The following is a 57,671-nucleotide window of genomic DNA, read 5'->3' as shown; positions in this document are numbered from 1 at the left end:
GACCCGCCTCAGATCCGCATGGGCATCACGACATACTTGAACTGATCGTCGTCGGGCAGGGTGATCAGCGCCGAAGCGTTGACGTCGGGCTGCACCGACCAGGTCACGGTCTCGGTCTTGACGTTGGCCAGCACGTCCAGCAGGTAGCTGACGTTGAAGCCGACGTCCAGGGCTTCGTGGGCGTAGTCGATGTCGAGCTCTTCCTGGGCCTCTTCCTGCTCGGCGTTGGACGAGGAGATGCGCAGCAGGTTCTCGCCCAGTTGCAGGCGCACGCCCTTGAGCTTGTCGGTGGTGAGGATGGCGGCGCGCTGCAGGCTGCCCTGCAGGGCCTCGCGGCTCACGGAGAAATGCCGGGTGTAGTTGGTGGGGATGACGCGCGTGAAGTCGGGGAACTTGCCCTCGACCAGCTTGGAGACCAGCTCGACCTCGCCGAAACGGAAGCGGATCTGGCCGGGCGCCACGTCGATGGCCACGGGCTCGTCGGTGTCGCCGAGCAGGCGCTGCATCTCGAGCACGGTCTTGCGCGGCACGATGACTTCCTGGCGGCCTTCGATGCCTTCGACTTCGGTGCCGCTATGGGCCAGGCGATGGCCGTCGGTGGCCACCGCGCGCACGCGGCCTGGCTCGAACACGAACAGCAGGCCGTTGAGGTAGTAGCGGATGTCCTGCTGCGCCATGGCGAAATGCACCATATTGAACAGGTGCTTCAGCGTCTTTTGCGGCAGGGAAAAGGACAGGTCCCATTTTTCGGGCTGGGACACGGTGGGGAACTCGGCCGCCCCCAGGGTTTGCAGGGCGAAACGACTCTTGCCCGACTGCACGGACAGCTTGGCGCTGGCCAGGCCCAGCTTGACCTCGCCGGCTTCGGGCAGGGCGCGCAGAATGTCGAGCAGTTTGCGCGCGGCGACCGTGATCGATTCATTTTCCGCGCCCACGCCGAATTCGGCATGGGTGGTGATCTGGACTTCGAGGTCGGTCGCGATGAATGCGACCTTGTTGCCCTCTTTACGCAACAGGATATTGGCCAGGATAGGCAGCGTGTTCCTGCGCTCGACAATCCCGGCTACGGTCGACAACGGTTTCAGCAGAGCATCGCGAGTCGTTTGTACGAGTTGCATGGTTATCCTTTTAAGGTTTGTTCTAATACGTGTAGAGCGTGATTGAGTTCGGACTGCTTGGATCGCGCGTCCGATATTTTGCGCACTGCATGCAGCACGGTGGTGTGGTCTCGGCCGCCGAACAGGTCGCCGATCTCAGGCAAGCTTTTCTGGGTGAGCTCTTTGGCCAAATACATGGCCACCTGGCGCGGCAGGGCGATATTGGCGGGCCGGCGCTTGGAATACATGTCGGCCACCTTGATTTTATAAAAGTCGGCCACGGTCTTCTGGATGTTCTCGACGGTGATCTGGCCGTTGGACACCGACAGCAGGTCTTTCAGGGCGTCCTTGCAGACATCCACCGACAGCACCTCGCGCCCATGGAAGCGCGCGTAGGCCGACACCTTGCGCAGTGCGCCTTCCAGCTCGCGCACATTGCTGCGCAGATGCTTGGCGATGAAAAACGCCACCTCTTCGGGCATGGCGAAGCCTTCCGATTCGGCCTTGCGCAGCAGGATGGCCACGCGCATTTCGAGTTCGGGCGGCTCGATGGCCACCGTCAGGCCCGAATCGAAGCGCGAGATCAGGCGGCTGTCGATATTGGGCAGTTCCTTGGGATAGGTGTCGGAAGTAATGATGATCTGCTTGCGCTGCGCCACCATGGCTTCGAACGCATAGAAGAATTCTTCCTGGGTGCGGTTCTTGCCGGCGAAGAACTGGATGTCGTCGATCAGCAGCAGGTCGAGCGAATGGTAGTAGCGCTTGAACTCGTCGAAGGCCTTGCGCTGGTATGCCTTGACCACGTCGGAGACGTACTGGTCGGCATGCACGTAGCGCACCCGCGCGCCGTTGCCGCCCGCCAGCAGCGCATTGCCGATGGCATGGATGAGGTGCGTCTTGCCCAGGCCCACGCCGCCATACAGGAACAGCGGGTTGTAGGACACCCCGGGGTTCTCGGCCACTTGCAGGGCCGCGGCCCGGGCCAGCTGGTTGGCCTTGCCGGTGACGAAATTGTCGAAAGTCAGGTCGGCGTTCAGGCGCGAACGATCGTGCAGGGCCTCGGCCGCCGCGGCGGCGGCCGAAGGGGCCGGAGCCGCGGCGCTTGCGGAAGCGGGGGCGACTGGCGCTACCGCAGCCGGGGTAGAGGCCGGGGCGACACCAGTCGCCGCAGGCGCCGCCGCGGGCGCGCGCGCCGGGCTCGCGGCCAGCTCGAACGCCACTTGCACCGGCCGCGCATACCATTCCGAGGCCAGCGACTCGATCTGGTGCGAAAAATTCTTGCGTACCCAGTCCAGCTTGAAACGATTAGGAGCAGCCACCCGCAACACCGCTTGCGTCTCGTCGAACGCAAGCGGAACCAATGGACGAATCCAGGCACTTATTTGTTGGGGGGGGAGGTCCTGCTCGAGACGCTGAATGCAGGTCTGCCAGAAATCTTTCATTGTCTGCCACTTCGGTAAACCTCGATTCTACCCTGTCGGGGGGTAGTTATCCACAGGCGGGCGCGCGGCGGCGACACGCTGCGGACCGCGATCCCGGCCCGCGGGGAACGGCACCGGGCGCCCCTGCCCGGGCAGATCCGGCGTCCGCGCCCGAGACCGCGGCACGAGGCCGCAGCCTGGCCAAAAACTCCACTATCGGCACGGGTATGGATGGTCTTTGTTACATCTGGCGCGTAGAATCGAACGGGTTCCGTTTCGATATTCCTGCAGTCCGGCCCCTGGCCGGGCCCGGCCATGCAAGCGGCAAGTTTTTGCGCCCGCAAGCAAGGCCATGCGTCCAGCGCATGGCGCAACGTCGATACGGGATGTCCGGGCAAGCCCATCGCAGGCCCCGGGCCGCCCCCACGCGGGGCCTTGATAATAATTTCCAATCAATTGCACAGGAGACAATCGATGCCGCAATCTGGCCTTTCCCTGAAAACTTCCCTGAAAATGCTCAAGCCGCTCGCCTGCGCGGCGCTTTTCGCCCTGGCGAGCTCCACAGGCGCGCAGGCCGCGACCTACCCCAACCGGCCCATTACCCTGATCGTGCCCTACCCGCCCGGGGGCACTACCGACATCGCGGCCCGCGCCGTGGCCCACGTCATGGAAGGCGAACTCAAGCAGCCCATCATCGCCGAGAACCACGCCGGCGCGGGCGGCATGATCGGGATGGGGATGGTGGCGCATGCCAAGCCCGACGGGTACACCATCGGGCTCGGGACGATAGGCACGCAAAGCATCAACCAGTTCATATACAAGAACATGCCCTACGACCCGTCGACGGCCTTCGTGCCGATCGCCCTGGTCATCACCACCCCCAACGTCATCGCCGTATCGGCCAACTCAAAAATAAAATCGATCGCCGACCTGATCGCGGCGGCCAAGGCCAAGGAAGCCAAGGGCGACAAACTGTCGTTCGCCTCGCCGGGGGTTGGCTCGTCGGTGCACCTCACCGGCGTGTATTTCGAACAAATGGCGGGCATCCACATGCTGCACGTGCCTTTCAAGGGCGGCGCCGAATCCATACCGGCGGTCACCGGCGGCCACGTGGACATCCTGTTCGACAATCTGCCCAGTTCATTGGCCCAGATCAAGAGCGGCACCCGCTTGCGCGGCCTGGCGGTGACGTCCGCCCAGCGCTCGCCCGCCATTCCCGATATTCCGACGGTCGCGGAATCGGGCGTGCCGGGCTTCGACGTAACGGCCTGGTTCGGCATCTGGGCGCCCAAGGGCACCCCGCAGCCCATCGTCGACAAACTGATCGCCGCCGCCAAGCAAGCGCTCAAGTCGCCCAAGCTCGACGCGCTGTTCGCGACGCAGGGGGCGCAGGCGGGCACATTGTTCGGCCCCGACCTGGGCGCCTTCGTCCAGAAAGAACGCCAGCGCTGGAGCAAGCTGATCCACGACCGGCATATCCAGGCCCAATAGCCGACGCCGGCCAGCGCCTGCGGGCCGCCGCACCGAGAGCCGTGCGGCGGCCCGGCCACAGCAAACCCGGGCTCCCGACAAATCTCGACCAGGGAGACTATTTTCGAAATGGAAAGTCAAACCAAGGCCATACGCATCGAACAAAACGGCGGACCGGAAGTCCTCAAGCTCGTCACCGTGACGGTGCCCGCGCCGGAAAAGAACGAAGTCACCATAGAACAGAAGGCCATAGGCCTGAACTTCACGGATGTCTATTGCCGCACCGGCCTGTATCCGCGTCCGCTGCCCCACGGCCTGGGCTTCGAGGCCTCGGGCGTGGTCAAGGCGGTGGGCGCCGAAGTGCGGCACCTGAAGGTGGGCGACCGCGTCGCCTACGGCCAAAGCCCGATCGGGGCCTATGCCGAAATCCGTAATGTGCCGGGCCACCAGGTGGTCAAGATCCCGGACGGCGTCAGCTTCGAACAGGCCGCCGCCATCATGCTCAAGGGCCTGACGGCGCAATACCTGCTGCGCCAGACCTATCGCCTGCAAGGCGACGAAACCATTCTGTTCCACGCCGCGGCCGGCGGCGTCGGCCTGATCGCGTGCCAGTGGGCGCGGGCGCTGGGCGTCAAGCTCATCGGCACCGCGTCTTCGCCCGAGAAAGCCACGCTGGCCAAAGCGCACGGCGCCTGGGAAGTCATAGACTACACGCGGGAAAACGTGGCCGATCGGGTCAGCGAACTGACCGGCGGGAAGAAAGTGCCGGTCGTCTACGACAGCGTGGGCAAGGACACCTGGCTGACGTCGCTGGACTGCCTGCAGCCGCGCGGCCTGATGGTCAGCTTCGGCAACGCCTCCGGTCCCGTGCAGGGCGTCAACCTCGGAATCCTGGCCAGCAAGGGGTCTTTGTACGTCACGCGGCCGGTGCTGGGCGCCTACGTGCCCACTTACGAAAAGCTCAAGCAGGCCAGCGACGAGCTGTTCGGCCTGGTGCTCGAAAAGAAGATCACGCCCATAATCGGCCAGCGTTTCGCGCTGAAGGACGCCGGGGCCGCGCAAACCGCGCTGGTCGAGCGCAAGACCACCGGCTCCACCATCTTCACGCTGGGCTGACATGGGCGCCCATGACAGCCGGCGCACGCGGGCCGGCAGCGCGGCGCATGGTTGTCGCCCGGCGGCTGGCCGGGGCGCCGGCCTCTATATGTAAACTTTAGGGGCCTGTCGCAAGGCCAGCCGGCCGCCCCGCGACCTGCGGGCCCGGCGGGCAAGCGGGCGGGAAGCCGGCAAGGAAATTTGACTAATCGGCCATAATTTGCTGAAATAACGGGCTTTTCAAGCATTCAGGCTCGGGGATATTATGAACCCGGGCCGGCTTTTCCGCCCTGGATGCATGCCACGCGGCCTATGTCCGGCCCCGGCGTAACCCAGGCGGGGCCGATTTCGCGGCCTGGCGTGCCGGTTTGCGGCTGTTTCGTCCGATACAGTGGCGAACGCGCAGGCCGCCGGCACCCCCACGGCCCGATCCGACTGTTTTCCCGAACAGGGCGGCACACGCCCGAACGCTTACGCGGCAATGGCCCAGAGGCTTCGCGGCAGCTCTTTTATTTGGATTATCCATGAAACGCACTTACCAACCTTCCGTCACCCGTCGCAAGCGCACCCACGGCTTCCGCGTCCGCATGAAGACCCGCGGCGGCCGTGCCGTGATCAACGCACGCCGCGCCAAGGGCCGCAAGCGCCTGGCCGTCTAATACGGATTCGCGATCAAAAAGACAGCAGCGCTGCTGCGCCTCGCCGTACTATTGGTACTGCCCGCGGCTACGCGCCACGTTCTCTTTTCGATCGCAAGCCCGTATTTAAGGCATAGGCATTCCGGGCTCCGGCGGCCCGGAGCAGGCATGTAGGCCATGCGTGCCACGTTTCCTTCCTCGGCGCGCTTGCACCGCCCCTCCGAATACGCCTCCGCCCTGCAAGGCAGGCGTATCGCCCGAGGGGCGTTGTTCGTTGTAACGACGCCCCGGACAACCGCCGATACGCCGCCGGCAAGCGGCGCCCGGCTGGGGCTGATCGTGGCCAAGCGCTTTGCCGTACGCGCGGTCACGCGCAATGCGATCAAGCGCGTAGTGCGCGAGGCGTTCCGCCACCGGCGCCATGCCTTGCCTGCACGCGATCTGGTGTTCCGCCTGCATGCCCGCATCGATGCCGGCGTCACGCTCAGCGGCTTGAAGAAACAAGTGCGCGACGAAGTCGAAAACCTGCTGGACCGGGCCATGCGATGCTGAAAACGCTGCTCATCGCGCCGATCCGGTTCTACCGGTATTTCCTCAGCCCGTGGCTGGGCAGGAGTTGCCGTTTTACCCCGACCTGCTCGGCCTATGCCATCGAGGCCATAGAGAAGCACGGGGCGCTGCATGGCTCGTGGCTGGCAGCCCGGCGTATCGGGCGCTGCCATCCGTGGTGTCCGGGCGGCTACGACCCGGTGCCGGAACCCCGGCGCAAAGACGGATAAACGGCATGCGGGCCGGCGATATCCGGGGGTTTTCTTGTAGTTTCCCCGCTCGGGCGCGACTTGGGCCGGGCTACGTTAAACTGGTGGGCTTTTTTTGCCCGGCTTAGATTCGAATACAGGCGCTATGGATATCCGACGCACCGTCCTCTGGATGATCTTCTCTTTCTCGCTGTTGCTCCTGTGGAACAACTGGCAGGTCCACAACGGCAAGCCTTCGCTGTTCGGCGGCAATCCGACGGCCACGCATACGGCCGCGGCTCCCAAGCCGGCCGCGGCGCCCGGAACCGCCAGCACCGATGTGCCGACTGCGGCGCCCGCGGCTGCCGCGGCCAAGCCGCAGGCCAATGTGCCGGGCAATGCCCAGCCGGCGGCGGCCAAGTCCGAGAAAGTCACGGTTACCACCGACGTCTATAAACTGACGTTCGACACCCAGGGCGCCCAACTGGTGCGGGCCGAGCTGCTCAAGTACGACGCGCCCGACCATCCCAAGCAGCCCATGGTGCTGCTGGACAACTCCGGCCCGAACTCCACCTACGTGGCCCAGAGCGGCGTGGTCGGCGCCCCCCAAGGGGAAAGCTACCCGACGCACCTCACGCCGTTCAAGGTGGTGTCGTCCGAGCGCAGCCTGAGCGGCGACAGCCTGAAGGTGGTGTTCGAGGCCGAAAGCGGCGGCGTCAAGGTGGTCAAGACCTACACGCTGCGCCGCGGCAGCTACGACATCGGCGTCAGCAACGATATCTACAACCTGGGCACTGCGCCCATCAGCCCGTCGCTGTACCTGCAACTGACGCGCGACGGCAGCGAGCCCACCGGCGACGCCACCGGCTATACCCATTCGTTCACCGGCACCGCGCTTTATTCCAGCGAAGACAAGTTCCAGAAGGCCACCTTCTCCGACATCGAAAAGGGCAAGGCCCACTACATCAAGCAGGCGAACAACGGCTGGATCGCCGTGGTGCAGCACTATTTCGCCAGCGCCTGGGTGCCGCCGCAAGGCGTGGTGCGCCAGAACGAAATGCTGCGCCTGTCGGACAACCTGTACGCCATCCGCAGCATCGAGCCGGTGGGGGTGATCCAGCCCGGTCAGCACCAGACGGTCAAGGCCAACCTCTGGGTCGGCCCGCAAGACCAGAAGGCCATGAGCGCCCTGGCCCCCGGGCTGGAACTGGTGGTGGACTACGGCTGGCTGACCATCATCGCCAAGCCGCTGTTCAAGCTGATGACCTGGATCCATGCCCTGCTGGGCAACTGGGGCTGGACCATCGTCGCCCTGACGCTGCTGATCAAGGCCGTGTTCTACCCCCTGTCGGCCGCCAGCTACCGCTCGATGGCGAAGATGAAGCAGGTGGCGCCGCGGCTCAAGCTGCTGAAGGAAAAATACGGCGACGACAAGGCCAAGATGAATACGGCCATGATGGAGATGTACCGAACCGAGAAGATCAACCCATTGGGCGGCTGCCTGCCCATGATCATCCAGGTGCCGGTCTTCATCTCGCTGTACTGGGTGCTGCTGGGCAGCGTGGAAATGCGCGGCGCGCCCTGGATACTCTGGATCCACGACCTGTCGGTGCGCGATCCCTGGTTCATCCTGCCGGCCCTCATGACCGCCACCATGTTCCTGCAGATCAAGCTCAATCCCGCGCCGCCCGATCCGATGCAGGCCAAGCTGATGCTGATCATGCCCCTGGTGTTCGGCGGGATGATGTTCTTCTTCCCGGCCGGCCTGGCGCTGTACTACTGCGTCAACAACGCCGTGTCGATCACGCAGCAGCGCTACATCATGAAAAAACTCGAAAGAGAAGCCGCGGCGGCGCATCGCTGACGCCGACCTTCCTGCAAGTTCACGCCCGGCCCCGCGCCGGGCGTTTTGTTTCCGGGCGCCCGAAAGGCGCCAGGCGCGGGGCGCCCAGCCGCGTCTATTCCTGGACGGGATACCTGCGGGACAAACGCTTATTTCGGAAAACCGGCCGTTTCACTTAAGCTTGATGCGCGGCACGCGCCGCCATGGGCCGCGCCGGCGCGCGGCATTGGGTTTACCCGAATAGCAAATGCTTTAGGCCTCATATAAGTTAGGCCGGCAAGGTCGCGCAAGACGTGCGCGGCGCCCACGAACAATCCATAACAGGCATCACGAGGAGACACACATGACTACACCCCGCCCGTCGCGGCAACGGCGCAAGCTGGTAATCGGGGGCCTCGCGGCGGCCCTGCTTGCCGGCGCCGGCGCCACCGGCCCTGCCATGGCCCAGGAACCTCTCAAGATCGGCTTCATCGGCACCCTGTCGGGGCCCGCCGGCGCACTGGGCCAGGACCAATACGACGCGTTCATGCTGGCCATCAAGCAAAAGGGCGGCAAGCTGGGCGGTGTGCCGGTCACGGTCATCCGCGAAGACGACCAGCTCAAGCCCGACCAAGGGGTGCAGGCCGCCACCAAGCTCATCAAGAGCGACCACGTGCCTATCATTACCGGGGTCACTTTTTCCAACGTGATGATGGCGATCCACAAGCCCATCACCGACGCCAAGGTGTTCCTGATCGGCTCGAACGCAGGCCCCGCGCCGATCGCGGGCAAGTCGTGCTCGCCGTTCTTCTTTTCCACGTCCTGGGACAACGACCAGTTGCACGAGGCCGGCGGCCAGCTTACATCAGACCTGGGCTACAAGAATGTGTACGTCATGGCCCCCAATTACCAGGCCGGGCGCGACGCGGTCTCGGGCTTCAAGCGCGACTACACCGGCAAGATCATCGACGAGGTCTACACCCAGGTCAATCAGCCCGATTATTCGGCCGAGATCGCGCAGTTGCAGGCCGCCAAGCCGGACGCGGTGTATGTCTTCTATCCCGGCGGCATGGGCGTGAACTTCGTCAAGCAGTACCGCCAGGCGGGCCTGCTGGGCAAGCTGCCGCTGATATCGGTGTCCACCATAGACGGCAGCACGCTGCCCGCGCTCAAGTCCCTGGCCATCGGCGCCATCACCAGCGCGCCCTATGCGCCCAACCTCGACAACCCGCAGAACCAGCAGTTCGTGCAGGCCTTCGTCGCGGCCTACAAGCGCCAGCCGTCCATGTATGCGGCCCAATCCTATGACGCGGCCAACCTGATCGATTCGGCCGTGGCCAAGGTCAAGGGCAATGTGTCCGACGCCGACGCGCTGCGCGCCGCTTTCAAGGCGGCCGATTTCAAGTCGGTGCGCGGCGCCTTCAAGTTCGCCTCCAACCAGTTCCCCGACGCCGGCTTCTTCCGGGTCGACGTGGTCAAGGGCGCCGACGGCGCCGAACTCAAGGCGGTCAGCCCGATACGCATCCAGAAACGCGCAAACTTCGCGGCGGCCTGCCCGCTGAAATAAGCCGCCCCGGGCCGGACATGCGCGCCGCTCCGGCCGCGGGCAGCACGGCTGGACGCAAGCCCCGCTCCGGCGGGGCAGCGTCCGGCGGATGCCTCCCGGCATGGCGCCGGGGCCGCGGCGATCGCGCGGCAAGACGGCGGCGCCAGGGCGCCTGCACGCCCCGCCCCGCGGCATCGCAATACCACCCAGGAGTTCTTGCTTGAGTCTCGCCCTCGTCATCATCCAGTCGCTCAACGGCCTGCAGTTGGGCGTGTTGCTGTTCCTCATGGCGGCGGGCCTGACCCTGGTGTTCGGCATCATGAACTTCGTCAACCTGGCGCACGGCTCCCTGTACATGATGGGCGCCTTTTTCGCGGCCAGCCTGTACAACTACACCGGCTCGTTCCTGCTGGCGGCGCTGCTGCTGGTGCCGGCCATGCTGGCGCTGGGCCTGCTGGTGGAATGGGTGGCCCTGAAAAAACTCTACCAGCGCGACCACCTGGACCAGGTACTGGCCACCTTCGGCCTGATCCTTTTCTTCAACGAGCTGGCGCGCATGATCTGGGGCGCCTCGCCCTATTACATGGAAGTGCCGGATTTCCTGACCGGCGCCGTGAACCTGTTCGGCATCGCCTATCCCACCTACCGATTCGTCATCATCAGCGCCGGGCTGCTGGTGGCGCTGGGCTGCTATCTGCTGATACACCGCACCCGCGTCGGCATGCTGATCCGCGCCGGCGCCACCAATCGCGCCATGGTGGGCGCGCTGGGCGTGAACATTGTGCTGCTCAACTCGCTGCTGTTCGCCCTGGGCGCCGTGCTGGCGGGCATCGCGGGACTGCTGGCCGGCCCGATACTGTCGGTGCAGGCCGGCATGGGCGAGCCCATACTGATACTGACCATGGTGGTGATCGTGATCGGCGGCATAGGCTCCATCCGCGGCGCCTTCTACGCCTCGCTCATCGTGGGCGTGGTCGACACGCTGGGCCGCACCGTGCTGCCGTCGCTGCTGCGCAGCTTCCTGGACCGCAGCACCGCCGACGTCGCCGGCCCGGCCCTGGCCTCGATGATGATCTATCTGCTGATGGCGGTGGTGCTGGCGATCCGGCCGCGCGGCCTGTTTCCCGTGAAGAACGCCTGATGGCCACACTCCGCGCGGCCCACGCTCCAAGGCCCGGCCCCGGCACGCAACACACTACCCTTATCGACGCTACCGATACGAACCTGGCCCCCACCCGATGATGCCTACACACCCCCGTCGCCGATGGTCCCTGGACGCGCTGCTGGCCATTGCACTGCTGATCGTGCTGGCCCTGGTCCCCGTGTACGCGGCGCTTGCCGCACAGCCCTTCGCGCTCACGCTGGCCACGCGCATACTGATATTCGCCCTCGCCGCGGTGTCGCTGAATCTCATCCTGGGCTACGCCGGGCTGGTCAGCTTCGGACACGCGCTGTATCTGGGCCTCGGGGTATATGTCGCCGGCATCATGAGCTTTCACGGCATCGACAACGGCTGGCTGCAGCTCCTGGCCACCCTGGCGGTCTGCGCGCTGGTCGGCGCGCTTACAGGCAGCATCGCCTTGCGCACCAGCGGCATCGCCTTCATCATGATCACGCTGGCATTCGCCCAGATGTTTTTCTTCCTGATCGTCAGCCTCAGCCGCTATGGCGGCGACGACGGCATGACGCTGGCCGCCGCCAGCCGCTACGGCACGCTGCCGCTGAGCGATGCGCGCCTGCTGTACGGCGCGGCCTTCGTGCTGCTGTGCGCGGCCCTGTATGGGTGCCGCAGGCTGGTGCATTCGCGCTTCGGGCAGGTGGTGTGCGCCAGCCGCCTCAATGAACGCCGCATGAAGGCGCTGGGCTATCCCACCTTCCGCTACCGCCTGACGGCGTACGTGATATCCGCGATGGTGTGCGGCATCGCCGGGCTGCTGTATGTGAACCTGACGCAATTCGCCTCGCCTTCGTACATGTCCTGGACGACCTCGGGCGACCTGATCGCCATGGTGGTGCTGGGCGGCATGGCCACCCTGACGGGCCCGCTGTTCGGCGCCGTGGGCATGATCCTGGTCGAAGAATGGCTCAAGGCCATGACCCAGCACTGGATGGTCATCTTCGGGCCGCTGATCGTGCTGATCGTGATCCTCAGCCGCCAGGGCCTGGTCGGCCTGCTGCGCGGCGCCGAGGCGCGCTGGCGGGGCACGCCCGGCGGCCCGGGCTCGGCGAGCCCCAGCGCCGCTGGCGGAGAGACGCAATGAACGGGTCCACGCAACGCCAGGAATACGCAAACCAGTCCGGGCCCGGCCAACCGGGCGGCGCGCCTATGGCCGGGATGGCCGGCGCCGCGAACCTGCTGAGCGTGCGCCGGCTGCTCAAGCGCTACGGCGGCCTGGTGGCCACCGATCACTTCGATCTCGATGTGCGTCCAGGCGAGCTGCACGCGATCATAGGCCCCAACGGCGCCGGCAAGAGCACGCTGATCGCCCAGTTGGCCGGTGAAATCCGCCCCGACGGCGGCAGCATCCACTTCGACGGCCGGGACATCACCGGCATGCGCGTGGAACGGCGCGCTCTGCTCGGCCTGGCGCGCTCCTACCAGATCACCTCGGTGTTCCCCGAGTTCACGGCCCTGCAAAACGTCATGCTGACGGCGCAGGCGCACCAGGGCCACAGCTTCCGCTTCTGGACGCCGACGCTGCGCCAGCCCGAACTGGTCGAGCCGGCGGCCCAGGCGCTAGAGCGCGTCGGGCTGGGCTCGCGCCTGCATACCCCGGTGGCCGACCTGGCCCATGGCGAACAGCGCCAGCTCGAACTGGCCATGGTGCTGGCCGGCAAGCCGCGCCTGCTGCTGCTGGACGAGCCCATGGCGGGCATGAGCCAAAGCGAGTCCCGTCTCATGACCGACTTGCTGCTGAGCCTGAAAGGCCAATACGGCATCGTGCTGGTCGAGCACGACATGGACGCGGTCTTCGCCCTGGCCGACCGCATCACGGTGCTGGTGTACGGACGCGCCATCGCTTGCGGCCCGATCGAAGAGATCCGCGCCAATCCCGAAGTACGCAATGCCTACCTGGGCGACGAGGCCATGCCGTCATGAACATGCCGCGCCATCTCCTTGCAGACCGCAATTCCCCGCGCGTAGCCGCCGCCGCGCCATGGCAGGAGGCGGTATCGTGAACGCCATGCTGCTCGACGTACAAAAGATCGAATCCTTCTACGGCGCCAGCCAGGTGCTGTTCGGCATGGACCTGCAAGTGGGCGAGGGCGAGTTCGTCACCCTGCTGGGCCGCAACGGCATGGGCAAGTCGACGACGGTCAAGTCCATCATGGGCTTGATGGCGCCGGCGCGAGGCTCGATCCGCCTGGCAGGCCGCGAAATCGCCGGCATCGCCTCGTATAAAGTGGCGCGCGCCGGCATCGGCCTAGTGCCCGAAGGGCGCCAGATCTTTCCCAACCTGAGCGTTGCCGAGAACCTGCTGGCGACCGCACACAATCTGCAGAAGGCGTCGCAGCCCTGGACGCTGGAAAGAGTCTATGCGCTGTTTCCGCGGCTGCGCGAGCGCGCCGGCAACCTGGGCGCCAACTTGTCGGGCGGCGAACAGCAGATGCTGGCCATAGGCCGCGCCCTCATGACCAATCCGCGCCTGCTGATCCTGGACGAGGCCACCGAAGGCCTGGCGCCGCTGATCCGCGCCGAGATCTGGCGCTGCCTGGGCGAACTCAAGCGCACCGGCCTGTCGATCATGTGCATAGACAAGAACCTGGGCTCGCTGCTGCCGCTGGCCGACCGCCACTACATCGTGGAAAAAGGCCGCGTGGTGTGGTCAGGGAACTCGCAAGAGCTGGCCGCACAGCACGCCGCGCTGCAAAGCCACATGGGAATCTGAGCCTGGCCGGGAAACACCGCGCGAACCCGGGCTCGAAAATCGCAGCGGCCGCGCGCCGGTCCGGACATAGGGATGCCGGGAACCCGGCGCGCAATTGTAAGAAATTAAACGAACAAGAAAGGCTATCGGCTGATAAATAGCCGTCAACTATTGAATAATTAGATTTAATTGCCTTCATTTTTAAGCTTTTCCCGGCTATGCTGGGTTTCGGTCCGGCGCGAGCGCACACTGCCCGCCGGCATCCTTCGCGGGATGCCCCACCCGAGAATCGGGCCCCGCCCCCCTAGATACCCACACAGGAGGTCACCAGTGAAAAAGCTCACCACCGCCGCCGGCGCTCCCGTTGCAGACAACCAGAACATCCTGACCGCCGGCCCGCGCGGCCCCGCGCTGCTGCAGGATGTATGGCTGATAGAAAAGCTCGCCCATTTCGACCGCGAAGTCATTCCCGAACGGCGCATGCACGCCAAGGGCGCCGGTGCTTTCGGCACATTCAAGGTCACCCACGACATCACTCAATACACGCGCGCCAAGATCTTCTCCTCGGTAGGCAAGGAAACCCCGGTGGTCATGCGCTTCTCGACCGTTGCCGGCGAGCGCGGCGCGGCCGACGCCGAGCGCGACATACGCGGCGTGGCCATGAAGTTCTACACCGAAGAGGGCAACTGGGATCTCGTCGGCAACAACACGCCGGTGTTTTTCTTTCGCGATCCGCTGAAATTCCCCGACCTGAACCACGCCGTCAAGCGCGACCCGCGCACCGGCATGCGCAGCGCCCAGAACAACTGGGAATTCTGGACCGGCCTGCCCGAAGCGCTGCACCAGGTCACCATCGTCATGAGCGACCGCGGCATTCCGCGCGACTTCCGCCACATGCATGCCTTCGGCAGCCACACCTTCAGTTTCATCAATGCCGGCAACGAGCGCTATTGGGTGAAGTTCACCTTCAAGACGCAGCAAGGCATACAGAACCTGACCGACGCGGAAGCCGCCGAACTCGTCGGGCGCGACCGCGAAAGCTCGCAGCGCGACCTGTTCGACAGCATCGAGAAAAAAGACTTTCCGCGCTGGACGCTGTTCGTGCAGATCATGCCCGAAAAAGAAGCCGGCAAATACCACATCAACCCCTTCGACCTGACCAAGGTCTGGCCGCACAAAGACTATCCCTTGATCGAAGTCGGCGTGCTCGAGCTCAACCGCAACCCCGAGAACTTCTTCGCCGATATCGAACAGGCCGCGTTCAACCCGGCCAATGTGGTGCCCGGCATAGGCTTCTCGCCCGACCGCATGCTGCAGGGACGGTTGTTTTCGTATGGCGATGCGCAACGCTACCGTCTCGGCGTGAATCATCACCAGATTCCGGTCAACGCGCCGAAGTGCCCGTTCCATAGCTTTCATCGCGACGGCGCCATGCGGGTCGACGGTAATTACGGCGGCATCACCGGCAACGAACCCAACGCCCAGGGCGAATGGCAGGAACAGCCCGATTTCCGCGAACCGCCGCTGTCGCTGGAAGGCGCAGCCGATCACTGGAACCACCGGGTGGACGAAGACTACTATTCGCAACCCGGCGCCTTGTTCCGCCTGATGAACGACACCCAGAAACAGGCCTTGTTCGACAACACCGCCAGGGCCATAGCCGGGGTCACTCGCGAGGTGCAACTGCTGCACATCGAACACTGTACCAAGGCCGATCCGGCCTATGGCGCCGGTGTGAAGGCCGCGCTGGGGTTGTAGCTGTAGCGCATTGCGCCGGCTTCGCTGTCCGCCTTGCAAGGCGGCAGCAGGCCGGTGCGTCTGGCGCGCTCGGGCAGGGAGCTTGGCTCCCGCGCCCCGGCGCCGACGGCCGAGGCGCGGGCCGGGCAAAGCACCGCGCTGCCGGCTACTCCTCGATCAGAACTTCGTGCGTATGCCCACGCCGAAAGTATCGCCGCGCGACAGGCCGCTTATCTTGTCGGAAAAATACGCCGCATAGACGTCCGTGCGCTTGGACAAGGTGTAGTCGTATCCCAAGGCCCAGGTATTGCGCTTGACATCGCTCGCGCCGCTGCTGCCCGTATAGGCATATGAGGCCAGGACGCTGCCGTGGCCCAGCGGTACCGATACGCCCACTTGTCCGCCGTTCATCGTCACATCGCCGCCGCCAATGACATTCCTGATGTACTGGTATTGCCCGAACAGCTTGGCGAAGCCGAAGTCGTAGGCCGCGCCGGCCTGCACGGCCTGCTGGCGGCGAAAGCCCGGCGCCAGGGTGTCCAGATCGCCCGGCGTGCTGTCGAACTCGACCTGCTGGTAGGCCACGGTCGCCGAAAATGCGCCATGGAAATACAAGGCATTGGCGCCCCACTTGTTCTGGCCCGAATGATCGGGATCGCCGCTGAAGCCGTAGATCACATTGGCCGACAAGCCGTTGTACGACGGCGTGGAATACATGACGGACTGATTCCAGCCCGAATCCCCGACGATGCCCTGGCCCGACGCGCCCAGGTAGGTATGGAACACCATGGGCGAGAAGGTGTACGAATCCACGAAGGGGTTGAACAATATCGTGGACACGAAGTAAGGCGTCGTCAGCCGGCCTATCGTCACCTTGCCCAGGGTATCGCTTTGCAGCCCCACATAGGCATTGCGGGAAAACATCGCATCGCCCGTGTAGCGGCCCATGGCGCCCGTCTGCGGCAGGAAGAAATCCTCCAGCGCGAACACCGCCTTCAAGCCGCCCGACAAATCCTCGGAACCCTTGAGGCCCCAGTACGAGGTCGACATGCCGCCGCCGCCCTGCGTCCAGGAACGATCGTAGGGCCCGGGGTTTCTCTGCGCGCCGAGCCACGCATCCACCTGGCCATACAGTTCGACGCTGGAATCGGCGCTGGCCGCGCCGCTTGCGCATAGCGCGGCGGCCAGAACACAACCGGCCAGTACTGGCTTCTTGATACCCATAGAGTCTCCGTCCGTTATTGAAGATATTGAATTTCTTTTTTTCCTTCCCTGGGCGGAAAGGGGACCTGTCGCACGGCCTGCGGCGCAAGGCGCACGCGCGCACGCCGACGGCATCGCTGCGCAAGACAAACACAGGCGAACGGCGGCTCTTTGCGGACAGCCCGGCACGTGCCAGGCACGCCACAGTCCTCGACAGGCAACGCGAATTATTGCGTTATGGCCGGGCGAGACGCATTAGCGATTTCGAATAATGCTTATTTGGACCGCGGCCGCGGCCGGCGGAGGACGCCGCGGATCGAGCACGCAAAAGGCTTGCTCAGATCCACGCAAGCGGCGCGCGGCAATCGCGTGCCGCCGGTGTTCCCGGGCGCACGCGACGCAGGCCGGACAGACCCGGCGGCTATGCCGCCCGGCGCGCCGCCGCCAGCTGGCGGCTGACCAGGTGCGCGTATGCACCGCCGCGCGCCAGCAACTGCGCGTGGGTGCCTTGCTCGACAACGCGGCCATGGTCGACGACAGCTATGGCATCGGCCTGGCGCACAGTGGACAGGCGATGCGCGATGATCAAGGTCGTGCGGTTGCGCATCAGCCTGGCCAAGGCTTCATGCACCTGGGCTTCGCTGACCGCGTCCAGGTGAGAAGTTGCTTCATCCAGCACCAATATGGGCGCGTCGCGCAGAAACGCGCGCGCGATGGCGATGCGCTGGCGCTGGCCGCCCGACAGCGCCACGCCGCGTTCGCCGACCCGGGTAGCCAGGCCTTCCGGACGCGTCGCAATGAAACTGCCCAGGGCCGCCTGTTCAGCCGCATGCTGCACATCGGCGACGGACGCGCCGGGACGCGCCAGGCGGATGTTGTCTTCGAGCGTGCCGTTGAGCAGCCAGGTGTCCTGGGCCACCAAGGCGACGCGGGCATACAGCGCCTCGAGCGTCAGGTCGCGCAGATCGATCCCGTCCATGCGCAGTGCACCGCGCGCGGGGTCCCAGAAACGCAACAGCAGGCTGGCGATCGTGCTCTTGCCGGCCCCCGACGGGCCCACCACCGCCAAGGTGGAGCCCGCCGGCAGATCCAGGCTGACATCATCCAGCGCCGCGACACTGCGGCCCGGATAAGTGAACGACACATGCTCGAAGTCCACCGACAAGCCGCCCTGCGTCAGGGGCGGCGCCTGCTTGCCGCCGACGACCGTCACCGGCTCGTCATGCACGGCGCGCAGGCGCCGCGTCGATGCCAAGGTATCGGCCAGTTGGCGGCTGACCTGAGCGATCTCCGATACCGGCAGGAAAGCCGCGACCGACAGCAAAATAAGCAAGGGCAGCGTCGCCGCCGCGAGATGCCCCTGCATTACCCACCATGCGCCCACCGCGGCGACGGACAGGCCGCCCAGGCCGGTGGCGATTTCCAGCAAGGCGCTCTGGCGCGACAGGTCGGCCAGCAGCGCCAGCCGCGTGGCCTGGTACTGGCGCACCAAGGCCAGGAAGGCGTCGCGGCGCCTGTCCGTGGCCGAGAACGACAGCAAGTCCGGCAAGCCCTGGATGGTCTCGGACAGATGGGCGCTAAGCAAGCCCAACCCGGCGCGAGCGCGCGTGCCCATGGCATCGACGCGCGCGCGGCTGCGCACCGGCGTGGCCGCCGCCCACGCCAGGAACGGCAGCAGCGCGAACAACAGAGGCCACGCCGTCAGCCCGAGAATCAACAGCACCACCAGCGGCACCAATACCGCCACGAAAGCCGGCGCCACCGTGTGGGCGAAAAAGTATTCCACGGTTTCTACATCCTGCGTGGCCAGGCCTACCAGGTCGCCGGAACGGCGCCGCAGCAAATACGCCGGCGCCAGGGCTTCGAGCTTGTCGTACAGCGCGATGCGCATTTCGGCCAGCAACTGGTAGGCGATGGAATGCGCCAGCCAGGACTCGACCCAATGCAGCGTGGCCGCGGCCAATGCCGCGACGAACAGCCCCGCCAGCAGGCCGCCATATGGCGCGCCGTTCTTGAGCTGCGCAATGATCAGCGCGCTGAGCGCGGACACGCCTATGAATGCCACCACCCGGCCTATGCCGCTGGCGACGGTGACGGCAAAACTGCGCCGCCACGGCCGGATGATTTCCAACAGCGTGCGCAAGACCTTGCCCGACTCGACATGCCGCGCGTCGTCGTCCAGCGGCGGCGCCGAGCTATCTTTCGCGGCCGTGGCGTCGACGGCATCCTCGTCGGCGTGGGGGCGCTCGCCGGCCGCTGCAATAGCGGCGTATTCGTCTTCCGACGCCCCGCCATCCTGCGCCCCCATCAGGCGCCGGTATAGCGTGTCGCCGGTCATCAGGCTGGCATGCGTGCCCGTTTCAGCCACGCGGCCTCCATCCAGCACCAGGATCCGATCGGCGCTCACTACGCTGGACAGGCGATGCGCCAACACCAGCGTGGTACGGCCGCGGCTGAGCCGGTCCAGGGCCTGCTGGATCTCGGCTTCGTTGGCTGCATCCACCGAAGACAGCGCTTCGTCCAGGATCAATATCGGCGCATCGCGCAGCAGCGCGCGAGCGATCGCCAGGCGCTGGCGCTGGCCGCCCGAGAGCTGTGCGCCGCGCTCGCCCAGCACAGTGTCATAGCCTTGCGGCAATTGCATGATGAAATCGTGCGCATTGGCCGCAAGCGCGGCCGCCTCCATTTGCGGGCGCGTGGCATCGGGCCGCGCCAGCAACAAGTTTTCCTCGACCGTGCCGTGAAACAGCATGCTGTCTTGCGCCACTACGGAAATCAGCGCGCGCACCGCTTGCGGATCGAGCCGGCGCAAATCCGTCCCGTCGATTTCGACGGCGCCTTCTTGCGGGTCGTAAAGCCGCAGCAGCAACTGCACCAGCGACGACTTGCCCGCGCCGCTAGGCCCCACGATGCCGACCCGCTCGCCCGCCACCACCGAGAAATCCAGGCCCGCATGCGTGGCGGATTGCGCACCGGGATATGCAAACGTCACATTGCGCAGCGCCAGCGGCAAGCCCCGCGGCCCCGCGCGCAAGCCTCCGGCCCCTGGCGCGGCGCGCGGCGCGTTGCTTTGGGCCTCGAGCAGCTCATGCACACTGCCCGCGGCCGACTGTCCGACCATGCCGCTGTGCAGCACCGAACGCAGGTCGCGCAAGGGGCGGAATATTTCCGTGCCGGCCATCAACACCACCAGCAGCGCCGCCAGCGTCATCTGCCCATGCGACACGCGCCAGGCACCCAGCGCCAGCGCCGCGGCCGCGCCCAGCGTAATGCCCAGGTCGGTGAGAAAACGCGCCGAGACCTCGCGGCCCAGCACCTTGAAAGTGTTGTCCGACAGCGCTCGCGCGTGCGCCGCCAGGCGCTCGCCCCAGGCGCGGCTCTGCCCGAAGGCCTTGAGCGTAGGCAGGCCTTGCACCGCATCCAGGAACTCTTCGCCGAATTCCTTGAAAGCCTCCTGCCGCCCCTGCGCCGCGACACGATTGGCGCGATGCGAGGCCAGCGGCAATACCAGGGTGATCAGCGCCGCCACCAGCAGCACCAGCGCCACCGGCCAGTCCCACCAGGCAATGAAGGCGAAGATCATTACCGGCGCGCAAGCCGCCACGAACAATTGCGGCAAATAGCGCCCGAAGAACACCTGCAACTGCTCGACCCCGTCGATCACCGCCAGCATGACCCCGCCGGTGCGCTGCCCGCCGAACCACGCCGGCCCCAGTTCCACGATCTTGTCATACAGGCGCGCGCGCAAGCGTTCCTGGATGCGCGCCGCGTTGGCGTTGGCCTGCGTATTCAACAAATGCTCGAACAAGCCGCGCAACACGATGACCGCGGCCGTGCCTGCCAAAGGCGGCCACAGCGCCGCCACCGGTGCACCGGCAAACAGCCGCGCCAGGAACTGCCCCAGCAACGCGAAGCGGGCGATGCCCGCTGCCAGGCCGAGCAGGCCCAATAATGCGCACAAGGCAATACGCGGCCGCGTTCCCCGCGTCATCGCCCAGAGTCTGGTGTCGAAGTACATGATGGTTCCGTGCAAATTGCCGGCGGGCCAAAGTCTCATCCGCCGCGGTGCGATTCCGCCAGAATAGCCGAGTGCGGCCTATCGTCCAAGCGAACCCAGTTCGCCGGGAATAAATCGGCGTGCCGGGTTGGTTGCGTAGCCCGTATCCTCTCCCTGCTCCGCCGCCGGGTGTCGCCTGCCGGGCAATCAAGCACGTCCCTGTGGCATTCGCCGCGGCAACAACCGGGGCGCCCCTTTACAATTCATCTTGTCCGCCGGTTCCGCCCACGGCCGGGCCGGAATGCAGGCCGCCCTCACACCCGCCCCGATACCTCTCGACTACACGCCATGACCGCCTCCGCCAGCGACCCCATCGCCGCCATTGCCACCGCCCCCGGCCGCGGCGGCATAGGCGTGGTGCGCGTCTCCGGGCGCGACCTGGGGCCCTTGATCGCGAAGCTGTTCGAGGGCATTGCGCTGGCGCCGCGCCATGCCCACTACCTGCCGTTCAAGGACGCCGCGGGCCAGGCCATCGATGCCGGCATCGCCCTGTATTTCAAGGCGCCCCACTCCTATACCGGCGAGGACGTGCTCGAACTACAGGGCCACGGCGGTCCCGCGGTGCTGCAGCGCCTGCTGCGGCGCTGCCTGGAAGCGGGCTCGGATCTCGGCCTGCGCCACGCCGAACCCGGCGAATTCACCCAGCGCGCCTTCCTCAACGAAAGGCTGGACCTCGCCCAGGCCGAGGCCGTCGCCGACCTCATCGACGCCTCGTCCGAAGCCGCCGCGCGCAGCGCCATGGCCTCGCTGAGCGGTGCCTTTTCCGCCCGCGTCAACGCCCTGGCCGACCGCCTCGTGCACCTGCGCATGCTGGTCGAGGCCACGCTGGATTTCCCCGAAGAAGAAATCGACTTCCTGGAAAAATACCAGGCACGCCCCGCCCTGGCGCATATACAGGAAGAACTGCGCGCCCTGATCGCCCAGGCCAGGCAAGGCATGATCCTGCGCACCGGCCTGCACGTCGTGCTGGCGGGCCAGCCCAACGTCGGCAAATCCAGCCTGCTCAACGCCCTGGCCGGCGACGACATCGCCATCGTCACCCCCATCGCCGGCACCACGCGCGACAAAGTCGCGCAGCAAATCCATATTGACGGCGTACCGCTGCACATCGTCGACACCGCAGGCCTGCGCGACACCGAAGACACCGTCGAAAGCCTGGGGATAGCACGCAGTTGGGCGGAAATCGAAAAGGCCGACGTCATCCTGCACCTGCAGGACGCGCGCCGCCCCGGCGACGAGCTCGACCGCGCCATCGTGCAGCGCCTGCCCGCACGCACGCCTGTATTGACCGTCTATAACAAGATCGACCTGCTGGCGCCGGACGAGCTGGCCGCGATTCCCGGCCTGGCACAATGCTCCGCACAAGCCGAGGGCCACGAGCCCGGCAAAGACCGCGCTGAAACGCACGACCCCGCCGGCCTTCCCGCGCTCGCCGGCCACACCGCTACATCCAATACCCCTTCATCGCCGGGCGGCGGCGTCCCATCTACACTCGGAATCTCGGCCAAGACCGGCATTGGTCTCGATGCGCTGCGCAAACAACTGCTGGACATAGCCGGCTGGAACCCCGGCGCCGAATCCCCCTGGCTCGCCCGCGAACGCCACTTGCGGGCACTGCAAATGGCCGCCAACCACGTCGACCTTGCTGTCAGGCACGCCGATCGCGACGACCAGGCGCTGGATCTCTTCGCCGAAGAACTACGCCTGGCGCACAATGACTTGTGCGCCATCACCGGGCAATTCACCAGCGACGATTTGCTGGGGGAGATTTTTTCCAGTTTCTGCATCGGAAAGTGACGCGATTTCCCAGAACGTCCATCGACGCCTCGCCGACGAACTCCTGCTCTTTGCAAATAAATCGCTTTTTTCCGGTTCGCGCAGACCGAACTCGAATCCGCCAAAGAGACAGACGAATCGCGCCTGCCTCCTTACGCCACCGATCCGCGCGTTCGCTGCGCTCCCGTATCGGCATGCACGATTCGGCCAGCCTTGAGCGTCGCTATCTCTGCATCGTCGTAGCCCGCGCCACGCAGCAACGCATCGGTATGCTCGCCGATCCGCGGCGGATCCAGACGGATGCCCGGACGCCGGTCGCCGAGAGTGATCGGGAGTAACGGCGCATACGCCTTGGCGCCATCGGGCAAAGTCATGGGCGCCAGGCCGCCAGACGCAAACAAGTGCGGGTCGTCGAGCAGATCCTGCGGCCGCACGATCGGAGCGAATGGCAGGCCGTGCTTCTCGAAGATCTCCGACAACTCGGCGGTGCTGCGCGTAGCCATGCGCTCGCGCAGCATAGGCATCAACCATTCGCGAGCATGGACGCGGTCGGCATTGGTGAGTAGGCGCGGGTCGTCCTTCCATTCGGCAAAGCCGAAGACATCGCAAAAGACCTTCCACTGGCCATCGCTGACCACACCCAGGAAAATCTGCCCGCCATCGCGCACAGTAAACACATCGTAGATGGCCCACGCCGAGATACGTGCCGGCATCGGCGACGCAGGCTTGCCGGTGACAACGTACTGCAGCATGTGCTGGCCAACCATGAAGACGTTGTTCTCGAACAAGGCAGATTGCACTTCCTGCCCTTGGCCGGTAGTGTCCCGCTCGCGTAGAGCCGCCATGGCGCCAAGAGCGCCGAACAGGCCGCCCATTACATCGTTGATACTCACGCCCGCGCGCAGCGGATCGCCGGGCCGGCCGGTCATATAGGCCATGCCGCCCATCATTTGCACTACCTCGTCGAGCGCCGTGCGGCGCTCGTAGGGACCGGGCAAAAATCCCTTGTGCGTGACGTAGATCAAGCGCGGATTCAACCTGGACAGCGTGGCATAGCCCATGCCAAGTTTCTCCATGGCGCCGGGCTTGAAGTTTTCACTCACGATATCGGCGCTGGCGATCAGGCGCAACGCCACCTCGCGGCCCGCGGAGGTCTTCAAGTCGAGAGCGATGCTTTTCTTGTTGCGGTTATACATCGGGAAGAAGCCGGTACCCGAGCCCACCAGCTTGCGCGTATGATCGCCCTCGATCGGCTCGACCTTGATGACCTCCGCTCCCAGATCGCCCAGAAGCATGCCGCAGGTTGGCCCCATAATCATATGGGTGAACTCGACCACCCGCACGCCGGCATAGGGCAGCGCGCGTTCGCTCGTCGACTCAGACATGGCGGGCTTCCTTCGCAGCGACGAAACCCTTGGGCAGGCCCGAATCCCACGTCATGCCATAGAGAGGCACGTCGGGCAGCCCAGTCACGATATGCTCGCGCGCGGCCAACAGCTTGGCAAGGTCGATACCCGTAGAGATCCCCATGGACTCGAACATGAAGACCAGATCTTCGGTCACCGCATTGCCGGCCGCGCCTGGCGCGTGCGGGCATCCCCCCAAGCCGCAGGCTGAAGAATCGAAGATGCGCACGCCCGCTTCGTAGGCAGCCAGACAGTTCGCCAGCGCCAGTCCGCGGTTGTTATGCATATGGGCGCCACCGACCTTGTCGCCGATTTCGCCGATCAGGCGAGTGAAAAGACGTTTGGTTTGAGCCGGATTGGCATAGCCCGTGGTATCCGACAAGCCCGAATCGTCGACGCCGGCCGCGACCAGCGCGACAGCCAGGCGGATCACCTCGTCTTCCGACACCCGCCCTTCCATCGTGCAGCCAAATGCGACCGAGATGTTGGCCTCGATAGGCACGCGGGGAGCAAGCTCGTTGCGCAATTCAACGATGCGTGCAACTTCCGCGACTTGCTCGTCCGGTGTTTTGCGCACGTTCGCCATTGAGTGCGCCATACTGCCGGAAACCGGGATCGTGATCTTGTCGGCACCGGCCTCGAACGCCGCTCTCGCGCCACGCAGGTTGGGCACCAGCGCCAGTACCGTGAGGCCTGGCAGTGTCCTGGCATGGGCGACGACCTCCACCGCATCGGCCATTTGCGGCATCAACCGCGCAGGCACGAAAGAGCAGACCTCGATCTCGCGCAATCCGGCATCATAGAGCGCATCGATCCAGCGCAGTTTGTGGTGAGTCGCCATCGTTTCGCTAAGAATCTGGAGGCCGTCGCGCGGCCCGCATTCGCTTACGAGTACGTCGGCGCCGTTGGGAAAATGATGTGCCATATGAAAGCCTTTGCGGGTGAAATTCAAATGCCCGAAACGAGGTCGCCCACGCCGGGTGCCGGCGTCGTTTTTCCCCGCAATCCGAGACCTGTGTTTTTGTCTTTTCGAAGCACTAGCTCAAGCCGAGCGCAGTTGCTCTACCAGCTTTTCGTCGAGGCTCAACCCCCAGCCCGGAAGTTCGCTCAACTGCATGCGGCCGTCGCGAATGGGAGGGCGGTTTTCCAACAGTGTGTGATAGAGCGGGTCACGGTCGGGCTGCATTAACTCGACACAGACGCCGTTCGGCACACCCGCGGCCAGCGCCGCACCTACCTGCGGCTCCAGGTGCGACATCACGCCGATGCCATAACTCTCGGCCAACGCAGCTACCTTACGCCATTCGGTCGGTCCGCCACCCCAGCTCGGATCAAAATTACAGATGTCGATGGCTCCTGCGGCCATGAGATCACGACAGCCGGCCTTGGCGATCTCGCTCTGGCCCGCGCATAGCGGGATGTCGACCGTGCGGCGCAGGCGTGCCAGGTCGAGCCGGTCGTTCTGCCAATGACAGGGTTCTTCGAGCCAACGAATGTCATAGGGCCGAACGAGGCGCGCGAAGCGCAGCGCCTCGTCGAAGCTCCAGCCCTGGTTCGGATCGGCCATCAGCCAGAAGCCGGGGCCCGCGCCGTCGCGCGCCGCTCGCACGCGCTCGGCATCTTGCTCCGGCGTGAGCGCGCCGACCTTGAGCTTGCAGCCGGCAAGGCCCTGCTCGCGCAATGATTCCATTTCCTTGGCAACCTTGATCAGGTCGTCTTCGGGCCAGTAGTAGCCGCCCATCGCGATGGCTGCCACGTCGTCGCCTTGCCCTCCCCACAGGCGATGCAGCGGAGCATTCAGCGCCTTGCCCACGGCGTCCCAGATCGCGGCGTCCACACAGGCAATGGCACGCACCGCTAGCCGCCGATCGCGCACAATGCTGCGAGTGATCGGCTGCATCGCCTGCCAGCATGCTTCGACATGAAAGGCCTCGCGCCCGACGAGCAACGGTACGAGTTCCTCGTGTATCAACCGTACGATTTCGGCTTGCCCCTGGTCTTCGTTGTTGCTGAAGCACTCGCCGACGATGCCGTCGCTGGTGTAAACGCGGGTCAGCACCGTGCAGCGCTGGGTGACGAGTGCGGTGGCAGCCTTCAGGGGCCGCGCGAGTGGCATGCGTAGCGGGATCGCTTCGATTCGTTCGATTTTCATGTCAGGGAATGGTGAAAGATATGGGTGTGGCAATTAGCCAATCTGGATATGGGCGGTCTTGGCCACGGCAGCCCAGCGATCGATTTCCTTGCTTACGAACTCAGTTGCCTGGGCCGGAGTATTACCGATCGGGTCCATACCCATGTCGGCCAGACGTTTCCTGAAGTCCGGCTTGGACAACGATTCGACCACGGCCTGGTTGAGACGTGCAATCACCGCCGCAGGCGTCTTCGCCGGCGCGGCCAGACCGACCCAGAAAGTGGCGACCATTTTCGGCATGCCGACCTCGACTGCCGATGGAACATCGGGTAGCACAGGCGAACGCTTGTCGCTGGTAACCATCAGCGCACGCAACTTGCCCGACTTGATGTAGGGAAGCATGGTTGGTATCGAAGATGTGAGCATCTGGATCTGGCCGGTCAGCAGGTCTTGCGTAGCCGCCGCGGCTCCCTTGTATGGCACGTGCACCAAGTCCACCCCGGCCAAGCTCTTGAACAACTCGCCGCACATATGCGGATTGGTCCCCAGGCCGCCCGAGCCGAAATTGAGCTTGCCGGGATTGGCCTTGGCATAGGCGATGAATTCCTGCACGTTCTTCGCCGGCACGGATGGATTGATTGCCATCACGTGCGGCACCGAGGCAATAGTCACAATCTGCGCGAAGTCGCGCCGGGCATCGAAGGGCAGGTGTGCGACCACGCCAGGTGCGATGACGTACGAGAGTTCAGTGGTCAGCAGCGTATAGCCATCGGCAGGCGCGCGCGCCACCGTGGTCCAGCCAATGATATTGCCCGCGCCGGGCCGGTTCTCGACGATCACCGGCGAATTGAAGAACTGGTTCATTTGCTTGGCTGTGAGACGTGCCACCGAGTCGGTGCTAGAACCAGCCGAAGAAGCGACGATCAAAGTTATCGGATGCGACGGAAACGACGCTGCGGCGCGCGCCACGCCAGCGAATGGCGTCGCCAGCATCGCAACCGCGAAGCGGCGTCGGGAAATACTGATAGAACGAGAGCTGAACATTGAAAATGTCTCCTGCCGTAGGCTTGCGTGTTATTTTCCGCTTGCGTTTTTTATTTCTATTAGATAAAATTCAATAACAATCGATAGAAGTCTATCCCAACGCAGTACGCCCGTCAATCCGGCCAGGCGCTCTTTCCGCGCCTCTACACGACCGTTTCCGCACTATGCCCCGATACCATAGCGACGCTCCCATCCGTTCTTCGGCCCAGGAAGGCGGCGTGGCCGCGGTGGACCGTGCTCTGCTGCTGCTGACCGCCTTCCAGCCACAAGACCGTTCTCTATCGCTGAGCGAGCTGTCACAACGCACGCAGATCGTCAACAGTACGGCGCTACGATTGTTGGCTTCACTGCGGCATTTCGGGCTCGTGCAACGACTCGACGACGGCCGCTATGCGCTCGGGGCCGAGGTGGTACGACTGCACGCAGCCTATACAGCCGCCTTTTCACAAGAAGACCTCGTAATGCCGGTGCTGCGCAAGCTGGTCGAGCAGACGCGAGAGAGCGCGTCGTTCCATGTGATCCATGGCGACAATAGCCGCCTGTGCTTGTACCGTGTGGATTCGCAACAGGCAGTACGCGACCATGCGAATGTGGGCGATTTGCTACCGCTCGATCGTGGGGTGGGCGGTCGATTGCTGATGGCTTTCGACGGCGCCAAAGGCGCGCTCTATGCGCAGATCCGGCGCGACATGGTGTTTTCCCGCGTGGGCGACCGCACGCCCGAACTAGCGGGTATTGCCGCGCCAGTCTTCGGCGCGGGCGGCAAGCTGGAAGGCTGCATCTCTCTGTCGATGCCATCCAGCCGCTTCAGCCAGCAACACATTGAACCGGTCCAGGCGGCAGCGCGTCAGGTAAGTGTCGCACTGGGCGATACTGCCCGCTGGGAGTGACCCCCGAACATCACCAATACAGATCCCGGTGCCGGGCCGCTCAAATACCAGGCCGCCCATGAGAACCTGGGGTGGTCCTTGAAACAGCATGGGTGGCGATCAGTCGCCTATGTTCAGCCAGGCGCCATATATACTGTGCAAATCAAATATTCGATCAAGGCCAGGGGATTTCGAAACCTTGCGCAATCTTGTTCCTGCAATACCTAGGTGCGGAGAACATTCATGCCTGCCTATATAGCCCTGTTGCGCGCGATAAACGTCGGCGGCACCGGCAAGCTGCCCATGGCCGAACTCCAGGCCATGTGTACTGCCGAAGGTTTCTCGGCAGTTCGTACTTATATCGCCAGCGGCAATGTGGTGTTCTCGAGCCCGCTGTCCGAAAACCAGGTCAAAACCAGGCTGGAGCAGCGCTTGCGGGAATATGCGGGCAAGCCCGTGGGTGTCGTGGTACGCACGGCACAGGAAATGGCCGATGTGCTGAAAGACTATCCTTTTCCCGATTCTGCCCCCAACCGCAGCGTGGCGATCTTTCTCGATGCGGCGCCTGCGCCCGACGCGCTCGAGCATGCGCGCGGCCGCCAGGATGAAGAAGCCAGGCTGGGCAAGCGGGAAATCTATGTATCGTACCCCTCGGGCATGGGGAAGTCGAAATTCAAGATCCCTGCCGCCGAATTGGGGACGGCGCGCAATATCAATACCATTGCCAAGCTTGCGGAGATGGCGGCCGCCTTGTAGCGGGCACGCCGATATGCGTCGACCATCGGGCCGATCGCCATCGGCCTTTGCCGGCAATCATGTCATACGCAAAACTCATACAAGAGATTCTTATCTCTTTGAAAACCGATTGATGTCAGGCCTCGCCATCTTCCAGCATCGAGCCTTCGCGCCTCAATAGTTCGCGCTTGCGCTCCACGCCCCAGCGATAGCCGGAAAGATCGCCGTCGCGGCGCACTACGCGATGGCAGGGTATGGCCACGGCCAGGCGGTTGGCGCCGCAAGCTTGCGCCACGGCTCGCACCGCCCGCGGCGAGCCTATGCGCTGCGCCACCAGGGCATAGCTGACCGCAACGCCGGGGGGGATCTCGCGCAGGGCTTTCCATACGCGCTCCTGGAAAGCGGTGCCGCGTATGTCCAGGGGCAGGTTCAAGCCCTGTTCGGGAGATTCGATGAAACCCACGACTTGCGCGACCAATTGCTCGAAATCCCGGTCGCCGCCGATCAGGCGCGCCTTGGGAAACTGGTCTTGCAGTTCGTGCACCAGCCGGTCGGGATCGTCGCCCAGGAATATGGCGCAGATGCCGCGCTGGCTGCGCGCCACCAGGATCGCGCCGAGGAAACACTGCCCAACCGCGAAACGGATTTCGGCATGATTGCCGCCGCCGCGATAATCTCCGGGCCGCATGCCCAGCATGGCCTCGGAGTTCTCGTAGAAACGGCTGTTGGAATTGAAGCCGGCGTCGTAGATGGCATGGGTTACCGAGCCGGCCCGCCCCAGGGCGCGGCGAAGCTTGCCAGCGCGATGGGCGCTGGCATAGTCTTTGGGCGTAAGGCCCGTCTCGCTCTTGAAGATGCGGTGAAAATGGAACGGACTGATGCCCGCCTGTGCGGCTAGTTCCTGCAAGCCGGGCTGCGGATCCGAGGTCTCGATGAGACGACAGGCCTGTTCTACCACTGCGGCGCGCCGTTTCGCCGCTGTGCCGCGATCCGCCGTCGCGCGGCGGCTGGGCCTGTAGCCCGCTGCCTGCGCAGCTTGCGGGGTATCGAAGAACTCCACGTTTTCGCGCCTGGGCAAGCGGGCCGATGAACTGGGGCTGCAATAGACGCCGGTGGTCTTGACGGCATAGACAAAATGGCCGTCGGCGGCGGTATCGCGCGCGAGCACGGCGGCCCAGCGGCTTGTCGCATCTATATAGGCGTCGGCAGGCTCGGCGCGTTTTGCATTACGGCTCATGATTGCTCCGGACGTAAACAGTCGATATACGCAAAGATAGCCGGTATCGTATCGGCCGGAACTTCGTTTCTTGCGCCCGAATTCTGAACAGGCCAGACCACTTGCTCTAGCGCCGTATATCAGAAGTTCACAGCCATGAAATCGCATCTTCGCGCCCACGGCGGCATTGCAAGCCTTGCAGGCGGCACCGGGCAGAGACCCGGCTCAGGCGCGCCGGCCTTGCCTTACTCAGCCTTCCAGGTCGCGCCAGTCCAGGCGCCAGTTTCCGGACTGCACGTTCTGCAGCCAGAGCATGCAGGTAAGTGTCTTTGCGTCCGTCACGCCGCCATTGCGACAGGCCTGGGACAGTTCGTCCACGGTGGCGCTGGTGACTTCCAGGAATTCGTCCTGGTCGCGCCGCGGCGTGCCGGCCACGAGGCCGCGGGCGAAGAAAATGTGGATGATTTCGGTGGAATAGGCGATGGCCAGGTGCAGGGCCCCGGCGTGGGCCCACTGCTTCGCCGTATAGCCGGTTTCTTCCAGTAGTTCGCGACGCGCGCAATCCAGGGGATCTTCGCCGGGATCGAGCTTGCCTGCCGGGAATTCGGTCATCACGCGGCCTACCGGATAACGGTATTGGCGCTCGAGCAGGACGCGGCCGTCATCCAGCAAGGGGATGACCACCACGGCGCCGGGATGCACTACATATTCGCGGCTGGCCAGCGCGCCGTCGGGCAGGCGCACCGTGTCGCGGCGCATTTGCAGGAAGCCGCCCTGCACCAGAACCTGGCTGTCGACCCGCGTTTCGGCGAGATGGCTATCGTCCTTGTCTGACATGATCTACGGCCTGTTTATCTTGGTAGAGATTAACACGCAGGGCCAACATGCAGCGCCCGCGCCTATCGGCCGTGGTATTCTGGATTCACTATGCATCTGGTCCAAAGACTGCCCGATAATCCGCTGGACATCATAGGCGATATCCACGGAGAAAAAACCGCGCTGGTGAAGCTCTTGGCTCACCTGGGCTACGACACGCACGGCAAGCATCCGCGCGGCCGCAGGCTGGTTTTCGTCGGTGATCTTTGCGACCGCGGGCCCGACAGCCATGGCGTGATCCGCCACGTACAAGACCTGGTGGAACACGGCAGCGCCAGTGTCATACTGGGCAACCACGAAATGAACTTGCTGACCGACGATGCCAAGGACGGCTCGGGCTGGTTCTTCGACGAGCGCCACGAAAACGACCTGAAGTTCTACGCACCCTTCAGCCGCACGCCGGCCTCGGAACGCGACGAAATAAGGCAATTCCTGGGCAGCCTTCCGGTCGCCCTGCAACGCGAGGACATCCGTGTCGTGCACGCGGCCTGGACGCCCGAAGCGATCCATGCGATCGAGTCGCTGCCCCTGGGCAGCGTCGCGGAACAATTCCGGCGCTGGGACCGCCTGGCACAGACCACCGCCGACACTACGGGCCTGTACCACCGCTACCAGCAAGAAAGACAACACTGGGCCAGGGAACTCGAGGATGAACACAATCCTCCTCCGTTCCTGCACGCCATCGCGCAATACGAAGCAACCCAGCAGATGATCAATCCGCTGAAAGTGCTGACCTCGGGGGTGGAACGCCTGACCGACCAGCCTTTTTTTGCCGGCAACCGCTGGCGCTTCTCCGACCGGGTCAATTGGTGGAACGACTATGACGACCCGGTGCCGGTAGTGATCGGCCATTATTGGCGCATGTTCAATCCGCCGCGTAGCGGCGTCGCGCGCTACAGCCAGTTGTTCAACGGCATAGACCCCATCAGTTGGCACGGCAAGCACCGCAATGTGTTTTGCGTCGACTTTTCGGTAGGAGCACGTTGGCGCGACCGCAAGGCCGGACGGCCGATCGAAGGCTCGCGTTTCCGCCTTGCCGCGCTGCAATGGCCGGAAAGACGCCTGGTGTTCGATTCGGGCCAGGTGCTCCAGACTTCCTGATTTCCGCCTCTTTAGAGAACTTGGCGCGTCGTCCAGTTGGCCCGCCGGAAGCTCGAACGCGCTGGCGTTCTGCAGCCGGACCGGGCGCGGGCCGTAGCAAGCCGGCAAGCGTCACGAGGATTCGCGATGTCGCACGGCATCGAATTCATATTTGTCTGCTAAACAAGAACATGCGAAAGACAGCAAGCCAGGTGCCCCAGCACCTTGTACGATGCATTCTTGCCGTCTTGCCTGTCGCCCTCTTGCCCCAGCCTCTCAGGCCTTGCGCCTGGGTTCTATGCCGCAACGGCAAGTAACCGGCATATAGCGGCGCCATTTTGCTCTGAACACTTACTCTGGCTCCCGAACACCTAAAAGATACATATTGTTTCAAAATATCGGGCTGTGGATAACTACAGGGAGCAGTCGATGTGCACAGATTGTGGATTGAAGAGGAACAAGTGCCCTCTTTTTCCCGGGCCCCGAAAGTTGTCCAGTTTTGATCCACCTCCCACACCGTACTTATGCAGGCAAGAAATCGTCGGCAAGTCTTTGTAGTTCTTGATGAATTTCGGGATATGCCAGTTATCCACAGACACCCATCATCATTAATCTTTTTATATAAGGAAACAAGGAAAAAACCAAAACATCTCTCTTATCCCAGCCTGCCACGCAAGGGCTACGCCCGTAGCGGAAACGGCCTAGAATGGGCGCCTGCCGCAATGGCGCTGCCTTCGAACATGGATCGGCAGCACGCGATCCGGAAAAAAAGCCGGTTCGGCAAGCAAACCGTGGAATGCATGGTTTGCTCGACTTGGGCCGGCTTGTATGTTGCAGCTATGTGGGGATATTGGTGGATTTGCGGAACTTCGGACTGGGATCGCGGACGCGAAAGCCGGCTTCAGGCTCGCGCAAGCCGGGCTATTGCCTCGTCCAGCGTTGCATCCTGCTTGGCGAAGCAGAATCGCGCGAGCCCATGGTTCGATTCGGGCGCATCGGGCCGGCGGTAGAAGGCGGACACGGGTATGACGGCCACGCCATGTTCCAGGGTCAGCCAGCGGGCAAATTCCGCTTCGGGCAAGTCGGAAATGGCGTCGTAGCGAGCCAGCAAGAAAAATGTGCCCTGGCTGGGCAAAGGCTGGAAACGAGTGGCCGCCAGGCCGGCATGCAGGCGGTCGCGCTTGGCCTGGTAGAAGTCGGAAAGACCCAAATACGGCTTCGGGTCTTGCATATAGTGGGCCAGCGCGTGCTGCATGGGCGAAGGCACGGTAAACACCATGAACTGGTGCACCTTGCGTATTTCAGCGGTCAAGGCTTGCGGGGCGCAGCAATAGCCGATCTTCCAGCCCGTGGTGTGGTAGGTTTTGCCGAAGGAAGATATGACCACGGCATTGGCAGCCAGCGATGCGCGGCGGGCGATGCTCTGGTGAATGTTGCCGTCGAAGACGATGTGTTCGTAGGCTTCGTCGGACAACAACATGATGCCGGTGTCGCGCACGATGCTTTCCAGGGCGTCCAGGTCGGTTTCCGTCATGATGATGCCCGTCGGATTGTGCGGGAAATTCAACATCAGCATCCGTGTGGCCGGCCCGATGGCGTCGCGCACCCGCTGCCAATCGACGCGGTATGTGGGATGGGACGCATCGGGAGCCTGCATGGGAACCACGACGGGTATCCCGCCCGCCAGCTCGATGGCGGGCAGGTATAAGTCATAGAAGGGTTCTATCACTACGACTTCATCGCCAGTTTTGACGAATGCCTGGATGGTGGCCATCAGCGCTTCGGTGGCGCCGCTGGTGACAGTGACTTCTGCCAGTGGATCGTAATTTGCGCCATACAGCTTGTGTGCCTTGGCGGCGATCTCTTCGCGCAATGCCACGATGCCTGGCATGGGTGGGTATTGATTGTGTCCCTCGGCCATGGCTGCGCTGACCAGGTCCAGCAGGCGCGGATCGGGATTGAAATCGGGAAAGCCCTGCCCCAGATTGATGGCCTGCTGCTCTGATGCGAGCTGGCTCATTACCGTGAAAATGGTCGTTCCTATATTTGGTAGCTTGGATTCGAAGTTCATGATCTGGGGCGGGTGAAAGTGGAGGGGTATTGTGTGTAATTGCCGTTAAGTTGCTTAATACTGTCCCTAGCGACGGAAAAATACCACACTGGGGTAAACAAGTATTTGATTAAGCATTAAAGCGTGGTTATGCTCACACCTGCACTTGAAATCAAGTCGTACGCAGGATCGTTTTGCTTGATTCGTGCTTTGGGTTCCATACTGGCGCTCATCGTCGGATCCAGTCTAGTTCGTGTCAGCGCTCTTGGTTCATTGCAATTTTGTTTATTTTTAGGACGCTACACATCATGGCTCAAAAGGGCAAAGTTAAGTGGTTCAACGCCGATAAAGGCTTCGGTTTCATTACTCCCGACGCCGGCGGTTCCGACGTGTTCGCTCACTTCTCCGCTATCGAAGGCCGCGGCTACCGCAGCTTGAACGAAGGTCAGGAAGTCGAATTCGAAGTCAAAGATGGTCCCAAGGGCCCTCAAGCAGCCGAGATCCGCCCTCTATAATCTTTGCTAGATTTGTGTAGTTTTCTGCACAGATTTTCAGCGCCCTGGTCCATGACCAGGGCGTTTTTATTTGGTGCCCTATTCCGGTTTTTGTTCTTGCGGCGATTATTTGAATAAGCTGCCGGATTTGCTGTGATCTGTGTTCTTTCGGGCTTGCATATTATTTTGCTCGAGGCGGGATATTTATGTTCTCGGCATTTACTTATTCCTTGCTCGTTCAAGGATGATATTTCTGAGATGCTATGCAAACCTGTTTTGATTTACCGGGTGTTCAGGCGCCTGCCGCTAAAGAATCATTTTTCGGAGTTGTTCTTGATTCCAGGCTAGCGGACGGCACATGGCAAGCTAGCGAGAGATCTAAGTTTGATTCTCCAGGTATAGCAGTCGTGCCGGATTTGTTTAGATAAACGGATACACGAGCTTGGGGATACCGACTTTCCCGTATCTCACCCTACGATTTATTCACAATCTATCCACCGAATTTTCAGGACTTATTCCCAAACTTATCCACAGGCTACCTTGTTGCCCGATTTTCATGTTTCACGTGAAACATTGGTTGTAGCTCTTTCGATTTATTTGTTGTGCGGGATTCAACGCCCATCATTCTCAGGCTGATGTTTCACGTGAAACAATCAGGCAATACCGTTCGGTGTGTTCCACGTGAAACATAGGCTGAGAGCTATAATCTAGTCTATCTAGAATTGCTATACATAAAATGATTTACCCCGAAGAATTCGACGTGATAGTCATAGGTGGTGGCCACGCTGGCACCGAGGCGGCGTTAGCCGCAGCCCGTACTGGCGCATCCACCCTGCTGCTGACTCATAACATGGAAACCCTGGGCCAAATGTCCTGCAACCCTTCCATAGGAGGGATAGGCAAAGGACATCTGGTTAAAGAGGTCGATGCCCTGGGCGGCGCAATGGCACTGGCCACGGATGAGGCCGGGATTCAATTTCGTATATTGAACCGATCCAAAGGTCCTGCGGTCCGAGCGACCAGGGCCCAGGCGGACCGCTCTTTATATCGTCAAGCCATACGGGGGAAACTGCAAAACCAGCCCAATCTCTGCATATTCCAGCAGTCGGTGGAAGACCTGATGCTGGAGGGAGATAAGGTCGTAGGTGCAGTTACCCAGATCGGTCTGAAATTCAGGGGTCGAGCTGTAGTCCTGACCGCAGGCACATTCCTTAATGGTTTGATCCACGTGGGACTGGACCATTACTCGGCAGGGCGTGCTGGGGATCCACCGGCCATCAGCCTGGGGCAACGCCTGAAAGAGCTCAAGCTGCCACAAGGGCGCCTCAAGACCGGAACCCCTCCAAGAGTCGATGCACGCAGCATAGATTTTTCTCGTACCGAGGTGCAGCCCGGCGACATGGATCCGGTGCCCGTGTTTTCCTATATGGGATCGGCCGATATGCACCCCCGGCAGTTGCCGTGCTGGATTACCCATACCAACCAGCGTACGCACGACATCATTCGTTCGGGCCTGGATCGATCTCCGCTGTACAGCGGAATCATCGAAGGGGTGGGGCCGCGTTATTGTCCGTCTATCGAAGATAAAATCCAGCGCTTTGCTGACAAGGACAGCCACCAGGTGTTTCTGGAGCCCGAGGGGCTGCATAGCACTGAAATCTATCCCAATGGGGTATCCACCAGTCTGCCGTTCGACATACAGCTAGCCTTGCTGCGCACTCTGCCGGGACTGGAAAACGCCGTCATCATGCGCCCGGGCTACGCGATCGAGTATGACTATTTCGATCCACGTGGATTGAAGTCCAGCCTGGAAACCAAGGCCATCGAAAGTCTGTTTTTCGCAGGGCAGATCAATGGCACTACCGGTTATGAAGAGGCCGCGGCGCAAGGCCTGCTGGCAGGCGTGAATGCTGCGCGCAAGACTCGTGGGCAAGAGCCATGGACTCCGGCGCGCAACCAGGCCTATCTGGGTGTGCTTGTCGACGATCTGGTTACACGTGGAGTCACCGAACCATATCGCATGTTCACGTCCCGTGCCGAATACCGCTTGAGCCTGCGTGAAGACAATGCCGATATGCGCCTGACCGAAGAGGGGCGGCGCATGGGCCTGGTCGACGATGAGCGCTGGGATGCTTTCAACCGCAAGCGCGATGCCGTTGCGGCAGAGGTCGAACGGCTGAAATCGTCCTGGGTGAATCCGAAAACGCTTGCAGCGGAAACTGCGCAATCCTTGCTGGGCAAGCAGATTGAACGTGAGTACTCACTATTCGATTTGTTGCGGCGGCCCGAAGTCAGTTACCGCGACCTGATGTCGGCGCCGGATGGCGAGAACGGGCTGCTTGCCGGGCCTGGCCTGCAAGATGCGGTGGCCGCGGAACAAGTAGAGCTGCAAGCCAAATACGCCGGGTACGTCACTCGCCAGCAGGAAGAGGTCGATCGCCAGGCGGCGCTGGAGTCCCAGCCCATACCGGCGGCCCTGGACTATGACTCGATCGCTAGCCTGTCCTTCGAGGTGCGCCAGCGGCTCAAGGCTGCCCGGCCCGAGACCGTGGGACAGGCCGGGCGCATTTCGGGCGTCACGCCCGCTGCGATTTCCTTGTTGCTGGTGCATCTGAAACGCCTGCAGTACGGCAAGAAAGCCGCGTGATGGCGGCGAACGACCCGGCATCCGCCGCGCGCCTGGAAGAGGCTGCGCGCCGCATGGGGCTGAGCCTGCAGGCCGGGCAAAAAGAAGCGCTGCTGGGCTATATCGCGCTGCTGCAGCGCTGGAACCGGACATACAATCTGACCGCGGTGCGCGATGCGTCGCAGATGCTGGTGCAGCATATCTTCGACAGCCTGTCAGTCGTAGGACCGTTGCAATCGGAACTGCACAAGCGCGGCAGCGGTGATGCCGCAAGAGTGGCCGACATCGGTTCGGGTGCGGGCCTGCCCGGCATGGTGCTGGCCGCCCTGAATCCCGGCTGGCAAGTGTATTGTGTCGACGCCGTCGAAAAGAAAATGGCTTTCGTGCGGCAGGCAGCCGGTTCTCTCGGCCTGTCCAATCTGCACGCCATGCATGCGCGTGTTGAAACATTAACGCCGCTCGATGCGGATGTCGTCGTGTCGCGGGCCTTTGCTTCGCTTGCCGATTTTGCCATACTGGCGGGCGGGCACGCGGCCGCGAACGGCAGCCTGCTCGCCATGAAGGGGCGCGAACCCCTGGACGAGATCCAGGCCCTGGAAGACACCGAATGGAAGGTCGCGCGCATCGAGCCTGTGACCGTACCCGAATTGAATGCCCAGCGTTGTCTGGTCTGGATGAATCGCCGCCAAGGAAACCTATGACTGAGCAAAAAGCCCGCAACGGGACCAGCGTATTTTGCATCGCGAACCAGAAGGGCGGGGTGGGCAAGACCACCACGGCCATCAACCTGGCGGCGGCCCTGGCGGCGCAGGGCAAGCGCGTGCTGCTGGTCGACCTGGATCCGCAGGGCAATGCGACCATGGGCAGCGGCATCGACAAGAACGCAGAGCAAAAGAACCTGTATGCAGTGCTGATAGGCGACGCGAGCGTCGAGGAGGTCCGTGTGCGCTCGTCCTCGGGCGGCTACGACGTGCTGCCCGCGAATCGCGAGTTGTCGGGAGCGGAAATCGATCTCATCCAGATGGAATCCCGCGAACAGCAGCTCAGGCAAGCTCTGGAAGGCGTGGACGGCCAGTACGACTTCGTGCTGATCGACTGCCCCCCCACGCTGTCGCTGCTGACCCTGAACGGGCTGGCCAGCGCCGACGGTGTCATCATCCCCATGCAATGCGAGTATTTCGCGCTGGAAGGCTTGTCCGACCTGGTCAACACCGTCAAGCGCGTGCATCGCAACATCAATCCCGACCTCAAGCTGATCGGCCTGTTGCGGGTGATGTTCGACCCGCGCGTCACCTTGCAGCAGCAAGTGTCGGCGCAGATCGAAAGGCATTTCGGCGACAAGGTGTTCAAGGCCGTCGTGCCGCGCAATGTACGGCTGGCCGAAGCCCCCAGCCACGGCGTGCCCGGCACGGTCTACGACAAGAACTCCCGCGGCGCGAAAGCCTATATCGAGTTCGGCAAGGAACTCATCAAGCGCGTCGGCCGGGAGGCCGCCGCGGCGAGCGCCTGAACCGGGCGCCGTCAGAATAAGGAATCACATTATGGCAAGCAAGAAACCCAAAGGCCTGGGGCGCGGCCTCGAAGCGCTACTCGGCGCCGACGCCGATGCCATCGACAAACTGGGCGCCGAGCCGGTTGCGGCGTCCGCCAATCTTCCGTCCGCGCTGCCGGTCAAGAAGCTGCGCGCCGGCAAATACCAGCCCCGTACCCGCATGGACGAAGGCGCGCTGGCCGAGCTGGCCGAATCCATACGCACCCAGGGCATCATGCAGCCCATTTTGGTGCGCCCGCTTGCGGGCAAGGACGCCGGCAATTATGAAATCATCGCCGGTGAACGGCGTTTTCGCGCGGCGCAGCTCGCCGGCCTGTCCGAAGTCCCGGTGCTGGTGCGCGAGGTCGCCGACGAAAACGCCGCCGTCATGGCCCTGATCGAAAACATCCAGCGCGAAGACCTGAATCCGCTGGAAGAAGCACATGGCGTGCGCAGGCTGCTGGACGAATTCGGCCTGACCCACGAGCAAGCGGCGCAGGCCATAGGCCGTTCGCGTTCGGCCACCAGCAATCTGCTGCGGCTGTTGAACCTGAGCGGCCCAGTGCAGACCATGCTGCTGGCCGGCGACATCGACATGGGCCATGCGCGCGCGCTGCTGGCCGCCGACGCGGCCACGCAGATCCTGCTGGCCAACGAGATCGTCGCCAAGCGGCTGTCGGTGCGCGAGGCGGAAAAGCTGGTCACCCGCAGCCTGCGCGAATCGGACGAGGCGGCCGCGGGCGGTACACGCAAGGCGGCGGCGCTTTCGGGCGACGCCAAGCGCCTGGAACAGGCCCTGTCCGACCACCTGGGCACGCGGGTCACGCTCAAGATCGGCGCGAAAGAACGCGGCCAGCTGCTCATTGATTTCCACGGCTGGGAACACCTCAATTCGCTGCTTGAACGGCAGGGCCTGTCCAACGTCATCGACAACTGAGCCGGCGATACGTCCCCCATATGCCGGTCGAAATGTCAAGAACGTATGGGTTGCAAATTTCGGGGCGCCGGCCTTGCCTTATGGGCTGCACCCAATTTGACAAGCATGTAAAAACTCTACATAATTAGCAGTTCTCTTTTGGTGGGGTGCCCGAGTGGTTAAAGGGGGCAGACTGTAAATCTGTTGGCCTTGCGCCTACGTTGGTTCGAATCCAACCCCCACCACCAAGAGCGCAGTACCGGTACCCAAGAATTGAATCCCTCTCGCGGGTGTAGCTCAATGGTAGAGCAGAAGCCTTCCAAGCTTATGACGAGGGTTCGATTCCCTTCACCCGCTCCAGTTTGTTGTGTCGCCCGCAAGGGCGGAGTGCACGGTAAGGCATTTGCCCATGTGGCTCAGTGGTAGAGCACTCCCTTGGTAAGGGAGAGGTCGCGCGTTCGATCCGCGCCATGGGCACCACTTCTTTTTCATCACACATCGCTTTACAGCTCTATTCCATAGTCAGGAGTCAGCCATGGCAAAAGGCAAGTTTGAACGGACCAAACCGCACGTGAACGTGGGAACGATAGGTCACGTGGACCACGGCAAAACGACGTTGACGGCGGCGATCACGACGGTGCTGTCGGCGGCCTTCGGAGGCGAAGCCAAGGGCTACGACCAGATAGACGCGGCGCCCGAAGAGCGCGCACGCGGGATCACGATCAACACGGCGCACGTGGAATACGAGACGAAGAACCGTCACTACGCGCACGTGGACTGCCCGGGACACGCGGACTATGTGAAGAACATGATCACGGGTGCGGCGCAGATGGACGGTGCGATCCTGGTGGTGTCGGCGGCCGACGGCCCGATGCCGCAGACGCGCGAACACATACTGCTGAGCCGTCAGGTGGGCGTGCCGTACATCATCGTGTTCCTGAACAAGGCGGACATGGTCGATGACGAAGAGCTGCTGGAGCTGGTGGAAATGGAAGTGCGCGAGCTGCTCTCGAAGTACGACTTCCCGGGCGACGACACGCCGATCGTGAAGGGCTCGGCCAAGCTGGCGCTGGAAGGCGACAAGGGCCCGCTGGGCGAGCAGGCGATCCTGGCGCTGGCCGAGGCGCTGGACACGTACATCCCGACGCCGGAGCGCGCGGTGGATGGCGCGTTCCTGATGCCTGTGGAAGACGTGTTCTCGATCTCGGGCCGCGGCACGGTGGTGACGGGCCGTATCGAGCGCGGCGTGATCAAGGTCGGCGAAGAAATCGAAATCGTCGGGATCAAGGCGACGCAGAAGACGACGTGCACGGGCGTGGAAATGTTCCGCAAGCTGCTGGACCAGGGCCAGGCGGGCGACAACGTCGGGATTCTGCTGCGCGGCACGAAGCGCGAAGACGTGGAGCGCGGCCAGGTGCTGGCCAAGCCGGGTTCGATCAACCCGCACACGGGCTTCACGGCCGAGGTGTACATCCTGTCCAAGGAAGAGGGCGGCCGTCACACGCCGTTCTTCAACGGGTATCGTCCGCAGTTCTACTTCCGCACGACGGACGTGACGGGGACGATCGACCTGCCCAAGGACAAGGAAATGGTGCTGCCCGGGGATAACGTGTCGATGACGGTGAAGCTGATAGCGCCGATCGCCATGGAAGAAGGGCTGCGCTTTGCAATTCGCGAAGGTGGCCGTACCGTCGGCGCCGGCGTCGTTGCAAAAATCCTGGAATAAGGGTTATACTCTAACGTTCGATGCGTGCCTGGCCAAAGTTTGGGCTTACACGCATCGACCAAGAGCAGTTTCAAAGAGCGGGGCTTTAAGTCAAAACGGCGCAAGTCAAAACGGTGTAAGTCAAGCCGGTATAGATCGGGTGCGGGCCCAACAGCTTGCGCGAAGACGATTTATGCCAGAAGCGTGCGGTTTTGCGCAAAACGGCTTACGCGTAACGGCATGGCGCAGTTTGTGGCCTTTGCTCGACGGGTTTAGGGGTATAGCTCAATTGGCAGAGCGTCGGTCTCCAAAACCGAAGGTTGAGGGTTCGATTCCTTCTGCCCCTGCCACGAATCATATCGCAAGAACGCGCCTGTGGCGCGGATCTGGCGTCGGAATATGTCTAACACCAACGTAGAAACCGTTACTAGCACTCGGGATCGTCTCAAGCTGGGCCTGGCGGTGCTTGTCATCATCGCCGGCATCGTGGCTTTTTCGATGCTCGAGGGTCGGCCCGCACTGGTTCGCGTCGGTGTCTTCATAGGAAGCCTGGTGGTGGCCGCGCTCATCGCGTGGTTCAGCGAACCGGGCCGTCGCACCCTGAGCTTCGGCCGCGACTCCTACAACGAAGTCAAGCGCGTCACGTGGCCCACACGCAAGGAATCGACCCAGATGACGGGTATCGTGTTCGCTTTCGTGGCCGCCATGGCGCTGCTGTTGTGGGTGGTCGACAAGCTGATGGAATGGATCATCTATGGTCTGTTGCTGGGTTGGAAATAAAGGGCACGCATGAGCAAGCGTTGGTATGTCGTCCATGTCTATTCCGGGATGGAAAAAAGCGTGCACAAGGCGTTGCTCGAGCGCATCGAGCGTGCCGGCCTGCAGACTTCTTTCGGGCGCATCCTGGTTCCTTCCGAAGAAGTGGTAGAGGTCAAGGGCGGCAAGAAGTCCATATCCGAAAGGCGCATCTTCCCGGGCTATGTCCTGGTCGAGATGGATCTCACCGATGAAACCTGGCACCTGGTGAAAAACACCAATCGCGTCACGGGTTTCCTCGGCGGCTCGGGCAACCGCCCCGCGCCGATCTCCGAACGCGAGGTCGAGAAGATCCTGTCGCAGATGGAAGAAGGCGTCGAGAAGCCCAGGCCCAAGATCCTCTTCGAGGTGGGCGAGATGGTGCGCGTCAAGGAAGGTCCGTTCGCCGATTTCAACGGCAACGTCGAAGAAGTGAATTACGAGAAAAGCAAGGTGCGGGTGTCGGTGACGATTTTCGGCCGCGCCACCCCTGTGGAACTCGATTTCGGCCAGGTCGAGAAGACCTGATTTTCAATACCGGGGAGCAGGGCGGCGCGCGTCGCCCCTGCGTCTGAACCCGCAAGGAGCAAAGCATGGCGAAGAAAATCGTCGGCTTCATCAAGCTGCAAGTCCCGGCTGGCAAAGCCAACCCGTCCCCCCCGATCGGCCCCGCGCTCGGTCAGCGCGGGCTGAACATCATGGAATTTTGCAAGGCGTTCAATGCCAAGACCCAAGGCATGGAACCGGGCCTGCCGATTCCGGTGGTGATCACCGCGTACGCCGACAAGAGCTTCACGTTCATCATGAAGACTCCGCCGGCCACCGTCCTGATCAAGAAGGCTTCCGGCGTGCAGAAAGGTTCTTCGCGGCCCAACGCCGACAAGGTCGGCACGCTGACTCGCGCCCAGGCCGAGGAAATCGCCAAGACCAAGGCGCCGGACCTGACCGCCGCCGATCTGGATGCCGCCGTGCGCACGATCGCCGGTACCGCCCGCAGCATGGGCATTACGGTCGAAGGGGTGTAAGCCATGGCCAAGATCAGCAAACGTACTGCCGCCATCCAGGCCAAGATCGACCGCAGCAAGTTCTACCCGGTCGCCGAAGCCCTGGCCCTGGTCAAGGAAACCGCCACCGCCAAGTTCGACGAGTCGATCGACGTCGCCGTGCAACTGGGCATCGACCCCAAGAAGTCCGACCAACTGGTGCGCGGCTCCGTGGTCTTGCCCGCCGGTACCGGCAAGTCGGTGCGCGTGGCCGTGTTCGCCCAGGGCGACAAGGCCGAGGCTGCCAAGGCTGCCGGCGCCGATATCGTCGGCCTGGAAGACCTGGCCGAACGCATCAAGGGCGGCCAGCTCGACTTCGACGTGGTGATCGCTTCGCCGGACACCATGCGCGTGGTCGGCGCCCTGGGCCAGATCCTCGGCCCCCGCGGCCTGATGCCCAACCCCAAGGTGGGCACCGTCACCCCCGACGTCGTCACCGCGGTCAAGAACGCCAAGGCCGGCCAGGTGCAGTACCGCACCGACAAGGCGGGCATCGTGCATGCCACGATCGGCCGCGCTTCGTTCGGTATCGAGCAACTGCAGACCAATCTGGCTGCGCTGGTCGATGCGCTGAACAAGGCTCGTCCCGCTGCCGCCAAGGGTATTTACCTGCGCAAGCTTGCCGTGTCGTCCACCATGGGCGGCGGCGCTCGCGTTGAAATCGCCACGCTGTCCGCCTGATAGCGGCGCGTTGGCAAACAGAACTTTGGGCCGTGCCCGGCTTGCCGGGCGCTGCTGTCAAAGACCGCTGGAGCCGGGGCTCGTGCGACATGCTGCAAGTCCACGCGGTTCAGGCTTAATCCCGAAGCTGTGCGCAGCATCGGATCCAGCGCAGACGGCGTCCATGGAAGATTTCTTTACTCAAGAACTCGACCAGGTGCGCCGCATTCGGTTGACGCAAGGGAACCTTTCCCAGGCGTCTTTTGATGGAGTGTTCAAACCGTGAGTCTCAATCGCCAAGAGAAAGCGGTAGTGATCGAAGAGGTTGCTGCAGAAATTGCAAAGGCCCAGTCGATTGTTATCGCCGAGTACCGTGGTCTGGACGTCGCCTCTGTCACCGTATTGCGCAAAACTGCGCGTGAGTCGGGCGTGTATCTGCGTGTTCTGAAGAACACGCTGGTTCGCCGTGCTGTGTCCGGCACCCCTTTCGAGGGTATGTCGGAACAGCTTACCGGTCCGCTGATCTATGGTATCAGCACTGACCCGGTATCGGCGGCCAAGGTACTTGCCGGTTTCGCAAAGAGCAACGAAAAGCTGGTTCTGAAAGGCGGGGCGCTGCCCAATAACGTCTTGAACCTGGAAGGCGTGAAGGCCCTGGCCACCATGCCCTCCCGCGACGAGCTGCTCTCGAAACTGCTGGGCACCATGCAAGCCCCGATCGCGCAATTTGTGCGTACGCTCAACGAAGTTCCCACCAAGTTCGCCCGCGGCCTCGCTGCCGTGCGCGACCAGAAGCAAGCCGCGTAAAGCGGGGCGCTACTTCGTCGAACGACCGAGCGACACCCAACCCTGGCAAATTATTCAATCTGGAGTTCTAGAAAATGGCATTAAGCAAAGCTGAGATCCTTGACGCGATCGCCGGCATGACCGTGCTCGAGCTGTCCGAGCTGATCAAGGAAATGGAAGAAAAATTCGGCGTGTCGGCTGCTGCCGCCGCCGTGGCCGTGGCTGCCCCCGCTGCCGGTGGCGCCGCCGCCGCTGCTGAAGAGCAGACCGAATTCACCGTGGTGCTGGCCGAAGTCGGCGCCAACAAGGTGAGCGTCATCAAGGCGGTGCGTGAAATCACCGGCCTGGGCCTGAAGGAAGCCAAAGACCTGGTCGACGGCGCTCCCAAGCCTGTCAAGGAAGGTCTGGCCAAGGCTGATGCCGAAGCCGCCAAGAAGAAGCTGGAAGAAGCTGGCGCGAAAGCCGAGCTCAAGTAAGCGCTTTTTCGCCTGCCCGGGAAGAGCGATGGCCTTCCCGGGCTTTTGCGTTTCCAGAAAACCTGTGATTCGTCACCGCTTGCGCGCCAGAGTCGGGTTTTCCGGAGTCGTAAACCAGGGCCGTGGTTGACGGCCAATGTAACCTCGAGTCGGAGTGCTCATGCCTTATTCGTACACCGAAAAAAAGCGCATACGCAAGAGCTTCGCCAAGCGCGAGGACGTGCAAGACGTCCCGTACCTGCTGGCGACTCAACTGCATTCATTCAAAACTTTTTTGCAGGCGGATACTACACCTTCCAAACGAAAAGATGAAGGCCTGCAGGCAGCGTTCACATCAATCTTTCCGATCGTAAGCCATAACCAGATGGCCCGCCTCGAGTTTGTCAGCTATATCTTGGGCGAGCCCGTGTTCGACGTCAAGGAGTGCCAACTGCGTGGCCTGACCTACGCGTCGCCGCTGCGCGCCAAGGTGCGCCTGGTCCTGATGGACCGCGAAGTCAGCAAGCCGACGGTCAAAGAGGTCAAGGAACAAGAAGTATACATGGGCGAAATTCCGCTCATGACCGATACCGGTTCCTTTGTCATCAACGGCACCGAGCGCGTCATCGTTTCGCAGCTGCACCGTTCGCCGGGCGTGTTTTTCGAACACGACCGCGGCAAGACGCACAGCTCCGGCAAACTGCTGTTCTCGGCCCGCGTGATTCCCTACCGCGGTTCGTGGCTGGACTTCGAGTTCGATCCCAAGGACATCCTGTTCTTCCGCGTCGACCGCCGCCGCAAGATGCCCGTGACGATCCTGCTCAAGGCCATCGGCATGACGCCCGAGTCGATCCTGGCACACTTCTTCGATTTCGACAACTTCGAAATCCACAAAGAAGGCGGCATGCTCGAGTTCGTCCCCGACCGCTGGAAGGGCGAAGTGGCGCGCTTCGACATCACCGATCGCGCCGGCACGGTCATCGTCGAAAAAGACAAGCGCATCAACGCGCGGCACCTGCGCGACCTGGCCGCGGCCAAGGTCGAGTATGTATCCGTGCCCGATGATTTCCTGGTCGGCCGCGTGCTGGCCAAGAACGTCATCAACGCCGAGACCGGCGAAGTCGTGGCCAATGCCAACGATGAAATCACCGAGACCTTGCTTGCCGACCTGCGCGAAGCGGGCGTGACCCACATCCAGGCGCTGTACACCAACGACCTGGATCGCGGCCCCTATATCTCGCAGACCTTGCGCACCGACGAAACCGCCGACCAGATGGCGGCGCGCGTGGCCATCTATCGCATGATGCGCCCCGGCGAGCCTCCCACCGAGGACGCCGTCGAGGCCTTGTTCCAGCGCCTGTTCTACAGCGAAGAAGCCTACGATCTGTCGCGCGTGGGCCGCATGAAGGTCAACAGCCGCCTGGGTCGCGGCGACGACATCACCGGCCCGATGACGCTCACCAACGAGGACATCCTCGACACCATCAAGGTGCTGGTGGAACTGCGCAACGGCCGTGGCCAGATCGACGATATCGACCACCTGGGCAATCGCCGCGTGCGTTGCGTGGGCGAGCTGGCCGAGAACCAGTTCCGCGCCGGCCTGGTGCGGGTCGAGCGTGCCGTCAAGGAACGCCTGGGCCAGGCAGAGACCGAAAACCTCATGCCGCACGACCTGATCAATTCCAAGCCGATTTCCGCGGCCATCAAGGAATTCTTCGGTTCGAGCCAGTTGTCGCAGTTCATGGACCAGACCAACCCGCTGTCGGAAATCACCCACAAGCGCCGCGTCTCGGCCCTGGGGCCCGGCGGCTTGACGCGCGAGCGCGCGGGCTTCGAAGTGCGCGACGTGCATCCCACGCACTACGGCCGCGTGTGCCCGATCGAAACGCCGGAAGGCCCGAACATCGGCCTGATCAACTCGATGGCGCTGTATGCGCGCCTGAACGAGTACGGCTTCCTCGAAACCCCGTACCGCAAGATCGTCGACGGCAAGGTCAGCGAGCAGGTCGACTACCTGTCGGCCATCGAAGAAAGCAATTACGTCATCGCGCAGGCCAACGCGCAGCTCGACGAGCAGGGACGCTTCACCGACGAACTGGTGGCTTGCCGCCAGGCCGGCGAAACCATCATGACCGCGCCGCAGAACGTGCACTACATGGACGTGGCGCCGTCGCAGATCGTGTCGGTGGCGGCTTCGCTGATTCCGTTCCTCGAGCACGATGACGCGAACCGCGCGCTGATGGGCGCCAACATGCAGCGCCAGGCCGTGCCTTGCCTGCGTCCCGAGAAGCCGCTGGTGGGCACGGGTATCGAGCGCACCGTTGCGGTCGACTCGGGCACCACGGTGCAGGCGCGCCGCGGCGGCGTGGTCGACCACGTCGACGCCGAGCGCGTGGTGATCCGCGTCAACGACGACGAGAACATCGCCGGCGAGGTCGGGGTCGACATCTACAACCTCATCAAGTACACCCGTTCCAACCAGAACACCAACATCAACCAGCGCCCCATCGTCCGGCGCGGCGACCACGTCGCCCGCGGCGACGTGCTGGCCGACGGCGCCTCGACCGACCTGGGCGAGCTGGCGCTGGGCCAGAACATGCTGGTGGCGTTCATGCCCTGGAACGGCTACAACTTCGAGGACTCGATCCTGATCTCCGAGAAGGTCGTGGCCGACGATCGCTACACTTCGATCCACATCGAAGAGCTGACCGTGGTGGCGCGCGACACCAAGCTGGGCGCCGAGGAAATCACGCGCGACATCAGCAACCTGGCCGAAACGCAGCTCAATCGCCTGGACGATTCGGGCATCGTGTACATCGGCGCCGAAGTGCGCGCCGACGACGTGCTGGTGGGCAAGGTCACGCCCAAGGGCGAGACCCAGCTCACTCCCGAAGAAAAGCTGCTGCGCGCGATCTTCGGCGAGAAAGCGTCCGACGTGAAGGACACCTCGCTGCGCGTGCCCTCGGGCATGATCGGCACCGTCATCGACGTGCAGGTCTTCACCCGCGAAGGCATCGACCGCGACAAGCGCGCCCAGTCGATCATCGACGACGAACTGCGCCGCTATCGCCAGGACCTCAATGACCAGCTTCGCATCGTCGAGGACGACACCTTCGACCGTATCGGCAAGTTCCTGTCCGGCAAGACCGTCAACGGCGGCCCGCGCAAGCTGGCCAAGGGCGCGGCGGTGACGGCCGAGTACCTGGCCGACCTCGACCGCTGGCAGTGGTTCGACATCCGGCTGGCCGACGAGGCCCATGCCGTGGTGCTGGAACAAGCCAAGGAATCGCTCGAGCAGAAGCGCCACCAGTTCGACCTGGCCTTCGAGGAAAAGCGCAAGAAGCTCACGCAGGGCGACGAACTGCCCCCGGGCGTGCTGAAGATGATCAAGGTCTACCTGGCCGTCAAGCGCCGCCTGCAACCCGGCGACAAGATGGCCGGCCGCCACGGCAACAAGGGCGTCGTCTCGCGCATCACGCCGGTCGAGGATATGCCGCACATGGCCGACGGCACACCCGTCGACATCGTGCTCAATCCGCTGGGCGTGCCTTCGCGGATGAACATCGGCCAGGTGCTCGAAGTGCACTTGGGCTGGGCCGCCAAGGGCGTGGGCCGGCGTATCGCCGACATGCTCGAGGAAGAAAAAGCGGCGCAGGCCAAGGGCATCCGCTCCTACCTCGAAAAGGTCTACAACACCACCGGGGCAGGCGCACGCATCGCCGAAATGAGCGACGAGGACATCGTCGAGATGGCCCGCAATCTCAGCAACGGCATGCCGTTCGCCACGCCGGTGTTCGACGGCGCGACCGAAGAGGAAATCGGCAAGATGCTGGAACTGGCCTACCCCGACGAGGTGGCGCACGACCTGAAGCTGACCGACAGCCGCACGCAGGCGTGGCTGTTCGACGGCCGCAACGGCGAGCAGTTCGAGCGTCCGGTCACGGTCGGCTACATGCACTACCTGAAGCTGCACCACTTGGTCGATGACAAGATGCATGCCCGTTCCACCGGCCCATACTCGCTGGTGACGCAGCAGCCGCTGGGCGGCAAGGCCCAGTTCGGCGGACAGCGTTTCGGCGAAATGGAAGTCTGGGCACTGGAAGCCTACGGTGCCTCGTACACACTGCAAGAGATGCTGACGGTCAAGTCCGACGATATCTCGGGCCGTACCAAGGTCTACGAGAATATCGTCAAGGGTGATCACGTCATCGATGCCGGCATGCCGGAATCCTTCAACGTGCTCGTCAAGGAAATTCGGTCTCTGTCTCTCGACATGGATTTGGAGCGTAAATAATGAAAGCGCTACTCGACCTTTTCAAACAAGTCACGCAGGACGAGCAATTCGATGCCATCAAGATCGGCATCGCGTCGCCCGAAAAGGTGCGGTCCTGGTCTTACGGCGAAGTCCGCAAGCCCGAGACCATCAACTACCGCACCTTCAAGCCCGAGCGCGACGGCCTGTTCTGCGCCAAGATCTTCGGTCCCATCAAGGACTACGAATGCCTCTGCGGCAAGTACAAGCGCCTGAAGCATCGCGGCGTAATCTGCGAGAAGTGCGGCGTCGAAGTCACGGTCGCCAAGGTGCGCCGCGAGCGCATGGGCCACATCGAGCTGGCCAGCCCGGTGGCGCACATCTGGTTCCTCAAGAGCCTGCCTTCGCGCCTGGGCATGGTGCTGGACATGACGCTGCGCGACATCGAGCGCGTGCTGTACTTTGAAGCCTGGTGCGTGATTGAGCCCGGCATGACGCCGCTCAAGCGCGGCCAGATCATGTCCGACGACGACTTCCTTGCCAAGACGGAAGAATACGGCGACGACTTCCACGCCCTGATGGGCGCCGAAGCCGTGCGCGAACTGCTGCGCACGATCGATATCGATCGCGACGTCGAGCATCTGCGCGCCGAGCTCAAGGCCACCACGTCCGACGCCAAGATCAAGAAGATCTCCAAGCGCCTGAAGGTGCTGGAAGGCTTCCAGAAATCGGGCATCAAGCCGGAATGGATGGTCATGGAAGTGCTGCCCGTGCTGCCTCCCGACCTGCGTCCGCTGGTGCCGCTGGACGGCGGGCGCTTCGCCACGTCCGACCTGAACGACCTGTACCGCCGCGTCATCAATCGCAACAACCGCTTGAAGCGCCTGCTCGAACTGAAAGCGCCGGACATCATCCTGCGCAACGAGAAGCGCATGCTGCAGGAATCGGTGGATTCGCTGCTGGACAACGGCCGCCGCGGCAAGGCCATGACCGGCGCCAACAAGCGCCAGCTCAAGTCGCTGGCCGACATGATCAAGGGCAAGAGCGGGCGCTTCCGCCAGAACCTGCTGGGCAAGCGCGTCGACTACTCGGGCCGTTCGGTCATCGTGGTGGGCCCGCAGCTCAAGCTGCACCAGTGCGGCCTGCCCAAGCTCATGGCGCTGGAACTGTTCAAGCCCTTCATTTTCAATCGTCTAGAAATGATGGGCCTGGCCACCACCATCAAGGCCGCCAAGAAGCTGGTCGAAAGCCAGGAGCCCGTGGTCTGGGACATTCTCGAGGAAGTCATCCGCGAGCATCCCGTCATGCTCAACCGCGCCCCGACGCTGCACCGCCTCGGCATCCAGGCTTTCGAGCCGGTGCTGATCGAAGGCAAGGCCATCCAGTTGCATCCGCTGGTCTGCGCGGCGTTCAACGCCGACTTCGACGGCGACCAGATGGCCGTGCACGTGCCGCTGTCGCTGGAAGCGCAGCTCGAGGCCCGCACCCTGATGCTGGCGTCGAACAATGTGCTGTTCCCGGCCAACGGCGAACCGTCCATCGTGCCCTCGCAGGATATCGTGCTGGGCCTGTACTACACCACCCGCGAGCGCATCAACGGCAAGGGCGAAGGCCTGTTCTTCATGGACGTGGCCGAAGTCCAGCGCGCCTACGACAACGGCGAGGTCGAGCTGCAAAGCCGCATCACCGTGCGTCTGAACGAGTACGAAAAGGACGCCGCCGGCGAATGGCAGCCCGTGCTGCGCCGCTTCGAGACGACCGTGGGCCGTGCCTTGCTGTCCGAGATCCTGCCTCATGGGCTGCCGTTCTCGGTGCTGAATCGCCCGCTCAAGAAAAAGGAAATCTCGCGCCTGATCAACCAGTCGTTCCGCCGCTGCGGCTTGCGCGCGACTGTGATCTTCGCCGACAAGCTGATGCAGTCGGGTTTCCGCCTCGCCACCCGCGGCGGCATCTCGATCGCCATGGGCGACATGCTGATCCCGCGCGTCAAGGAAGAAATCCTTGCGCAGGCCAGCAAAGAGGTCAAGGAAATCGACAAGCAGTATTCCTCGGGCCTGGTCACCGCGCAGGAACGCTACAACAATGTGGTGGACATCTGGGGCAAGGCCGGCGACAAGGTCGGCAAGGCCATGATGGAGCAACTGGCCACCGAGCCGGTGGTCAACCGCCACGGCGAGGAAGTGCGCCAGGAATCGTTCAACTCGATCTACATGATGGCCGACTCGGGCGCTCGCGGTTCCGCCGCGCAGATCCGCCAGTTGGCCGGCATGCGCGGCCTGATGGCCAAGCCTGACGGCTCGATCATCGAGACGCCGATCACCGCGAACTTCCGCGAAGGCCTGAACGTACTGCAGTACTTCATCTCGACTCACGGCGCGCGCAAGGGCCTGGCCGACACCGCCTTGAAGACGGCGAACTCCGGCTACCTCACGCGCCGCCTGGTGGACGTGACGCAAGACCTGGTCATCACCGAGAACGACTGCGGCACCACCCACGGCTACTCGATGAAGGCCCTGGTCGAGGGCGGCGAAATCATCGAACCGCTGCGCGACCGCATTCTCGGCCGTGTCGCGGCGGTGGACATCGTCAACCCCGAATCCCAGGAAACGGCGATCCCGGCCGGCACCTTGCTCGACGAAGACCTGGTCGAACTCATCGACCAGATCGGCGTGGACGAGGTCAAGATCCGCACGCCGCTTACTTGCGAAACGCGCCACGGGCTGTGCGCGCATTGCTACGGCCGCGACCTGGGCCGCGGCAGCATGGTCAACAAGGGCGAAGCGGTCGGCGTCATCGCCGCGCAGTCGATCGGCGAGCCGGGCACGCAGCTCACGATGCGTACCTTCCACATCGGCGGTGCGGCTTCGCGCGCCGCCATGGCCAGCTCGATCGAGACCAAGTCCAACGGCAGCATCGGTTTCGCCATCACCATGCGCTACGTCACCAACGCGAAGGGTGAACGTGTCGCCATTTCGCGTTCGGGCGAGCTGGTGGTGTTCGATGACAATCGCCGCGAGCGCGAGCGCCACAAGGTGCCTTACGGCGCGACCGTGCTGGTGGGCGACGGCGACACCGTCAAGGCCGGCCAGCGCCTGGCTACGTGGGATCCGCTGACCCGGCCCATCGTGTCCGAATATGCTGGGCAGGTGCGCTTCGAGAACATCGAGGAAGGCGCCACGGTGGCCAAGCAGGTCGACGAAGTCACGGGCCTGTCCACGCTGGTGGTGATCACGCCCAAGACGCGCGGCGGCAAGTCGATGATGCGTCCGCAGATCAAGCTGATCAACGAGGCTGGCGAGGAAGTCAAGATCGCCGGCACCGACCACGCGGTCAACATCTCGTTCCCGGTCGGCGCGCTGATTACCGTGCGCGACGGCCAGGAAGTCTCTGTGGGCGAGGTGCTGGCGCGTATTCCGCAAGAATCGCAAAAGACGCGCGACATCACCGGCGGTCTGCCGCGGGTGGCCGAGCTGTTCGAAGCGCGTTCGCCCAAGGACGCCGGCATGCTGGCCGACGTCACCGGCACGGTTTCGTTCGGCAAGGACACCAAGGGCAAGCAGCGCCTGGTCATCACCGACCTGGACGGCGTGGCGCACGAGTTCCTGATTCCCAAGGAAAAGCAGGTGCTGGTGCACGACGGCCAAGTGGTCAACAAGGGCGAAATGATCGTCGACGGCCCGGCCGATCCGCACGACATCCTGCGTTTGCAGGGTATCGAGCGGCTGGCCAGCTACGTGGTCAACGAAGTGCAGGACGTCTACCGTCTGCAGGGCGTGAAGATCAATGACAAGCACATCGAAGTGATCGTGCGCCAGATGCTGCGGCGCGTGAACATCGTCGATGCCGGCGACACCAACTTCATCCCCGGCGAACAGGTCGAACGTTCGGAGCTTCTCAACGAGAACGATCGCGTGGAGGCCGACGGCAAGCTGCCGGCCACCTACGAGAACGTGCTGCTGGGCATCACCAAGGCCTCGCTGTCGACCGACTCCTTCATCTCCGCGGCCTCGTTCCAGGAAACGACCCGCGTGCTGACCGAGGCGGCCATCATGGGCAAGCGCGACGACCTGCGCGGCTTGAAGGAAAATGTCATCGTCGGCCGTCTGATCCCGGCCGGTACCGGCATGTCCTACCATACCGCCCGCAAGGAAAAGGAATCTCTCGAAGCCGCGGAACGCCAGGCCGCTCGCGCCCTGGCCAATCCGTTCGAGGATGCCCCCGTGACGGCCACCGCCGACACGCAGGACAGCCCCGTTCAGGAAGAGGGCGATTCCTCGGCAGGCGCCCAGGAGTAGTCGCAAGATTCCGTCGCGACGGAATACAGAGCCGGGCCTATGGCCCGGCTTTTTTGTGCGCCCGGGCCGGGAAAGCCGCCGGGCCGCCCGGCGCATTTTCGGTTCGGATGTTTGCAGTCTGCGAAACACCGCATGTGGGGCGCCGCAAAAGGGCGCAAATTATTTGCGCCCGGCTTTTGCTCCGGCGCCTTGCATGCGGCGGGCTGCGCCGCCGATCAGGACCAGCCCAGCCGCTGCGTCAGTGTCGCCGCCGCTACGCGCAGCAGGGCGATCAGGGTATTTTCCTTCCCCGGCTCGTAGCGGAAATCGGGAATCGTCACCGTCAAGTTCCCGCGTATGTCGCCGCGGAAATCGAAGAAGGGCATCGACACGCCGAAGGCGCCCGGCGCACGCTGGGCGTGGCTGAGCGCGTAGCCCTGGTCGCGGATGACTTGCAGCGAGTGCAGCAACTCGTCTTTGTCCATGGGGCGCTGGTCCAGCGGCGAGGGCTCGGCGCGTTGTATCACCTGGTCGATTTCGTCCTGGCTCAGGAACGCCAGCAGCGAACGGCCCGCCGCGCCCCAGCCTAGCGGCTCCAGCCGGTTTTTCTCGATGCGGTAGCGCAAGGGATGCGCGGGCGAGGCCGAAAGCGCAAAGAACATCTTCAGCTCGTTGCGCACCAGCAGCGTGAGCAGGACGGTCTCGTCCGTCTGGTCGCGCAGTTCTTGCAGGATGGGAGTGCCGATCTGGTTGATGGGGGCTTCGGACGCCAGCCGTCCGGCCAATCGGTAAAGCTCGATGCCCGGCATGTAGTGGCCGTCTTCGCCCTGCGTGACGAAATTCAGCGGCTTGCACAGATTGAGCAGCCGGTGAGTGGTGGCGCGCGGCAGGTTCAGGTTGCGCGACAGTTCGTTCAGGCCCCAGCTTTCTTTTTCGGCGAAACACGTAAGGATGCGCAGCACCCGGTTCACGGTGCCGTTGTCGGCGGCCGCTGCGGGTTGGGGCGATTCTGTTGGTTTCATAGGGCTAAGTGCAGGGGGAGAGGCGCGGCGCGATGCCGCTTGCCTGGGTGATTTTTCCCCAAAGTATAGATGAGTCTGGAATATGGCCCGCACGATAAGCGTTCGTTGGCGGCAAGTGCGCGCAGGATGTCGCGTGGGTGCTTGCCATTCGATTCGGTGCAGGCATATAATCCGTTCAACGATACATTGATCCGTTTAACGGAACAAATTCCAAGAATCGGGCTACCCGGCTTGCCCTGTGCGCCTTGCGGCGCAGGCGCAATATCCGGCGGCATGACCCGGTCGACAGTGGCGGTGCGGACGCACCCCATCACGTAGCCAGGGACATAAAGCATGCACAGGACAAATACGAGGACAAATACGGCGCAGGGCGCATCGGCAAACCCGGGTCCGGATTCCGAAACCCTCGGCGCTCCGGCGAAAACGGTGTCCCAGGCCTGGGCGGCGTTCATCCACGATACCCATTTTCGTACGCTGCCCGAGCCTGTTGTTGCGCAGGCAAAGTCTCGTTTATTGGATGCGCTCGCCACCGCCATAGCGGCACGCGACCTGCCCGTGCCGGGCGTGGCGCGCCGCTATGCACAGGCCAATCGCGGGCCCGCCTCGGTCATAGGGCACGACGACCGGCTGCCGCCCATGGATGCGGCATTTGTCAATGCCACGCTGGTCAATGGCTGCACGCACGACGATTTCCTGGCCAAGTCTCACCCGGGCGCCGTCGCCATACCCGCGGCCTTGGCGCTGGGCGAGGCGCATGACGGCAGCGGTGCGGCACTCCTGGCCGCCATAGTGCTGGGCTACGATATCGTGGCGCGCGCTTATCTCGGCGCCCCGGGCATGCTGCCGGCTTTTCGCGCCACCGGCGTGGCCGGCGCCATCGGCGCGGCGGCCGCGGCGGGGAAAATGCTGGCCCTGAACCCGCCGCAACTGGTCAGCGCGCTGGGTTGCGCGGCCATGTTCGCGTCGGGATTCGGCGAAGGTTTCCGCTCCGGAACCATGGACGTCAAGCTCAATGTCGGGTGGGCGGCCCGAACGGGCGTGTCGGCGGCCGAGCTGGCCGCGGCGGGCGCCACGGCCTCGCCCCGGGCATTCGAAGGCGAATCCGGATATTTCCGCGCCTTCGGCCGCAGCGCCGAGTACGCCGCCCAGGCCACGCGCGATCTGGGAAAGCGGTTCCTGATCGAAGACGTGGTCTACAAAGAAAGGCCCGTCTGCATCTTCGTGCAGACCCCGGTGCATCTGGCATTGGAGCTCAAAGCGCGCCATGGCCTCGATCCTGCGCGTATCGAGCGCGTCGCGATACGCGCGCCCTTGCCGACCCTGACCAATCCCGGATACAAGAATGTGGCCCCGTATCGGTCGCCGCTGCAGGCCCGCATCAGCGTGCGCTTCACGGTCGCCGCCGCCTTGCTCGGGCGGCCGGTGGGCGAATACGCCTATTACGAAAATATTGCGGATGCCGAAGTGCTGGCGTTGTCGGACCGGATAGATTTGCTGGAACCCGCGGCCGACCAGGGCGGCCGTGTCGACCTGGAAGTGGTATGCGCGAACGTCTCTTACGCCATCTCGGGCCTGGAAATGGACAGCCTCACGCCCACTCCCGAAAAGATCGTCGCCAAGTTCAGGCGCCTGGCCGCGCATCTGCCGGCGGGCCGTGCCGAAGAAATATTGCACATGGTCCTCGCGCTGGAGGACGTGCCGCATATCGGCGCCCTGACGGCGCTGCTGCGATCGGACTGACCGGATGACAGCGTCGTCGGGCATGGCGCTGGCCGCAGCGGCCCGAGGGCACCGCCTGGCCAGATTGTTCCGTCTTCCGCGGCCCACCTTCGTTCCAGAAAAAACACGAGAAGCAGAAGCGACGACACACAACAGCAAGACCGATACCCACCAGGAGGAAACCCCATGAAATTGACCAGCCTAGTAACGGCAGCGATCGCGGCATGCACCATCGGCGCAGCCGCGCATGCCGCGTATCCCGATCACCCCATACACGTCATCGTGCCGTTCCCGCCGGGCGGCTCCACCGATGTAGTGACGCGGATCGTCGTGGACAAAGCGCAGCAACTGCTCGGGCAGAACATCATTGTCGAAAACCGCGGCGGCGCCGGCAGCATCATCGGTTCGGCTTATGTGGCCAAGGCTGCGCCTGACGGCTATACGCTGCTGGTGGGCCAGACCGCGTTCGCGGTCAATGCTTCACTGCGCGCCAAGCTGCCCTACGACACCATCAAGGATTTCACCCCGATTGCCCTGATGGCGGATCACCCAGGCGTATTCCTGGCCCAGTATCAAAAGCCGTACAACACCTTCAAGGAATTCATCGCATATACCAAGGCGCACCCCGGCAAGGTGGTGTTTTCGTCCGCCGGCACCGGCAGTTGGCCGCACCTGGCGATGACCATGCTTGAAAACGATGCCGGCTTGAAGATGGTGCATGTGCCCTATCAGGGCACGGGCCCCGCCAAGGCCGACCTGATCGCCGGCCGCGTGGACGTCAAGATCGAGGCCTATGCCACGTCGATGGGCATGGTCAAGGAAGGCAAGCTGAAGGTGTTGGCCGTCACCAGCGCAAAACGCGATCCGGTGCTGCCCAATATCCCGACTATTGCGGAGTCGGGATATCCGGGCTACGAAACGTCCTATTGGATAGGGCTGCTCGGGCCGGCCGGCATGCCGCCCGCCGTCAGGGCCAAGCTGGAAAAGGTCTTCATGCAGGCGGTGAACGATCCCGAGGTGCAGAAGAAACTCGATGCCCAGACCATCCATCCGCATGCGATGGACGGCAAGGGCCTGGAAGCGCTGATCCACAAGGAAATCGCCAAGTGGGCTGCGGTAATCAAGGCAGGCAATATCGAGAAACAATAGCGGCAGTCTTTAAGGGAAGCCCCAGCCTCATGCAAGTATACGGAGAGCACTACGCGGCGGCCCGCCGCAACACGCAGCGCGCCACGATTGCGCCGGGCCTCGACATCGCCTATGTCGTGGACGACTACACCGACGGCTGGGCGGATCCGCCGCTGGTGATGCTGCTGCACGGCATCGCCGAATCGGCGGAAGCCTACGCGGCATGGGTGCCGACGCTGGCTCGGCGTTGCCGCGTCGTGCGCGTGGACCTGCGAGGCTATGGCTTGTCTTCGCCGGTGCATGAACACGATGCGCTGACGATTGACCAGTTGGCCGACGACATCGACGCGCTGGCCGCCCGGCTGGGCGGGCCCATCCACGTCGTGGGCG

General features: G+C 63.2%; 46 protein-coding genes and 4 tRNA genes (1 of these 50 only partly in view). 37 read left to right on the top strand and 13 right to left on the bottom strand.

Going from position 1 to position 57,671, the window contains the following annotated elements:
* Positions 1-8 precede the first annotated feature (8 nt).
* Positions 9-1,118, bottom strand: a complete 1,110-nt coding sequence (dnaN, locus tag KVP10_RS04995; RefSeq protein ID WP_217963372.1) for a DNA polymerase III subunit beta — start codon at positions 1,116-1,118, stop codon at positions 9-11.
* Between the two features lie 2 nt (positions 1,119-1,120).
* Entirely contained in the window at positions 1,121-2,539 is a 1,419-nt protein-coding gene (dnaA, locus tag KVP10_RS04990; protein WP_217963370.1) for a chromosomal replication initiator protein DnaA, read from the bottom strand.
* A 453-nt stretch (positions 2,540-2,992) separates the two neighbouring features.
* Between dnaA and KVP10_RS04985 the strand changes: the two genes are divergently transcribed.
* The 12 genes from KVP10_RS04985 (at position 2,993) to KVP10_RS04930 (ending at position 15,453) form a co-directional block, all read left to right on the top strand.
* A complete protein-coding gene (locus KVP10_RS04985; protein ID WP_217963369.1) occupies positions 2,993-4,009 on the top strand; it encodes a Bug family tripartite tricarboxylate transporter substrate binding protein in 1,017 nt (338 codons plus the stop codon).
* 108 nt (positions 4,010-4,117) lie between these two features.
* On the top strand, positions 4,118-5,104 hold the full coding sequence (locus KVP10_RS04980; protein WP_217963368.1) for a quinone oxidoreductase family protein: 987 nt from the start codon (positions 4,118-4,120) through the stop codon (positions 5,102-5,104).
* 503 nt (positions 5,105-5,607) lie between these two features.
* Complete coding sequence (gene rpmH / locus KVP10_RS04975; RefSeq protein WP_006578231.1) at positions 5,608-5,742, top strand: 50S ribosomal protein L34; 135 nt, start codon at positions 5,608-5,610, stop codon at positions 5,740-5,742.
* Positions 5,743-5,898: 156 nt separating this feature from the next.
* The gene (gene rnpA / locus KVP10_RS04970; protein ID WP_217963367.1) at positions 5,899-6,273 is read left to right on the top strand and encodes a ribonuclease P protein component; all 375 of its coding nucleotides are present in this window, start codon (positions 5,899-5,901) and stop codon (positions 6,271-6,273) included.
* Positions 6,267-6,500: a membrane protein insertion efficiency factor YidD gene (gene yidD / locus KVP10_RS04965; protein ID WP_217963365.1), complete on the top strand. Its 234-nt coding sequence runs from the start codon at positions 6,267-6,269 to the stop codon at positions 6,498-6,500. Before rnpA ends, yidD begins: the two co-directional genes overlap by 7 nt.
* Positions 6,501-6,624: 124 nt before the next feature.
* Positions 6,625-8,322: a membrane protein insertase YidC gene (gene yidC / locus KVP10_RS04960; RefSeq protein ID WP_217963364.1), complete on the top strand. Its 1,698-nt coding sequence runs from the start codon at positions 6,625-6,627 to the stop codon at positions 8,320-8,322.
* A gap of 322 nt (positions 8,323-8,644) precedes the next feature.
* A complete protein-coding gene (locus tag KVP10_RS04955; RefSeq protein WP_217963363.1) occupies positions 8,645-9,847 on the top strand; it encodes an ABC transporter substrate-binding protein in 1,203 nt (400 codons plus the stop codon).
* Positions 9,848-10,046: 199 nt separating this feature from the next.
* Entirely contained in the window at positions 10,047-10,967 is a 921-nt protein-coding gene (locus KVP10_RS04950; protein WP_217963362.1) for a branched-chain amino acid ABC transporter permease, read from the top strand.
* Between the two features lie 97 nt (positions 10,968-11,064).
* The gene (locus KVP10_RS04945) at positions 11,065-12,087 is read left to right on the top strand and encodes a branched-chain amino acid ABC transporter permease (RefSeq protein ID WP_217963360.1); all 1,023 of its coding nucleotides are present in this window, start codon (positions 11,065-11,067) and stop codon (positions 12,085-12,087) included.
* A gap of 74 nt (positions 12,088-12,161) precedes the next feature.
* Positions 12,162-12,926 carry an ABC transporter ATP-binding protein gene (locus tag KVP10_RS04940; RefSeq protein ID WP_217963793.1) on the top strand — a complete coding sequence of 255 codons (765 nt, stop codon included), beginning with the start codon at positions 12,162-12,164 and terminating at the stop codon, positions 12,924-12,926.
* Positions 12,927-13,011: 85 nt separating this feature from the next.
* A complete protein-coding gene (locus KVP10_RS04935) occupies positions 13,012-13,716 on the top strand; it encodes an ABC transporter ATP-binding protein (protein WP_246600403.1) in 705 nt (234 codons plus the stop codon).
* 309 nt (positions 13,717-14,025) lie between these two features.
* Positions 14,026-15,453, top strand: a complete 1,428-nt coding sequence (locus tag KVP10_RS04930) for a catalase (RefSeq protein ID WP_343218690.1) — start codon at positions 14,026-14,028, stop codon at positions 15,451-15,453.
* Positions 15,454-15,609: 156 nt separating this feature from the next.
* Here KVP10_RS04930 and KVP10_RS04925 read toward each other — a convergent pair whose 3' ends face one another.
* Entirely contained in the window at positions 15,610-16,656 is a 1,047-nt protein-coding gene (locus KVP10_RS04925) for a porin (protein ID WP_217963356.1), read from the bottom strand.
* A gap of 400 nt (positions 16,657-17,056) precedes the next feature.
* Entirely contained in the window at positions 17,057-20,653 is a 3,597-nt protein-coding gene (locus KVP10_RS04920) for an ABC transporter ATP-binding protein/permease (protein ID WP_217963355.1), read from the bottom strand.
* 327 nt (positions 20,654-20,980) lie between these two features.
* Here KVP10_RS04920 and mnmE point away from each other — a divergent pair, with 327 nt between their 5' ends.
* The gene (gene mnmE, locus KVP10_RS04915) at positions 20,981-22,489 is read left to right on the top strand and encodes a tRNA uridine-5-carboxymethylaminomethyl(34) synthesis GTPase MnmE (RefSeq protein WP_217963354.1); all 1,509 of its coding nucleotides are present in this window, start codon (positions 20,981-20,983) and stop codon (positions 22,487-22,489) included.
* Between the two features lie 131 nt (positions 22,490-22,620).
* Here the strand turns inward: mnmE and KVP10_RS04910 are convergent, their stop codons facing one another.
* The 4 genes from KVP10_RS04910 to KVP10_RS04895 form a co-directional block, all read right to left on the bottom strand.
* Positions 22,621-23,853, bottom strand: a complete 1,233-nt coding sequence (locus tag KVP10_RS04910; RefSeq protein WP_217963352.1) for a CaiB/BaiF CoA transferase family protein — start codon at positions 23,851-23,853, stop codon at positions 22,621-22,623.
* Entirely contained in the window at positions 23,846-24,799 is a 954-nt protein-coding gene (locus tag KVP10_RS04905; RefSeq protein WP_217963792.1) for a hydroxymethylglutaryl-CoA lyase, read from the bottom strand. Before KVP10_RS04905 ends, KVP10_RS04910 begins: the two co-directional genes overlap by 8 nt.
* A 117-nt stretch (positions 24,800-24,916) precedes the next feature.
* A complete protein-coding gene (locus tag KVP10_RS04900; RefSeq protein ID WP_217963351.1) occupies positions 24,917-26,026 on the bottom strand; it encodes a mandelate racemase/muconate lactonizing enzyme family protein in 1,110 nt (369 codons plus the stop codon).
* A gap of 33 nt (positions 26,027-26,059) precedes the next feature.
* The gene (locus tag KVP10_RS04895) at positions 26,060-26,893 is read right to left on the bottom strand and encodes a tripartite tricarboxylate transporter substrate binding protein (protein WP_343218689.1); all 834 of its coding nucleotides are present in this window, start codon (positions 26,891-26,893) and stop codon (positions 26,060-26,062) included.
* Positions 26,894-27,267: 374 nt separating this feature from the next.
* Here KVP10_RS04895 and KVP10_RS04890 point away from each other — a divergent pair, with 374 nt between their 5' ends.
* Positions 27,268-27,939 carry an IclR family transcriptional regulator gene (locus KVP10_RS04890; protein WP_343218688.1) on the top strand — a complete coding sequence of 224 codons (672 nt, stop codon included), beginning with the start codon at positions 27,268-27,270 and terminating at the stop codon, positions 27,937-27,939.
* A gap of 222 nt (positions 27,940-28,161) precedes the next feature.
* On the top strand, positions 28,162-28,674 hold the full coding sequence (locus tag KVP10_RS04885) for a DUF1697 domain-containing protein (RefSeq protein ID WP_217963349.1): 513 nt from the start codon (positions 28,162-28,164) through the stop codon (positions 28,672-28,674).
* Between the two features lie 115 nt (positions 28,675-28,789).
* Here KVP10_RS04885 and ada read toward each other — a convergent pair whose 3' ends face one another.
* On the bottom strand, positions 28,790-29,890 hold the full coding sequence (gene ada, locus KVP10_RS04880; RefSeq protein ID WP_217963348.1) for a bifunctional DNA-binding transcriptional regulator/O6-methylguanine-DNA methyltransferase Ada: 1,101 nt from the start codon (positions 29,888-29,890) through the stop codon (positions 28,790-28,792).
* A 228-nt stretch (positions 29,891-30,118) separates the two neighbouring features.
* On the bottom strand, positions 30,119-30,706 hold the full coding sequence (locus KVP10_RS04875) for an NUDIX domain-containing protein (RefSeq protein WP_217963347.1): 588 nt from the start codon (positions 30,704-30,706) through the stop codon (positions 30,119-30,121).
* Positions 30,707-30,796: 90 nt separating this feature from the next.
* Here KVP10_RS04875 and KVP10_RS04870 point away from each other — a divergent pair, with 90 nt between their 5' ends.
* On the top strand, positions 30,797-31,846 hold the full coding sequence (locus tag KVP10_RS04870; RefSeq protein WP_217963345.1) for a metallophosphoesterase: 1,050 nt from the start codon (positions 30,797-30,799) through the stop codon (positions 31,844-31,846).
* Between the two features lie 880 nt (positions 31,847-32,726).
* Here the strand turns inward: KVP10_RS04870 and KVP10_RS04865 are convergent.
* Positions 32,727-33,896, bottom strand: coding sequence for a methionine aminotransferase (locus tag KVP10_RS04865; protein WP_217963343.1), 1,170 nt, complete (start codon positions 33,894-33,896; stop codon positions 32,727-32,729).
* 287 nt (positions 33,897-34,183) lie between these two features.
* Here KVP10_RS04865 and KVP10_RS04860 point away from each other — a divergent pair, with 287 nt between their 5' ends.
* The 18 genes from KVP10_RS04860 to rpoC all read left to right on the top strand — a co-directional run bounded on the left by KVP10_RS04860 (position 34,184) and on the right by rpoC (position 53,433).
* Positions 34,184-34,390, top strand: coding sequence for a cold-shock protein (locus tag KVP10_RS04860; RefSeq protein WP_088602212.1), 207 nt, complete (start codon positions 34,184-34,186; stop codon positions 34,388-34,390).
* A gap of 715 nt (positions 34,391-35,105) precedes the next feature.
* Positions 35,106-37,016, top strand: coding sequence for a tRNA uridine-5-carboxymethylaminomethyl(34) synthesis enzyme MnmG (gene mnmG / locus KVP10_RS04855; protein ID WP_217963341.1), 1,911 nt, complete (start codon positions 35,106-35,108; stop codon positions 37,014-37,016).
* The gene (gene rsmG, locus KVP10_RS04850; RefSeq protein ID WP_217963340.1) at positions 37,016-37,696 is read left to right on the top strand and encodes a 16S rRNA (guanine(527)-N(7))-methyltransferase RsmG; all 681 of its coding nucleotides are present in this window, start codon (positions 37,016-37,018) and stop codon (positions 37,694-37,696) included. Before mnmG ends, rsmG begins: the two co-directional genes overlap by 1 nt.
* Positions 37,693-38,505 (top strand): ParA family protein, encoded by an 813-nt coding sequence (locus tag KVP10_RS04845; protein ID WP_217963339.1) that lies wholly within the window; start codon positions 37,693-37,695, stop codon positions 38,503-38,505. The genes rsmG and KVP10_RS04845 overlap by 4 nt, the downstream gene beginning before the upstream one ends.
* A gap of 31 nt (positions 38,506-38,536) precedes the next feature.
* Entirely contained in the window at positions 38,537-39,463 is a 927-nt protein-coding gene (locus KVP10_RS04840; protein ID WP_217963338.1) for a ParB/RepB/Spo0J family partition protein, read from the top strand.
* Between the two features lie 140 nt (positions 39,464-39,603).
* Positions 39,604-39,690: transfer RNA gene (locus tag KVP10_RS04835), tRNA-Tyr, on the top strand.
* A gap of 38 nt (positions 39,691-39,728) precedes the next feature.
* Positions 39,729-39,802 (top strand) — tRNA-Gly (locus tag KVP10_RS04830).
* Positions 39,803-39,847: 45 nt separating this feature from the next.
* Positions 39,848-39,922: transfer RNA gene (locus tag KVP10_RS04825), tRNA-Thr, on the top strand.
* 55 nt (positions 39,923-39,977) lie between these two features.
* Entirely contained in the window at positions 39,978-41,168 is a 1,191-nt protein-coding gene (tuf, locus tag KVP10_RS04820) for an elongation factor Tu (protein ID WP_217963312.1), read from the top strand.
* A gap of 253 nt (positions 41,169-41,421) precedes the next feature.
* A tRNA-Trp gene (locus KVP10_RS04815) sits at positions 41,422-41,497 on the top strand.
* Between the two features lie 49 nt (positions 41,498-41,546).
* Positions 41,547-41,927, top strand: a complete 381-nt coding sequence (gene secE / locus KVP10_RS04810; protein WP_217963337.1) for a preprotein translocase subunit SecE — start codon at positions 41,547-41,549, stop codon at positions 41,925-41,927.
* A 9-nt stretch (positions 41,928-41,936) separates the two neighbouring features.
* Entirely contained in the window at positions 41,937-42,470 is a 534-nt protein-coding gene (nusG, locus tag KVP10_RS04805; RefSeq protein ID WP_217963336.1) for a transcription termination/antitermination protein NusG, read from the top strand.
* Between the two features lie 65 nt (positions 42,471-42,535).
* Positions 42,536-42,967: a 50S ribosomal protein L11 gene (gene rplK, locus KVP10_RS04800; RefSeq protein ID WP_217963334.1), complete on the top strand. Its 432-nt coding sequence runs from the start codon at positions 42,536-42,538 to the stop codon at positions 42,965-42,967.
* Positions 42,968-42,970: 3 nt separating this feature from the next.
* Positions 42,971-43,666, top strand: coding sequence for a 50S ribosomal protein L1 (rplA, locus tag KVP10_RS04795; protein ID WP_217963332.1), 696 nt, complete (start codon positions 42,971-42,973; stop codon positions 43,664-43,666).
* Between the two features lie 261 nt (positions 43,667-43,927).
* A complete protein-coding gene (gene rplJ / locus KVP10_RS04790; protein ID WP_217963330.1) occupies positions 43,928-44,452 on the top strand; it encodes a 50S ribosomal protein L10 in 525 nt (174 codons plus the stop codon).
* Between the two features lie 74 nt (positions 44,453-44,526).
* Complete coding sequence (rplL, locus tag KVP10_RS04785; protein ID WP_217963329.1) at positions 44,527-44,907, top strand: 50S ribosomal protein L7/L12; 381 nt, start codon at positions 44,527-44,529, stop codon at positions 44,905-44,907.
* Between the two features lie 160 nt (positions 44,908-45,067).
* Positions 45,068-49,180 (top strand): DNA-directed RNA polymerase subunit beta, encoded by a 4,113-nt coding sequence (rpoB, locus tag KVP10_RS04780; protein ID WP_217963328.1) that lies wholly within the window; start codon positions 45,068-45,070, stop codon positions 49,178-49,180.
* Complete coding sequence (gene rpoC / locus KVP10_RS04775; RefSeq protein WP_217963327.1) at positions 49,180-53,433, top strand: DNA-directed RNA polymerase subunit beta'; 4,254 nt, start codon at positions 49,180-49,182, stop codon at positions 53,431-53,433. Before rpoB ends, rpoC begins: the two co-directional genes overlap by 1 nt.
* Positions 53,434-53,648: 215 nt before the next feature.
* On the opposite strand, the gene KVP10_RS04770 is transcribed toward rpoC, so the two are convergent.
* Both KVP10_RS04770 and KVP10_RS04765 read right to left on the bottom strand, forming a co-directional pair.
* Positions 53,649-54,434 carry an IclR family transcriptional regulator gene (locus KVP10_RS04770; protein WP_217963326.1) on the bottom strand — a complete coding sequence of 262 codons (786 nt, stop codon included), beginning with the start codon at positions 54,432-54,434 and terminating at the stop codon, positions 53,649-53,651.
* Positions 54,431-54,886, bottom strand: coding sequence for a hypothetical protein (locus KVP10_RS04765; RefSeq protein WP_217963325.1), 456 nt, complete (start codon positions 54,884-54,886; stop codon positions 54,431-54,433). Before KVP10_RS04765 ends, KVP10_RS04770 begins: the two co-directional genes overlap by 4 nt.
* On the opposite strand from KVP10_RS04765, the gene KVP10_RS04760 reads away from it, so the two are divergent.
* The 3 genes from KVP10_RS04760 to KVP10_RS04750 all read left to right on the top strand — a co-directional run.
* Positions 54,768-56,174: an MmgE/PrpD family protein gene (locus KVP10_RS04760; RefSeq protein WP_246600334.1), complete on the top strand. Its 1,407-nt coding sequence runs from the start codon at positions 54,768-54,770 to the stop codon at positions 56,172-56,174. The genes KVP10_RS04765 and KVP10_RS04760 overlap by 119 nt on opposite strands.
* A gap of 165 nt (positions 56,175-56,339) precedes the next feature.
* A complete protein-coding gene (locus tag KVP10_RS04755; RefSeq protein ID WP_217963322.1) occupies positions 56,340-57,302 on the top strand; it encodes a Bug family tripartite tricarboxylate transporter substrate binding protein in 963 nt (320 codons plus the stop codon).
* Between the two features lie 29 nt (positions 57,303-57,331).
* Positions 57,332-57,671, top strand: the 5' end (the start) of a protein-coding gene (locus KVP10_RS04750) for an alpha/beta fold hydrolase (RefSeq protein ID WP_217963321.1). The gene runs 530 nt beyond the window's last position; only the first 340 of its 870 coding nucleotides appear in the window; the start codon lies at positions 57,332-57,334; its stop codon lies off the right edge, out of view.

The organism is Candidimonas humi, assembly GCF_019166065.1.
Lineage (GTDB): Bacteria > Pseudomonadota > Gammaproteobacteria > Burkholderiales > Burkholderiaceae_B > Candidimonas > Candidimonas humi.
The sequence above is the reverse complement of the archived record's forward strand: the minus strand, read 5'-3'. Positions and strand labels throughout refer to the sequence as shown.

What these genes read in the sequence shown, in the direction of transcription:
- dnaN (WP_217963372.1), bottom strand. Translation starts at nt 1,118, where the DNA reads ATGCAACTCGTACAAACGACTCGCGATGCTCTGCTGAAACCGTTGTCG.
- dnaA (WP_217963370.1), bottom strand. Translation starts at nt 2,539, where the DNA reads ATGAAAGATTTCTGGCAGACCTGCATTCAGCGTCTCGAGCAGGACCTC.
- KVP10_RS04985 (WP_217963369.1), top strand. Translation starts at nt 2,993, where the DNA reads ATGCCGCAATCTGGCCTTTCCCTGAAAACTTCCCTGAAAATGCTCAAG.
- KVP10_RS04980 (WP_217963368.1), top strand. Translation starts at nt 4,118, where the DNA reads ATGGAAAGTCAAACCAAGGCCATACGCATCGAACAAAACGGCGGACCG.
- rpmH (WP_006578231.1), top strand. Translation starts at nt 5,608, where the DNA reads ATGAAACGCACTTACCAACCTTCCGTCACCCGTCGCAAGCGCACCCAC.
- rnpA (WP_217963367.1), top strand. Translation starts at nt 5,899, where the DNA reads ATGCGTGCCACGTTTCCTTCCTCGGCGCGCTTGCACCGCCCCTCCGAA.
- yidD (WP_217963365.1), top strand. Translation starts at nt 6,267, where the DNA reads ATGCTGAAAACGCTGCTCATCGCGCCGATCCGGTTCTACCGGTATTTC.
- yidC (WP_217963364.1), top strand. Translation starts at nt 6,625, where the DNA reads ATGGATATCCGACGCACCGTCCTCTGGATGATCTTCTCTTTCTCGCTG.
- KVP10_RS04955 (WP_217963363.1), top strand. Translation starts at nt 8,645, where the DNA reads ATGACTACACCCCGCCCGTCGCGGCAACGGCGCAAGCTGGTAATCGGG.
- KVP10_RS04945 (WP_217963360.1), top strand. Translation starts at nt 11,065, where the DNA reads ATGATGCCTACACACCCCCGTCGCCGATGGTCCCTGGACGCGCTGCTG.
- KVP10_RS04940 (WP_217963793.1), top strand. Translation starts at nt 12,162, where the DNA reads ATGGCCGGCGCCGCGAACCTGCTGAGCGTGCGCCGGCTGCTCAAGCGC.
- KVP10_RS04935 (WP_246600403.1), top strand. Translation starts at nt 13,012, where the DNA reads ATGCTGCTCGACGTACAAAAGATCGAATCCTTCTACGGCGCCAGCCAG.
- KVP10_RS04925 (WP_217963356.1), bottom strand. Translation starts at nt 16,656, where the DNA reads ATGGGTATCAAGAAGCCAGTACTGGCCGGTTGTGTTCTGGCCGCCGCG.
- KVP10_RS04920 (WP_217963355.1), bottom strand. Translation starts at nt 20,653, where the DNA reads ATGTACTTCGACACCAGACTCTGGGCGATGACGCGGGGAACGCGGCCG.
- mnmE (WP_217963354.1), top strand. Translation starts at nt 20,981, where the DNA reads ATGACCGCCTCCGCCAGCGACCCCATCGCCGCCATTGCCACCGCCCCC.
- KVP10_RS04910 (WP_217963352.1), bottom strand. Translation starts at nt 23,853, where the DNA reads ATGTCTGAGTCGACGAGCGAACGCGCGCTGCCCTATGCCGGCGTGCGG.
- KVP10_RS04905 (WP_217963792.1), bottom strand. Translation starts at nt 24,799, where the DNA reads ATGGCACATCATTTTCCCAACGGCGCCGACGTACTCGTAAGCGAATGC.
- KVP10_RS04900 (WP_217963351.1), bottom strand. Translation starts at nt 26,026, where the DNA reads ATGAAAATCGAACGAATCGAAGCGATCCCGCTACGCATGCCACTCGCG.
- KVP10_RS04885 (WP_217963349.1), top strand. Translation starts at nt 28,162, where the DNA reads ATGCCTGCCTATATAGCCCTGTTGCGCGCGATAAACGTCGGCGGCACC.
- ada (WP_217963348.1), bottom strand. Translation starts at nt 29,890, where the DNA reads ATGAGCCGTAATGCAAAACGCGCCGAGCCTGCCGACGCCTATATAGAT.
- KVP10_RS04875 (WP_217963347.1), bottom strand. Translation starts at nt 30,706, where the DNA reads ATGTCAGACAAGGACGATAGCCATCTCGCCGAAACGCGGGTCGACAGC.
- KVP10_RS04870 (WP_217963345.1), top strand. Translation starts at nt 30,797, where the DNA reads ATGCATCTGGTCCAAAGACTGCCCGATAATCCGCTGGACATCATAGGC.
- KVP10_RS04865 (WP_217963343.1), bottom strand. Translation starts at nt 33,896, where the DNA reads ATGAACTTCGAATCCAAGCTACCAAATATAGGAACGACCATTTTCACG.
- KVP10_RS04860 (WP_088602212.1), top strand. Translation starts at nt 34,184, where the DNA reads ATGGCTCAAAAGGGCAAAGTTAAGTGGTTCAACGCCGATAAAGGCTTC.
- mnmG (WP_217963341.1), top strand. Translation starts at nt 35,106, where the DNA reads ATGATTTACCCCGAAGAATTCGACGTGATAGTCATAGGTGGTGGCCAC.
- rsmG (WP_217963340.1), top strand. Translation starts at nt 37,016, where the DNA reads ATGGCGGCGAACGACCCGGCATCCGCCGCGCGCCTGGAAGAGGCTGCG.
- KVP10_RS04845 (WP_217963339.1), top strand. Translation starts at nt 37,693, where the DNA reads ATGACTGAGCAAAAAGCCCGCAACGGGACCAGCGTATTTTGCATCGCG.
- KVP10_RS04840 (WP_217963338.1), top strand. Translation starts at nt 38,537, where the DNA reads ATGGCAAGCAAGAAACCCAAAGGCCTGGGGCGCGGCCTCGAAGCGCTA.
- tuf (WP_217963312.1), top strand. Translation starts at nt 39,978, where the DNA reads ATGGCAAAAGGCAAGTTTGAACGGACCAAACCGCACGTGAACGTGGGA.
- secE (WP_217963337.1), top strand. Translation starts at nt 41,547, where the DNA reads ATGTCTAACACCAACGTAGAAACCGTTACTAGCACTCGGGATCGTCTC.
- nusG (WP_217963336.1), top strand. Translation starts at nt 41,937, where the DNA reads ATGAGCAAGCGTTGGTATGTCGTCCATGTCTATTCCGGGATGGAAAAA.
- rplK (WP_217963334.1), top strand. Translation starts at nt 42,536, where the DNA reads ATGGCGAAGAAAATCGTCGGCTTCATCAAGCTGCAAGTCCCGGCTGGC.
- rplA (WP_217963332.1), top strand. Translation starts at nt 42,971, where the DNA reads ATGGCCAAGATCAGCAAACGTACTGCCGCCATCCAGGCCAAGATCGAC.
- rplL (WP_217963329.1), top strand. Translation starts at nt 44,527, where the DNA reads ATGGCATTAAGCAAAGCTGAGATCCTTGACGCGATCGCCGGCATGACC.
- rpoB (WP_217963328.1), top strand. Translation starts at nt 45,068, where the DNA reads ATGCCTTATTCGTACACCGAAAAAAAGCGCATACGCAAGAGCTTCGCC.
- rpoC (WP_217963327.1), top strand. Translation starts at nt 49,180, where the DNA reads ATGAAAGCGCTACTCGACCTTTTCAAACAAGTCACGCAGGACGAGCAA.
- KVP10_RS04770 (WP_217963326.1), bottom strand. Translation starts at nt 54,434, where the DNA reads ATGAAACCAACAGAATCGCCCCAACCCGCAGCGGCCGCCGACAACGGC.
- KVP10_RS04760 (WP_246600334.1), top strand. Translation starts at nt 54,768, where the DNA reads ATGCACAGGACAAATACGAGGACAAATACGGCGCAGGGCGCATCGGCA.
- KVP10_RS04765 (WP_217963325.1), bottom strand. Translation starts at nt 54,886, where the DNA reads ATGAACGCCGCCCAGGCCTGGGACACCGTTTTCGCCGGAGCGCCGAGG.
- KVP10_RS04755 (WP_217963322.1), top strand. Translation starts at nt 56,340, where the DNA reads ATGAAATTGACCAGCCTAGTAACGGCAGCGATCGCGGCATGCACCATC.